This window comes from Mesorhizobium sp. WSM4840, assembly GCF_055811755.1.
The window spans coordinates 108,220-163,602 of the sequence record NZ_JBVVQD010000001.1; the positions used below are offsets into that span (position 1 = coordinate 108,220).

58 protein-coding genes (2 of these 58 cut by a window edge) are annotated in these 55,383 nt (G+C 62.7%); 29 read left to right on the top strand and 29 right to left on the bottom strand.

The window, feature by feature from the left end:
- From AC0L3I_RS00620 to AC0L3I_RS00630, 3 genes are all read right to left on the bottom strand, one after another.
- Positions 1-292: the 5' portion of an ArsR/SmtB family transcription factor gene (locus AC0L3I_RS00620; RefSeq protein WP_473525629.1), read on the bottom strand. It extends 53 nt beyond the left edge of the window; only the first 292 of its 345 coding nucleotides appear in the window; its start codon is at positions 290-292; the stop codon falls past the left edge of the window.
- Positions 293-297: 5 nt separating this feature from the next.
- Complete coding sequence (locus AC0L3I_RS00625) at positions 298-954, bottom strand: glutathione S-transferase family protein (protein WP_473525630.1); 657 nt, start codon at positions 952-954, stop codon at positions 298-300.
- Positions 955-1,017: 63 nt separating this feature from the next.
- Entirely contained in the window at positions 1,018-1,899 is an 882-nt protein-coding gene (locus AC0L3I_RS00630) for an alpha/beta fold hydrolase (RefSeq protein WP_473525631.1), read from the bottom strand.
- A 97-nt stretch (positions 1,900-1,996) separates the two neighbouring features.
- Here AC0L3I_RS00630 and AC0L3I_RS00635 point away from each other — a divergent pair, with 97 nt between their 5' ends.
- Both AC0L3I_RS00635 and AC0L3I_RS00640 read left to right on the top strand, forming a co-directional pair.
- Positions 1,997-2,524, top strand: coding sequence for a winged helix-turn-helix transcriptional regulator (locus tag AC0L3I_RS00635; RefSeq protein ID WP_473525632.1), 528 nt, complete (start codon positions 1,997-1,999; stop codon positions 2,522-2,524).
- Positions 2,525-2,604: 80 nt separating this feature from the next.
- Entirely contained in the window at positions 2,605-2,835 is a 231-nt protein-coding gene (locus AC0L3I_RS00640) for a hypothetical protein (protein WP_095495316.1), read from the top strand.
- Between the two features lie 133 nt (positions 2,836-2,968).
- On the opposite strand, the gene AC0L3I_RS00645 is transcribed toward AC0L3I_RS00640, so the two are convergent.
- From AC0L3I_RS00645 to AC0L3I_RS00655, 3 genes are all read right to left on the bottom strand, one after another.
- Positions 2,969-3,370 carry a hypothetical protein gene (locus AC0L3I_RS00645; RefSeq protein WP_095495317.1) on the bottom strand — a complete coding sequence of 134 codons (402 nt, stop codon included), beginning with the start codon at positions 3,368-3,370 and terminating at the stop codon, positions 2,969-2,971.
- A 244-nt stretch (positions 3,371-3,614) separates the two neighbouring features.
- Positions 3,615-3,797 (bottom strand): 50S ribosomal protein L32, encoded by a 183-nt coding sequence (gene rpmF, locus AC0L3I_RS00650; protein WP_029348751.1) that lies wholly within the window; start codon positions 3,795-3,797, stop codon positions 3,615-3,617.
- A gap of 138 nt (positions 3,798-3,935) precedes the next feature.
- Positions 3,936-4,706: a biosynthetic peptidoglycan transglycosylase gene (locus tag AC0L3I_RS00655; RefSeq protein ID WP_473525633.1), complete on the bottom strand. Its 771-nt coding sequence runs from the start codon at positions 4,704-4,706 to the stop codon at positions 3,936-3,938.
- Between the two features lie 79 nt (positions 4,707-4,785).
- Here AC0L3I_RS00655 and AC0L3I_RS00660 point away from each other — a divergent pair, with 79 nt between their 5' ends.
- Positions 4,786-5,703 carry a polyprenyl synthetase family protein gene (locus AC0L3I_RS00660; RefSeq protein ID WP_473486967.1) on the top strand — a complete coding sequence of 306 codons (918 nt, stop codon included), beginning with the start codon at positions 4,786-4,788 and terminating at the stop codon, positions 5,701-5,703.
- A 27-nt stretch (positions 5,704-5,730) separates the two neighbouring features.
- On the opposite strand, the gene AC0L3I_RS00665 is transcribed toward AC0L3I_RS00660, so the two are convergent.
- The 5 genes from AC0L3I_RS00665 to AC0L3I_RS00685 form a co-directional block, all read right to left on the bottom strand.
- On the bottom strand, positions 5,731-6,639 hold the full coding sequence (locus tag AC0L3I_RS00665; protein ID WP_473525634.1) for a LysR family transcriptional regulator: 909 nt from the start codon (positions 6,637-6,639) through the stop codon (positions 5,731-5,733).
- A gap of 273 nt (positions 6,640-6,912) precedes the next feature.
- Complete coding sequence (locus AC0L3I_RS00670; RefSeq protein WP_473525635.1) at positions 6,913-7,452, bottom strand: class I SAM-dependent methyltransferase; 540 nt, start codon at positions 7,450-7,452, stop codon at positions 6,913-6,915.
- Between the two features lie 274 nt (positions 7,453-7,726).
- Positions 7,727-8,599 (bottom strand): lytic transglycosylase domain-containing protein, encoded by an 873-nt coding sequence (locus tag AC0L3I_RS00675; RefSeq protein ID WP_473525636.1) that lies wholly within the window; start codon positions 8,597-8,599, stop codon positions 7,727-7,729.
- A gap of 4 nt (positions 8,600-8,603) precedes the next feature.
- The gene (gene ispG, locus AC0L3I_RS00680) at positions 8,604-9,857 is read right to left on the bottom strand and encodes a flavodoxin-dependent (E)-4-hydroxy-3-methylbut-2-enyl-diphosphate synthase (protein ID WP_473486971.1); all 1,254 of its coding nucleotides are present in this window, start codon (positions 9,855-9,857) and stop codon (positions 8,604-8,606) included.
- Between the two features lie 417 nt (positions 9,858-10,274).
- The gene (locus AC0L3I_RS00685; protein WP_095495322.1) at positions 10,275-10,454 is read right to left on the bottom strand and encodes a YdcH family protein; all 180 of its coding nucleotides are present in this window, start codon (positions 10,452-10,454) and stop codon (positions 10,275-10,277) included.
- Positions 10,455-10,694: 240 nt separating this feature from the next.
- Here AC0L3I_RS00685 and AC0L3I_RS00690 point away from each other — a divergent pair, with 240 nt between their 5' ends.
- Positions 10,695-10,898 carry a YdcH family protein gene (locus AC0L3I_RS00690; RefSeq protein ID WP_077380473.1) on the top strand — a complete coding sequence of 68 codons (204 nt, stop codon included), beginning with the start codon at positions 10,695-10,697 and terminating at the stop codon, positions 10,896-10,898.
- Positions 10,899-10,929: 31 nt separating this feature from the next.
- On the opposite strand, the gene AC0L3I_RS00695 is transcribed toward AC0L3I_RS00690, so the two are convergent.
- Complete coding sequence (locus tag AC0L3I_RS00695; protein WP_473525637.1) at positions 10,930-11,733, bottom strand: IclR family transcriptional regulator; 804 nt, start codon at positions 11,731-11,733, stop codon at positions 10,930-10,932.
- Between the two features lie 123 nt (positions 11,734-11,856).
- Here AC0L3I_RS00695 and AC0L3I_RS00700 point away from each other — a divergent pair, with 123 nt between their 5' ends.
- From AC0L3I_RS00700 to AC0L3I_RS00750, 11 genes are all read left to right on the top strand, one after another.
- Positions 11,857-12,738 carry a transporter substrate-binding domain-containing protein gene (locus tag AC0L3I_RS00700; RefSeq protein ID WP_473525638.1) on the top strand — a complete coding sequence of 294 codons (882 nt, stop codon included), beginning with the start codon at positions 11,857-11,859 and terminating at the stop codon, positions 12,736-12,738.
- Between the two features lie 70 nt (positions 12,739-12,808).
- Positions 12,809-13,474: an amino acid ABC transporter permease gene (locus AC0L3I_RS00705; RefSeq protein WP_258121662.1), complete on the top strand. Its 666-nt coding sequence runs from the start codon at positions 12,809-12,811 to the stop codon at positions 13,472-13,474.
- Between the two features lies 1 nt (position 13,475).
- A complete protein-coding gene (locus AC0L3I_RS00710) occupies positions 13,476-14,126 on the top strand; it encodes an amino acid ABC transporter permease (protein WP_473525639.1) in 651 nt (216 codons plus the stop codon).
- A gap of 4 nt (positions 14,127-14,130) precedes the next feature.
- Entirely contained in the window at positions 14,131-14,925 is a 795-nt protein-coding gene (locus AC0L3I_RS00715) for an amino acid ABC transporter ATP-binding protein (protein WP_473525640.1), read from the top strand.
- Between the two features lie 36 nt (positions 14,926-14,961).
- Positions 14,962-15,423: a RidA family protein gene (locus AC0L3I_RS00720; RefSeq protein ID WP_123150178.1), complete on the top strand. Its 462-nt coding sequence runs from the start codon at positions 14,962-14,964 to the stop codon at positions 15,421-15,423.
- Positions 15,424-15,447: 24 nt separating this feature from the next.
- A complete protein-coding gene (locus tag AC0L3I_RS00725) occupies positions 15,448-16,653 on the top strand; it encodes an aminotransferase class V-fold PLP-dependent enzyme (protein ID WP_473525641.1) in 1,206 nt (401 codons plus the stop codon).
- A 103-nt stretch (positions 16,654-16,756) separates the two neighbouring features.
- Entirely contained in the window at positions 16,757-17,254 is a 498-nt protein-coding gene (purE, locus tag AC0L3I_RS00730) for a 5-(carboxyamino)imidazole ribonucleotide mutase (protein ID WP_123150292.1), read from the top strand.
- Complete coding sequence (locus AC0L3I_RS00735; protein ID WP_473525642.1) at positions 17,251-18,327, top strand: 5-(carboxyamino)imidazole ribonucleotide synthase; 1,077 nt, start codon at positions 17,251-17,253, stop codon at positions 18,325-18,327. The genes purE and AC0L3I_RS00735 overlap by 4 nt, the downstream gene beginning before the upstream one ends.
- Positions 18,328-18,527: 200 nt before the next feature.
- On the top strand, positions 18,528-18,653 hold the full coding sequence (gene ykgO / locus AC0L3I_RS00740; RefSeq protein WP_006327841.1) for a type B 50S ribosomal protein L36: 126 nt from the start codon (positions 18,528-18,530) through the stop codon (positions 18,651-18,653).
- Between the two features lie 217 nt (positions 18,654-18,870).
- On the top strand, positions 18,871-19,455 hold the full coding sequence (locus AC0L3I_RS00745; RefSeq protein ID WP_473486981.1) for a tetratricopeptide repeat protein: 585 nt from the start codon (positions 18,871-18,873) through the stop codon (positions 19,453-19,455).
- An 87-nt stretch (positions 19,456-19,542) separates the two neighbouring features.
- Positions 19,543-20,610 (top strand): alpha/beta fold hydrolase, encoded by a 1,068-nt coding sequence (locus tag AC0L3I_RS00750; protein WP_473525643.1) that lies wholly within the window; start codon positions 19,543-19,545, stop codon positions 20,608-20,610.
- Between the two features lie 238 nt (positions 20,611-20,848).
- Here the strand turns inward: AC0L3I_RS00750 and pyk are convergent, their stop codons facing one another.
- Complete coding sequence (pyk, locus tag AC0L3I_RS00755) at positions 20,849-22,285, bottom strand: pyruvate kinase (protein WP_473486983.1); 1,437 nt, start codon at positions 22,283-22,285, stop codon at positions 20,849-20,851.
- The gene (locus AC0L3I_RS00760; RefSeq protein ID WP_292187291.1) at positions 22,282-22,728 is read right to left on the bottom strand and encodes a DUF1036 domain-containing protein; all 447 of its coding nucleotides are present in this window, start codon (positions 22,726-22,728) and stop codon (positions 22,282-22,284) included. The genes pyk and AC0L3I_RS00760 overlap by 4 nt, the downstream gene beginning before the upstream one ends.
- A 287-nt stretch (positions 22,729-23,015) precedes the next feature.
- On the opposite strand from AC0L3I_RS00760, the gene AC0L3I_RS00765 reads away from it, so the two are divergent.
- The 3 genes from AC0L3I_RS00765 (at position 23,016) to AC0L3I_RS00775 (ending at position 25,528) form a co-directional block, all read left to right on the top strand.
- Complete coding sequence (locus tag AC0L3I_RS00765) at positions 23,016-23,813, top strand: N-formylglutamate amidohydrolase (RefSeq protein WP_473486984.1); 798 nt, start codon at positions 23,016-23,018, stop codon at positions 23,811-23,813.
- Positions 23,814-23,823: 10 nt separating this feature from the next.
- The gene (locus AC0L3I_RS00770) at positions 23,824-24,132 is read left to right on the top strand and encodes a DUF1244 domain-containing protein (protein WP_473525644.1); all 309 of its coding nucleotides are present in this window, start codon (positions 23,824-23,826) and stop codon (positions 24,130-24,132) included.
- Positions 24,133-24,331: 199 nt separating this feature from the next.
- Positions 24,332-25,528, top strand: coding sequence for an MFS transporter (locus AC0L3I_RS00775; RefSeq protein ID WP_473525645.1), 1,197 nt, complete (start codon positions 24,332-24,334; stop codon positions 25,526-25,528).
- On the opposite strand, the gene AC0L3I_RS00780 is transcribed toward AC0L3I_RS00775, so the two are convergent.
- Positions 25,486-26,397: a LysR family transcriptional regulator gene (locus tag AC0L3I_RS00780; RefSeq protein WP_473486986.1), complete on the bottom strand. Its 912-nt coding sequence runs from the start codon at positions 26,395-26,397 to the stop codon at positions 25,486-25,488. The two genes, AC0L3I_RS00775 and AC0L3I_RS00780, sit on opposite strands and share 43 nt — an antisense overlap.
- A gap of 94 nt (positions 26,398-26,491) precedes the next feature.
- Here AC0L3I_RS00780 and AC0L3I_RS00785 point away from each other — a divergent pair, with 94 nt between their 5' ends.
- Positions 26,492-27,451, top strand: coding sequence for an NAD-dependent epimerase/dehydratase family protein (locus AC0L3I_RS00785; protein WP_473525646.1), 960 nt, complete (start codon positions 26,492-26,494; stop codon positions 27,449-27,451).
- A 138-nt stretch (positions 27,452-27,589) separates the two neighbouring features.
- Here the strand turns inward: AC0L3I_RS00785 and AC0L3I_RS00790 are convergent, their stop codons facing one another.
- From AC0L3I_RS00790 to AC0L3I_RS00810, 5 genes are all read right to left on the bottom strand, one after another.
- Positions 27,590-27,748 (bottom strand): DUF3309 family protein, encoded by a 159-nt coding sequence (locus tag AC0L3I_RS00790; RefSeq protein WP_036267059.1) that lies wholly within the window; start codon positions 27,746-27,748, stop codon positions 27,590-27,592.
- A 119-nt stretch (positions 27,749-27,867) separates the two neighbouring features.
- Positions 27,868-31,044: an efflux RND transporter permease subunit gene (locus tag AC0L3I_RS00795; protein WP_473525647.1), complete on the bottom strand. Its 3,177-nt coding sequence runs from the start codon at positions 31,042-31,044 to the stop codon at positions 27,868-27,870.
- A 2-nt stretch (positions 31,045-31,046) separates the two neighbouring features.
- Positions 31,047-32,225, bottom strand: a complete 1,179-nt coding sequence (locus AC0L3I_RS00800) for an efflux RND transporter periplasmic adaptor subunit (protein ID WP_473525648.1) — start codon at positions 32,223-32,225, stop codon at positions 31,047-31,049.
- A 396-nt stretch (positions 32,226-32,621) separates the two neighbouring features.
- Positions 32,622-34,895: a xanthine dehydrogenase family protein molybdopterin-binding subunit gene (locus AC0L3I_RS00805; RefSeq protein ID WP_473525649.1), complete on the bottom strand. Its 2,274-nt coding sequence runs from the start codon at positions 34,893-34,895 to the stop codon at positions 32,622-32,624.
- Between the two features lie 2 nt (positions 34,896-34,897).
- Entirely contained in the window at positions 34,898-35,359 is a 462-nt protein-coding gene (locus AC0L3I_RS00810; protein ID WP_123150164.1) for a (2Fe-2S)-binding protein, read from the bottom strand.
- Positions 35,360-35,481: 122 nt separating this feature from the next.
- On the opposite strand from AC0L3I_RS00810, the gene AC0L3I_RS00815 reads away from it, so the two are divergent.
- Positions 35,482-36,078, top strand: a complete 597-nt coding sequence (locus tag AC0L3I_RS00815; protein ID WP_473525650.1) for a TetR/AcrR family transcriptional regulator — start codon at positions 35,482-35,484, stop codon at positions 36,076-36,078.
- 14 nt (positions 36,079-36,092) lie between these two features.
- Here AC0L3I_RS00815 and AC0L3I_RS00820 read toward each other — a convergent pair whose 3' ends face one another.
- The 3 genes from AC0L3I_RS00820 to AC0L3I_RS00830 all read right to left on the bottom strand — a co-directional run bounded on the left by AC0L3I_RS00820 (position 36,093) and on the right by AC0L3I_RS00830 (position 38,908).
- A complete protein-coding gene (locus AC0L3I_RS00820; protein ID WP_473486374.1) occupies positions 36,093-37,223 on the bottom strand; it encodes a patatin-like phospholipase family protein in 1,131 nt (376 codons plus the stop codon).
- Positions 37,224-37,269: 46 nt separating this feature from the next.
- Complete coding sequence (locus AC0L3I_RS00825; RefSeq protein WP_473486373.1) at positions 37,270-38,052, bottom strand: 3-hydroxybutyrate dehydrogenase; 783 nt, start codon at positions 38,050-38,052, stop codon at positions 37,270-37,272.
- 169 nt (positions 38,053-38,221) lie between these two features.
- On the bottom strand, positions 38,222-38,908 hold the full coding sequence (locus AC0L3I_RS00830) for a TetR/AcrR family transcriptional regulator (RefSeq protein WP_473525651.1): 687 nt from the start codon (positions 38,906-38,908) through the stop codon (positions 38,222-38,224).
- Positions 38,909-39,009: 101 nt separating this feature from the next.
- Here AC0L3I_RS00830 and AC0L3I_RS00835 point away from each other — a divergent pair, with 101 nt between their 5' ends.
- Positions 39,010-39,456, top strand: a complete 447-nt coding sequence (locus AC0L3I_RS00835) for a hypothetical protein (protein WP_473525652.1) — start codon at positions 39,010-39,012, stop codon at positions 39,454-39,456.
- Between the two features lie 196 nt (positions 39,457-39,652).
- On the opposite strand, the gene phaR is transcribed toward AC0L3I_RS00835, so the two are convergent.
- Positions 39,653-40,264 carry a polyhydroxyalkanoate synthesis repressor PhaR gene (phaR, locus tag AC0L3I_RS00840; protein ID WP_473486371.1) on the bottom strand — a complete coding sequence of 204 codons (612 nt, stop codon included), beginning with the start codon at positions 40,262-40,264 and terminating at the stop codon, positions 39,653-39,655.
- Between the two features lie 299 nt (positions 40,265-40,563).
- On the opposite strand from phaR, the gene AC0L3I_RS00845 reads away from it, so the two are divergent.
- Together AC0L3I_RS00845 and phbB are read left to right on the top strand one after the other, a co-directional pair.
- On the top strand, positions 40,564-41,742 hold the full coding sequence (locus AC0L3I_RS00845) for an acetyl-CoA C-acetyltransferase (protein WP_473486370.1): 1,179 nt from the start codon (positions 40,564-40,566) through the stop codon (positions 41,740-41,742).
- A gap of 205 nt (positions 41,743-41,947) precedes the next feature.
- The gene (gene phbB, locus AC0L3I_RS00850; RefSeq protein WP_065011280.1) at positions 41,948-42,673 is read left to right on the top strand and encodes an acetoacetyl-CoA reductase; all 726 of its coding nucleotides are present in this window, start codon (positions 41,948-41,950) and stop codon (positions 42,671-42,673) included.
- Positions 42,674-42,760: 87 nt separating this feature from the next.
- Here phbB and AC0L3I_RS00855 read toward each other — a convergent pair whose 3' ends face one another.
- On the bottom strand, positions 42,761-44,005 hold the full coding sequence (locus tag AC0L3I_RS00855; RefSeq protein ID WP_473525653.1) for an FAD-dependent monooxygenase: 1,245 nt from the start codon (positions 44,003-44,005) through the stop codon (positions 42,761-42,763).
- A gap of 83 nt (positions 44,006-44,088) precedes the next feature.
- Here AC0L3I_RS00855 and AC0L3I_RS00860 point away from each other — a divergent pair, with 83 nt between their 5' ends.
- From AC0L3I_RS00860 to AC0L3I_RS00880, 5 genes are all read left to right on the top strand, one after another.
- Entirely contained in the window at positions 44,089-44,673 is a 585-nt protein-coding gene (locus AC0L3I_RS00860) for a TetR/AcrR family transcriptional regulator (protein ID WP_473486368.1), read from the top strand.
- A 669-nt stretch (positions 44,674-45,342) separates the two neighbouring features.
- Entirely contained in the window at positions 45,343-48,741 is a 3,399-nt protein-coding gene (locus AC0L3I_RS00865) for a helicase-related protein (RefSeq protein WP_473486367.1), read from the top strand.
- A 14-nt stretch (positions 48,742-48,755) separates the two neighbouring features.
- Positions 48,756-49,142 (top strand): RNA-binding S4 domain-containing protein, encoded by a 387-nt coding sequence (locus AC0L3I_RS00870; protein ID WP_473525654.1) that lies wholly within the window; start codon positions 48,756-48,758, stop codon positions 49,140-49,142.
- Positions 49,143-49,291: 149 nt separating this feature from the next.
- The gene (fdxA, locus tag AC0L3I_RS00875; protein WP_023762879.1) at positions 49,292-49,630 is read left to right on the top strand and encodes a ferredoxin FdxA; all 339 of its coding nucleotides are present in this window, start codon (positions 49,292-49,294) and stop codon (positions 49,628-49,630) included.
- 366 nt (positions 49,631-49,996) lie between these two features.
- A complete protein-coding gene (locus AC0L3I_RS00880; RefSeq protein WP_027152934.1) occupies positions 49,997-50,578 on the top strand; it encodes a CarD family transcriptional regulator in 582 nt (193 codons plus the stop codon).
- A 104-nt stretch (positions 50,579-50,682) separates the two neighbouring features.
- Here AC0L3I_RS00880 and AC0L3I_RS00885 read toward each other — a convergent pair whose 3' ends face one another.
- From AC0L3I_RS00885 to AC0L3I_RS00895, 3 genes are all read right to left on the bottom strand, one after another.
- Positions 50,683-51,456 carry an amino acid ABC transporter ATP-binding protein gene (locus tag AC0L3I_RS00885; RefSeq protein WP_473525655.1) on the bottom strand — a complete coding sequence of 258 codons (774 nt, stop codon included), beginning with the start codon at positions 51,454-51,456 and terminating at the stop codon, positions 50,683-50,685.
- The gene (locus tag AC0L3I_RS00890) at positions 51,453-52,133 is read right to left on the bottom strand and encodes an amino acid ABC transporter permease (protein WP_473486364.1); all 681 of its coding nucleotides are present in this window, start codon (positions 52,131-52,133) and stop codon (positions 51,453-51,455) included. The genes AC0L3I_RS00885 and AC0L3I_RS00890 overlap by 4 nt, the downstream gene beginning before the upstream one ends.
- Before the next feature lie 159 nt (positions 52,134-52,292).
- Positions 52,293-53,066, bottom strand: coding sequence for an amino acid ABC transporter substrate-binding protein (locus tag AC0L3I_RS00895; RefSeq protein WP_473486363.1), 774 nt, complete (start codon positions 53,064-53,066; stop codon positions 52,293-52,295).
- Between the two features lie 331 nt (positions 53,067-53,397).
- Between AC0L3I_RS00895 and AC0L3I_RS00900 the strand changes: the two genes are divergently transcribed.
- A complete protein-coding gene (locus tag AC0L3I_RS00900; RefSeq protein ID WP_473486362.1) occupies positions 53,398-54,261 on the top strand; it encodes an RNA polymerase factor sigma-32 in 864 nt (287 codons plus the stop codon).
- Positions 54,262-54,405: 144 nt separating this feature from the next.
- Here the strand turns inward: AC0L3I_RS00900 and AC0L3I_RS00905 are convergent, their stop codons facing one another.
- Positions 54,406-55,383: the 3' portion of a M48 family metalloprotease gene (locus AC0L3I_RS00905; protein ID WP_473525983.1), read on the bottom strand. It continues 450 nt past the right edge of the window; 978 of the gene's 1,428 nt are visible here — the last part of the coding sequence; the start codon falls outside the window, past its right edge — the gene reads right to left on this strand; its stop codon occupies positions 54,406-54,408.

Below are 55,383 nucleotides of genomic sequence, written 5' to 3' on the forward strand. Positions count from 1 at the left end.
CGAGCCGCTGTTCCCAGGCCAGGCGCCGTTCGTTGATCCAGTGTTCGGCGGTCCTCAGCGCCTTCGGCTCGATATGGCAGGTGCGCACCCGGCCGAGCTTTTCGGTGCGGACGAGACCGCTCGCCTCGAGCACGTTCAGGTGCTGGACGACCGCCGACAGCGACATCGCCAGCGGCTCGGCCAACTGGCTTACCGAGGCGGGGCCGCACGACAGCCGCTCCACCATGTGCCGCCGCGCCGGGTCGGCGAGCGCCTGGAACATCAGGTCGAGCTGGGCGGTATCCTGCAGCATCGGGCTTAGCCGTTGTTGTAGGGGAAGAGCTTGAAATAGGGCTGCGCTTCCTCGATCACGCGGGCGACAGATGGGCGTTTCAGCAACCGGTCGTGATAGCGTCTCACCGCCGGATATTTGTCGCCGAACGGCTCGACCTTGTTGGCGTAGAACAATGCCGGGGCGGCGGCGCAATCGGCCATCGTGAAGGCCTCGCCCATCGCCCATGTCCTCGACTGCATGTCCTGTTCGATGATGGCGTAGTCGCTGCGCAGCTGGGCGCGCGCCTCCTCGACGCCGAACGGATCGGTCTTGCCTTCCGGCCGCAGGCGGTCGCCGACGATCTTCTGCATCGGGTGCTGCACGTAAAAGTCATAGAAGCGGTCGGCGAGGCGGGTCTGGCGGGCGAGATCGATATCGGCAGGGATCAGCTCGACCGGTCCGGGATAATACGCGTTGAGATATTCGATGACGATCGTCGATTCCGGCACCGTCCGGTCCAGCGCTTCATCGCGCAGCACCGGCATCTTACCCGCCGGCGACAATTTCAGGAACGCCGCGCGCGACTGTTCATTGCCGAGATCGACGACGACCGACGTGAACGGCTTGCCGTTCTCATAGAGCGCGATCAGCGGCTTCCAGCAGAAGGAGGCCAGCGGATGGAGATGCATCGTCAAGGACATCGTTTTGCTCGTTCCCTTGGTGGTTCGCCGCTGCATGGTTTACAGAGCTCAACACTGAAGCGATTACTTAACTATTGCCGATGGTGTGTCAAGGTCCGGCTCCGCGCTTATCTGGCCTTGGCTATGGGCGACGATGGCATCAACGATCGTGGTCCAATCGTCGGGATGGAGTTCGTGGCCGCCGCCTTCGATACGGACAAGCCTCGCGCCGGCAACCGCTTCGGCGAGAGCGGCGCCATGCTCGACCGGAAAGATCGGATCGTCGGTGCCGTGGATAACGAGGAGCGGCGCCGTCATTTGACCCAGCCGCCCCTTCCAGTCCTCCCCGCCCTTGAGCATGAAATGATTGGTCGCGCTTAGAAAACCGCCGGACCGGTCGTAGTCCTGTTCGACGAAGGCCCTCGTTCGCTTCTCGTCGAAGGGATGCGCGGTGCCTGCGATCGCGTGCGCGTCCTTGACGATGAAGTCGATCACCTGGGCTCGGTCAGACCAGTCGACCTTCGCGCCTTCGGCCGAATGCTTCATATAAGCCTCGGTCGTGCCAGGCAGATGCGACGTGTCGATTCCTACAGGAGAAGTGCTGATCGCCGTGAGCGAGACGACCCGCGACGGATATTTCAGCGCCACAAGCTGCGCGATCATGCCGCCCATCGACATGCCGACCACATGCGCTTTCGCGACGCCATGGCCGTCAAGAACGCGGATGGCGTCGTCCGCCATGTCGTCGAATGTGTACGGCGGCTCGCCCGGCGCATATTTGATCGAACGGCCGGTATCTCGATTGTCATAGCGGATCACGAACAGACCCTTGCCGGCCAGTGTCCGGCAGAACGCCTCCGGCCACCAGAGCATAGAAGCCATGGCGCCCATGATCAGCAGCACCGATGGGTGCGCGGGGTCGCCAAATGTCTGGGACGCGATTTCGGGTTCCGCAGCCTTCATCATGATCGCAGTCTCCTCCTTATAAACTGATTGCATTTTGCAATCAGTTGCACGATAATAAAACTGATATGATAATGCAACCGGTTTCTTGGAGAATCGCATGAGCATCGATCGCCGGTCTGGGTGCCCGATCAACCTGTCGCTTGAAGTGTTTGGCGACCGGTGGAGCCTGATCATTCTTCGCGACATGATTTTCGGCGGCAAACGCCACTTTCGCGACCTGCTCAACGGATCGCTGGAACGCATCGCTTCCAACATTCTCGCCGATCGGCTGAAGCGGCTGATGGATCTCGGCATGCTGACCAGGGCCGACGATCCCACCCACAAGCAGAAGGCGATCTACAGCCTGACCGAAATGGCGATAACGCTGGTGCCGATCCTGGCGCATCTCGGCGCCTGGGGTCGCGTCTGGCTGCCGGTCAGCGAGGAACTCTCGATCCGCGCCGAGCTTCTGGAAAAGGGCGGCCCGCCGATGTGGGAAAAGTTCATGGACGAACTGCGCCATGAACATCTGGGCACGCCTTCCAACACGCCGCCGGATGCCACCGTACGTGCTAGTTTGCAGGCTGGATACGAGGCGGTTGTCGCCCGAAAGGCGCCGGGCGCCGGGTGCGATCCTGACGCCTGACAAACTTATTTTCCCCATCGCAGACCGGCTCTGCTATTAAAGGGATTGAAAGCTATAATTTGCGGGATTGGAAAAAGCCCTTGGTTGAGAACTCTAAGGATACTGCCCGCGCGCGGGCCGATTTGCGTTTCAAGAAGCAGGAAGAGGCAGCCACGGTTCGTCAGAAGGCGATGGCGGAATATGTCGCCGAGAGCGACGCCCGCCAGATAAAGACCAACAAACTGAGGGCGCTGCGCCTCGCCAAGGAAGCGGAAGACCTCGCCAATGCGCCTGCTGCTCCGGCAAAGAAGCCGCGCGCCAAGAAAAAATAGAGCTGGTTCCTTGCGCATGACGCTGGAAGCCGGAATCGGTTTCCGGAAAAGATCATGCGCTGATTCAAAGCAGCCGCCACCGCGGGCATCAAGACGGCTGGCTTCACCGCCGATCCAGGCTAAGGCCGGGCCTCTAGTTCACGTTTATGTCACGAGTGGCCGCCCGCATCGACACCGAGAAACCGGCCAGGACGTCGACCAGTGCGATGACCATCAGCGTGAAGAAGACCGAGTGCGCCGCACCCTTCACCAGCAGGAACTCGACCAGGAACGCCACGAAGACGAAGGTCGACAACAGGTGGTCCATGACCGACGCGTTTGACGTGCGCGTCGATTTCACGATTTCGATGAAGAAGAGGATCAGCCCGATCAGCACGATCAGATCGCCGAGCGTCATCGAGAACACCCCGCCCGACATCATGCGGATCGAGAACATTTCGCTTGCCCAGGGATCGTCGCCGCCGCCGAATATTCCCAGAAGCCCGAGATTATAGAGGACGAAGGGCACGATCAGCAGCGGGATGGCACCGAACATCAGGCGGCTCCGGTTGGACAGCCTTCTCTAGTATGCGCTCGGCGTTCGCCGTCAAGAAATTTCGCACATGACCGCGAACACGGACAAAGACCGTGCGAAATAACAGTGCCAGCCGGCCCGGCCGCCATCCGGCATGGCCGCTGGGCTGTTCGAAGATGATCCGGTGGGCGATCATCTGCGCACAATGCAAAAAGACCGGCGCAATGGCCGGTCCTTCGATAGTCACAAACCGTCGAAAGCTGTTTCAGCTTTCCTTCGGTTCCAGAACCTGGCGACCGCGATACATGCCGGTCTTCATGTCGATATGATGCGGGCGGCGCATCTCGCCGGAATTCTTGTCCTCGACATAAGTCGGGGCCTTCAAGGCGTCGGCCGAACGGCGCATGCCGCGCTTCGACGGAGAGGTTTTTCGTTTCGGTACGGCCATGGATATGCTCCACTACATGGTCAAAATGCCCCGGCTGCCCTCGTGAAAGGGCCGCGTCAGGGGCCGGAATCTGAGAAAGTCGGGTGCCTATACACGCCCTGCGCAGTTTTGGCCAGCGCCGTCGCGAAATTTTTTAAGCTATCGCAGACAGCCGACATAGGCGCCGGACCGACCCGCGCGCCGCTCGATCAGCGCGGCCAGCCGTCTCAGTCCCGGTCCGGGTTTCGCCGGGTTGCGTGCGATCGGGTTCGGCAAGGTGACGGCAAGCAGTGCCGCCTGGCGACGCGACAATCGTTTTGCCGAAACTCCGAAATGGTGCTGGGCGGCGGCCTCGATGCCATAGATGCCCGGCCCCCATTCGGCGATATTGAGATAGATTTCCATGATGCGCCGTTTCGACATCACCATGTCGACATAGACGGCCAGCGGCAGCTCGACGACTTTCCGGACCGAGCCCAGCGGCCGCGACCACAGATAAAGGTTCTTCACCGTCTGCATGGTAATGGTGGATGCGCCGCGCGTCATCTCCCCGGCCAAGGCATCGTCGACGACGCCCCTCAACTCGCCAAGGTCGATGCCGTGATGGAAACAGAACTGCCCGTCCTCCGACATGATGACCGAATTCGCAAGCGCCGGCGCCACATCGTCGATCGAGACCCAGCGCCGGTCATAGCCGGAAAACGTCGCCAGATCCTTCAGCATCAGTGTCGATACCGGATGCACGAACGGCGGCAGATAGAGAAAGGTCAACACCACCGGCATCAGCGCCAGCACGACGGCGACGGTGATACCGCGCCGGACCCAGTGCCGGGGCCAACGTTTGAGACCGATGCGGTTGCCGCGTTTCGGCCTCACCATGTCCAGCCCTTCGGTTTCGTGATCGACGATCGGTTCCGCCAAGCCGCTCAATCCATGCTGCTCCCTGCCCCGGCATAATGGCGCTTGGCTTCTTGCGCAACGTCTGAGTGTCGGCTACCCCGTCCCCGGCATGACGAAAGACGATCAAATACCGTTCGAGGCAGCGCTTGTCGCACGCACAGGGCCGATCGAGGCGCTGCTCAGGCAGCTGCTCGGCGACCGCCCGCTTTCAGGCGAGATCGCGCGGCCGCAGCGTCTGATGGAGGCGATGCGCCACGGCGTGCTGAACGGCGGCAAGCGCCTGCGCCCTTTCCTGGTCATGGAAAGCGCCGCGCTGTTTTCCGCCGACGGCGAGGCGGCGCTGCGCGTGGCGGCCGCGCTCGAATGCGTGCATTGCTATTCGCTGATCCATGACGATCTGCCGGCCATGGACGACGACGATTTGCGCCGCGGCCAGCCGACCGTGCACAAGGCCTTCGACGAGGCGACCGCCATCCTCGCCGGCGACGCCTTGCTGGCGCTCGCCTTCGACATCATTGCCGACGAAGCGACGATGCTGCCGGCCGAGCGACGGGCGGCGCTGGTGCTGGCGCTGGCCCGCGCCGCCGGAGCCGGCGGCATGGTCGGCGGCCAGATGCTCGATCTTGAAGCCGAGCGTATCAGGCCGGACGAAGCCGGCATCATCCGGCTTCAGGCGATGAAGACCGGTGCGTTGATCCGCTTCGCCTGCGAGGCGGGCGCAATCCTTGCCGGCGCGCCAGCGGCCGACCGTGAAAGACTGGCGGAATTCGGCTCGGCGATCGGGCTTGCTTTTCAACTTGCCGACGACCTGCTCGATCTGACGGCGGATGCGCACCAGATGGGCAAGGCGACCGGCAAGGATGCCGCCGCCGGCAAGGCGACGCTGGTGGCACTGCACGGCGCGAACTGGGCGCGGGACCAACTTCAAGGCCTCGTCGACCAGGCCCACGCCTTGCTTCATCCCTATGGCGAAGACGCCGTGGTTCTGAAGCAGGCAGCGAAATTCGTGGCGGCCCGCAACAGCTGACGCTGTTCCAACTGTACTCCCGGCGTCTTACGGCGCGCCATGTAGCCAAGGGGGGTTGGTGAACTGTTCGGCCAGAAAATCCACGAACACGCGCACACGCGGCGACAGAATTCGACCAGGCGGATAAACAGCGCAGATTGGCGGTCCGTCATGATGATTGTATCCGGTGAGCAATGCGGTCAGCCTGCCTGCCCTGATGTCCGGCCCGACCAATATCTCCGACATGCGGATGATGCCGACGCCGGCGAGCGCCAGCCGGCGCAGGGCTTCGGTGCTGTTGGCCTCTATCGGGCTGCGGATACGCATGCTTTGCGGACCGTCCGGGCCGTCGAATTCCCAGATGTTGAGGCCGCCGCGTGATGTGATGCCGAGACATGTATGATGTTGAAGGTCGCCTGGCGTCATCGGTGTGCCGTGTTTTTCGAGATACCGAGCTGACGCGCAAATGACACGGTGATTGGGCGCCAGCCGCCGCATCACCAGCCTGGAATCGCTCTGGGCGGCAACACGCACGGCGACATCCGTCTCCTCAGCCAACAGGTCAATGATCGCATCTGTAAACATCAGCTCGAGCTCAATGGCCGGGTAGCGATCGATGAAAGCCGGCAACAACGGCACGATCAAACGATGGCCGAAGGCGCTCGGAAGACTGACGCGCAGCCGGCCGCGCGGTTCTGCGCCGGGTTGAATCGCGATTTCAGCCTCTTTGATGTCGCTCAGGATACGGCGGGCGCTGTCGGCATAGGTGCTGCCTTCCGCCGTCAAGCTGATGCGCCGCGTCGAGCGCTGCAGCAAGCGCACGCCAAGGCGGGATTCCAGGCGACCTACGATTTTGCTGACGGCCGAGGGGGTCATCCGCAGCCGGCGCGCCGCCGCCGAGAAGTCGCCTTCCTCGACAACCGACAGGAACACACCCATCGTTTCTTGCCGGTCCATGTCATCTATTCCATTTCGTCACAGGTAAACGGAATTTATCACCGATTATCGGCGCACGCACTAAATAATATGATTTCCTCCTCAGCATCCAAAAATACTGGCGAGGAGGTGCGATGCGTTCAGAACAGCCAAACCTGCGCGATGCTCACGAACTGCATCGGTGGGCACGTCGCCAGCGCAGCGCCGCAATTGGCCGGTTATGCCTTCAGATTGTCCGCGTGCTGATTCGGTCAAGGCAAAAGATGAGGAACCGCTCAAAGAGCAACGTCCGGGCTAGCGCAGCCGGCCGATCGGAATGATTTCGGGCGATGTCGGAGCGTATGGCTCGCCACGCCAACTGCCGAGCCATTCTTCGACGACCAGCCCGGTCTGGTCCAGCATCTGCGCAAGGCTTTCCTTTGTCGGGACGGCGATTTTCGATTCGGCGCTGAGCACCCGTCCGCTGTCGGGAATTTCGTAATGGGTGGAGTAAGTGACGACACCGCTAGCGGGATCGTGGCGGAAATCGTTCCACGCTCTTACCGTGCCCAATCCGGGATGACTCAGTTCCCGTTGCGACCGTTCCGGCGTCCACTCGAGCCATTCCTCCGTGGCTGGTTTTCGCGTGTCGAAGATGAAGCGCCCATCGGGAGCCAGATGAGCAGCGATCGTGCGAAGCACCGCCTGTCGATCTTCTGGCGTGAGGAACACCTGGAAGGCGCGCCCGGTCAAAAGCACCAGATCGAAGCGTCGTCCGAGCCGGACGTTTCGCGCATCGGCCTCGACCCAGTCGACCCTCTGCCCGCCGGCTCTGCGGCGGGCGATATCGAGCATCGCCGGCGCCGGTCACCCTGCGCCGGTCGGCGAGCGCGGCGGCCAATTGTCCGGTGCCGCAGCCGAGGTCGAGAACGCAGCCCGCATACTGGCAAAGCCGACGCAATAGTAGAAGTCCACGCCGCCTTCGTTCTCGATATCGTAGAACTGGACGAGATCGGGATCGCCTAGAGACGGTCGATCATCGTGGGCCTATCGCTCGAGCCATGGATCAGCAGAATTCGTGAAATGAAAGCACAGCTTCGGCGGTTTGGCGGCCAATCAGTCGGTAACCCTACCGATTCCGCACCACAATGCATGCACCGCCGACGCTTTGCAGTTTCTGGCAGATGTTGTCGGCCTTGGCTTTGGAGTCGGCGCCGATCCGGACCGCATAGATGCCGCGCCTGCCGATCGGCGAGCGCACCCGGCTGACCACCGGATTATGCCCGCCAAGCAAAGCCGGAAACCGGCGCTTCACACCAGTCCATTGATTGAGCGCGGCGGCGCGGCGGAAATTGCCGGCCACCTGCACGCCCCACGGCTTGATGTTGATCGACGCCATGGCCACGGTTTGGGACTTGATGACCGGCAGCTTGCGGCAGGCGACCGCGAAGCTCGCTTTCTTGTCGAGCGGCTGGATGGTGCCGGTATAGGCGGTGTCGGTGAACCTGTCGGCCGGCTCGCCCATGATGTCCAGAACGTAGTCTTCGGTCTCCATCGGCAGGAAGCCACCGGAACTCAGCCAGCGCGATACCCGGCTTTCACCGGCATTGTAGGCGGCGGCGGCCAGGCCCAGATTGCCGAAGCCGGTCTTCATTTCGGCGAGATATTTTGCCGAGGCGGGGATGGCCTGCTCGATATCGAAGGAGTTGGCGAGACCGCGTATCTTGGCGGTGCCCGGCATGAACTGGGCTATGCCTTCGGCGCCGACCGGACTGACCGCATTGGGATCGAAGCGGCTTTCCTTCCAGATCAGCCGGGCAAAGAAATCCTTGGGCAGGCCGTTTTGATCCGCATGGGCCTCGATCAAGTTGCAAACACGGTCGAGCAGCCGCTGCTTGGCGGGGCGCGGCGGATCGGCGTGGGCGGCTGTCGCCCAGCCCAGCCCACCAAGCAAAACCAATCCACCAAGCAAAATCGGCGTCGCCCAGCGGAAGCGCCGCATCGACCTACTCCGCCGCAGCCTTGCCAGGTTGCCCAAACCGCTGCTCGATATAATCGGCGACCATTTTTTCGAAGTCGGCGGCAATCGAAGGGCCGCGCAGCGTCGCCGCCTTGCTGCCGTCGACGAACACTGGCGCCGTCGGCGTCTCGCCGGTGCCGGGCAGCGAAATGCCGATATCGGCATGCTTGGATTCACCCGGACCGTTGACGATGCAACCCATCACCGCGACCTTGAGGTTCTCGACGCCGGGGTATTTTTCACGCCACACCGGCATGTTCTTGCGCAGATCCGCCTGGATATTCTGGGCGAGTTCCTGGAACACGGTAGAGGTCGTGCGGCCACAGCCGGGGCAGGCGGCGACGATCGGCACGAACTGCCGGAACCCCATGGTCTGCAGGAGTTCTTGCGACACCTGCACCTCGCGCGTGCGGTCGCCGTTCGGCTCCGGTGTCAGCGAGATGCGGATCGTGTCGCCAATGCCTTGCTGGAGCAGGATGCCCATCGCCGCGGACGAGGCGACGATGCCTTTCGAACCCATGCCGGCCTCGGTGAGGCCGAGATGCAGCGCGTGGTTGGAGCGGGTGGCAAGCTCGGTGTAGACCGCGATCAGATCCTGCACGCCGCTGACCTTGGCCGACAGGATGATCTTCTCGCGGCCAAGGCCGATCTCCTCGGCCATTTCGGCCGATAGGATCGCCGACTGCACGATCGCCTCGCGCGTCACTTCCTGCGCGGTCAGCGGAAAGCCCTGCCGCTGGTTGTCGTCCATCAGCCGGGTCAGAAGCTCCTGGTCGAGCGACCCCCAGTTGACGCCGATGCGCACCGGCTTGTCGTACCGGATCGCCATCTCGACGATCGCCGCGAACTGCCGGTCCTTCTTGTCCTTGAAGCCGACATTGCCGGGATTGATGCGGTATTTGGCCAGCGCCTCGGCGCAAGCCGGATGGTCGGCAAGCAGCTTGTGGCCGATATAGTGGAAATCGCCGACCAGCGGCACGTTGATGCCGAGCCGTCCGAGCCGCTCGCGGATGGCGGGCACGGCGGCAGCACTCTTGTCGCGGTCGACGGTGATGCGCACGATCTCGGAGCCGGCGCGATGTAGCGCCGCAACTTGAGCAACTGTCTGGTCGACATCGGCGGTGTCGGTGTTGGTCATCGACTGAACGACGACAGGGGCACCCCCGCCGACCATCACGCCGCCGACATCGACACCGACCGAGGTGCGGCGCGGGAAGGGAGAGGAAAAATATCCGGTCATGGCCGGCTGCCCTTTGTTAGCTCCGAATTCCGGAATCGGTTTCCGGAAACAATCATGCGCAAAAATCAAAATACAGCGTCGTTTGCGGGTCCGAAAGGACGCGCGGCGCTGTAGAAGGTCCGGGCATGAGGTGGAGGAGCAAAGATGGCTTGTCAATGGCGACAGGCAGGCAGACCTGCCGAATCGATAACAGGAAGACGGCCGGCAAGCCATCTTTCCTGTCCACGTCGCCGGAACAAAACAAGGGAACGCTCCGACGGCATGGCTGCCACCGGAAAAGTCGCGCCGAAAGCGGCGCAGCTATCCCCGCGCATGATTTCGAAAATCGGAATCGATTTTCGCTGGGATCATGCGCCAAATCAGAAGGGCTACAGCGTCCTTTGCGCGCCTAAAGGACGCCGGCGCTGTAGAAGAGCGTCAGTGCTTGGTCGGTTTCGCCTTCAGTTTTTCAATCTCGTCCTTGAGTGCCAGCTTGCGCCGCTTGAGATTCACGATTTCGAGGTCGTCGACCGATGGATGGTTCATCGCATCATCGATTTCGCGTTCGATGTCGCCGTGTTTCCGCTGCAGCTCATCAAGATGGGATGCAAGAGACATGATTGGTTCTCCCTTTCATGGTTTCCTCGATTGCAGCCGTCCAAGGCGCGTCCACCGCAAGTTCGCTTCTGTGACGGCATAATGACAGTGTGCCACTATCGGGCATCGATGTCGAATGCTGCGTGGTAGCATTCCACGACAATACGAAATGTGGTATTGGCTGCGCGCCGGTGCAAGATACCTCCGGCCTCGCCCAATCAGGCCCATTTTTGGGCGCCGCAGACGTGCAGACGGTAGATAATGTCCGAACAGGAACAGGCTGATATCCGCCTCGAATATTCTCGGCTGAAGCAGGAGCACGCCGATTTCGACGCGGCCATCAACGCGATGATCGCCATGAACTGCGACCCTCTGCAGATCCAGCGCATGAAGAAGAAGAAACTTTTCCTGAAAGACCGGCTGATGGCGCTGGAAGACCGGATCATCCCCGACATCATCGCGTGAGCGAATCCCACTTACGGTCGACAAATTCTGCTCATCCCGTGATCGAAAGCCTCGCGGCGCGTTCGCGCAGCAGGGCGATAAGATCGCCGGTCTTCTCCTCGGAAGTGTCGATTGGAACCACCAGGCATATCGTCGCCTCGACCTTGCCGGCAGCTGAAAAGACCGGCGCGGCAAGGCATTTTGTATAGGCGTCGACAAGACCTGAGGTTACACAGTAGCCGGCAGCCCCAGCCGTAGCGATATCGGTCATGAAGTCGTCCAGCAGCAATCTGCGGCCGTCTGGCAGGACGAGATCATCTTCGGACACCATGTCTTCGATCACCGCCCTTTCGAAACCGGCGAGAAGCAACCGCCCGGAAGCGGTCCACGGAAGCGGGATCTGCAGACCTGTGGCCGAACTGATCCGGAACGGCCTGGTGCCTGGACTGGAATGGACAATCGTGTAGCGGCCGCTTTGCAGCATGCACAATTCGGAGGTCTCGCCTGTCTCGCGCGACAGGTTGTCGACTTCCTGACGCCCTCGCCTGAGTAGGTCGTTGCCGCGCACATAGTCCATTCCGTAGAGATAAAGCTTCTTCCCGAAATAGACCCGATTACCGTCGCCGGCCATTTCCAGCAGGCCCGCATCCACGAGCGAGCGCACGAGCGTGTAGATCGTTGAGCGCGGCGCATTCACTCCCTTGGCGAGATCACCAATCCCGATCGCACGCTGGTTCGCGTGAAGAAACTCCAGGATATGGAGCACCCGGTTGAGACCCTTCTCGCGAGAGCCCGAATTCCTGTCTTCGTCCGGACCAGCGTCCGGCCGAACTGCCAAGGCATTGCCATCTTGCATTACTTGTTCCTGATGTTAGTATCTGTCTTGTACAGGATACATGTGTCTTTTGTAAGAGACAATCCAGCAGATCACTGATGCATGTATCGGCAAAGGGGAACACAACACGAAAAGGAGGTCGCCGTGAACGACACATCCAAAAGACGTGAATTTCTGAAACTGGGAATGGCCGGGCTCGCAACGGCCGGAGTGGTGGGCGCAGCAGCAACGGTCGATGTTCAGAAGGCGGCGGCGCAAGCGGCACCGGACAGCCTGCTGCGCACCGTTCTCGAGCGCGGCAAAGTGATCGTCGGCACCGGCAGCACCAACGCGCCATGGCACTTCGAAAACGATGCCGGCGAACTGGTTGGCATGGACATCACCATGGGGCGCATTCTTGCCAAGGGGCTTTTCGACGATCCGACCAAGGTCGAATTTGTCATGCAGGATCCGGCCCAGCGCATTCCGAACGTGACCACCAACAAGGTCGACATCTCGATCCAGTTCATGACCATGACCGCCCAGCGCTCGCAGCTGATCCACTTCTCCCGGCCCTATTACGTGGAAGGCATCGCCTTGCTGACCCTTCCGAACGCCGAAAACAAGACCTTCGACAAGCTGGTTGCCGCCGGTTCGGCGACACGGATTTCCATCCTGCAAAACGTCGATGCCGAGGCAAATGTGCACATCGTCCTGCCGGAGGCGCAGGTGATGCAGATTGACACGCAGGCCAACGTGCTGCAGGCACTGGAATCGAAGCGCGTCGACGCCGCCGCCGTCGATCTGTCGACGGTCCGCTGGCTCGCCTCACGTAATCCGGACAAATACTTCGATGCCGGCAAGAGTTGGTTCTCGATGCTTTACGGCGCCGCACTTCGGCAAGGCGACCCCGACTGGCTGACCTTCGTCAACACGACCTTCACCACCGCCATGTTCGGCCATGAGACGGCGCTCTATGACGCTGCATTCAAGGACTATTTCGGACAGGAGCCGCCGGCGCGCCATCCCGGCTTCCCGGTCATCTGATGCAAGCCGGCGGAAGGGCCGCGCCCTTCCGCCTCCTTCTCGTCGACAGCCCTCGATATGACAGGGACACATGGGCTATACCCTAAACTTCAACCTGATCTGGCGGCATTTCGACAAGCTCTGGGGCGGGCTACTGCTCAGCCTCGAACTGGCCGTGATCTCCATCGCGATCGGCATCGTTATCGGGCTGCTTCTGGCGGTCTGGTACGTATCGGCCGGGCGGCTGGTCCGGACCGCCATCGCCGCCTATGTCGAATTCATCCGCAACGTACCGCTGATCCTGCTCGTCTATCTCGTCTTCTACGGCCTGCCGACGGTGGTCGACATCGCCTACAGCGCGCAGACCTCATTCATTGCCACGCTGTCGCTCTATAGCGGCGCGTATCTGGTCGAGGTGTTCCGCTCGGGGCTCGAAGCGGTTCCGCGCGGGCAGCTCGACGCCGGCAAGGCGATTGGCCTGACGCCATGGCAAAGGCTGCTCCATGTGCGCCTGCCGACGATGCTGCGCATAACGCTGCCCGCGCTTTCCAACACTTTCCTATCGCTGTTCAAGGACACGTCCGTTGCTTCGGTCATTTCGGTGCCCGAGCTCACCTACGGCGCCCAGTGGATCAACTTCAACACCTTCCGGATCGTCGAGGTCTACCTTGTGGTGACGGCGATGTACCTCTTGACGGGCTACGCGCTTCTTTATGCGCTTCGGCTTGTCGAGCGCCGGTTCAGGGCGGCGCACTAGGATGCTTGGCCAGATCGCCTATGCCTTGCCCTTCCTGGCCCAGGGTTTTGCCGTGACACTGTGGGTGTCGCTGCTGGTCGTGGTATTGTCGCTCATCGCCGGTGTGATGATGGGCGTCGGCCTTGTCTATGGACCGGCTCCGCTGCGCTGGGCAGTGCGCATTTTCAGCGACACCATTCGCGGCATTCCGATCCTGGTGCTCATCTTCTTCGTCTATTACGGCCTGCCTGCCGTCGGCATGCATCTGGAATCCTTCTGGGCAGCCGTGCTGGCGCTCACCCTGTTCAAGACGGCACAGGTCATCGAGTATCTGCGCGGTGCGGTTGGTTCCATACCAAAGGGGCAGTCCGAAGCGGCGATGGCGATCGGGCTGACCTTTCGCCAGCGACTGGCTTACGTCATCTTCCCGCAAGCGTTCAGGCGCTTCCTGCCGCCTTGGATCAATGGCGTCACCGATGCGGTGAAGGGCAGCGCGCTGGTCTCGCTGCTCGGCATCACCGACCTGATGCACGCCATCAACCAGGTCATCGGCCGCACCTACGAAGCGATGCCGCTCTACATACTCGGTGCGGTCATCTATTTCGTCGTCAATTACGCCCTCTCCCTGGCCAGCCGACGGTTGGAGCGGCGTTTCTCCTTCATCCGGGAATAGCAAGATGTCCATCTCCCCGCCCGCCAATCCGGCGCTTCTCGACGTCTCCGACGTGTCCAAATCCTTTGGATCCGTCGAGGTCCTGCGCTCCGTCAGCCTGCAGGTGACACGCGGCGAAGTGGTGACTGTCATCGGACCTTCCGGCAGCGGCAAGACCACGCTGCTGCGCTGCGTCAACTTCCTGGAGAGCTACGACAGCGGCTCTATCCGCATCGACGGCAAGGAGGTCGGCTTCCGCGACACGGGAACACGCCAGCGCCGCAGCGAGCGCGACCTGGCGAAGATGCGCGCCGAGACCGGAATGGTGTTCCAGAGTTTCAACCTATTTCCGCATCTAACGGCGGCCGGCAACATCATGCTTGGCCTGCGCAAGGTGCGCGGCAAGAGCAGTACCGAAGCCCGTGCCATTGCCGAGCACTGGCTGGGCCGGGTCGGACTTGCCCACAAGGCCGACAGCCTGCCCGCCGAGCTTTCCGGTGGCCAGCAGCAGCGCGTCGGCATCGCCCGGGCGGTGGCGATGGAGCCGAAAATTCTGCTGCTCGACGAGATAACGTCCGCGCTCGACCCGGAACTCGTCGGCGAGGTGCTCGAGGTCGTGCGCAGCCTGGCCGAGGACGGCATGACGATGGTGATGGTCACGCACGAGATGGCCTTTGCGCGCGACGCGTCGAGCCGCATTGTCTTCATGGCGGATGGCGGTGTCAGCGCCGCGGGCCCGCCTGCCGAGATTCTGGGCACCGAGATCGACAATGAGCGTCTTCGCAGCTTCCTGGCGCGGTTTCGTGCCTCGCATTTCTGACACCGGGCGGCGAAAGCTGTCGCAAGGAGCCTTTTCATGACGCCTTACATCCGGCTCGCCGAATTGGGCCTGACGCTGCCCGAGCCGCCGACGCCGATCGCCAATTTCGTCACCCACGCCGAAAGCGGGCGGCTGATCTTCCTCTCCGGCCAAGGGCCGCTGCGCGCCGATGGCACGCTTTGCACCGGCAAGGTGGGCGAGGACGTCACGGTTGAAGAGGCCTATAAGCATGCCCGTCTCACCGGCCTGAACCTGCTCGCCGTCATGCACGCCGCGGCAGGCGACCTCGGCCGTATCGTGCGCGTCGTCAAGCTGCTTGGCTTCGTCAACGCCATCCCGACCTTCAGCGACCATCCGCAGGTGGTGAATGGCTGTTCCGATCTTTTCGCCGAAGTCTTCGATAGTATCGGCGGGCACGCCCGCTCGGCGATCGGTGTCGGTTCCTTGCCGGGAAACATTACGGTCGAAATCGAGGCGGTCGTCGAGATCGCTGCCTGACATCTACCAATGGGATCTCTCGAGATGAAAAACTATTCCGCAAACGGCTCCAACACGACAATCCGCGAACGGCTCGGCCTTCGCCCGATCATCAATGTTTCCGGCACGATGACGGCGCTCGGCGCCTCGATCATCGTCCCGGAAGCGATCGCCGCGATGTCGGAGATCGCTTCGCAATGGGTGGAAATGGACGATCTGCAACGCGCCGCAAGCACGGTCGTCGCGCGCCTCACAGGAGGCGAGGCCGGCTTCATCACGGCTTGCTGCGCCAGCGGCATCACCATGGCGATTGCCGGCACGATGACCGGCACCAACCTTCTCGCGATCGAGCGGCTGCCGGACGACACCGAGGGCCTCAAGTCGGAGGTCATCGTCCAGCTCGGCCACATCGTCAATTACGGCGCGCCGATCGACCAGTCGATCCGGCTTGCCGGGGCCAGGACCATACCGGCCGGCACGGTCAGCGTGACGCAGGATTATCATGTGCGCGACGCGATCCGCGACCGCACCGCGGCCGGCCTCTACGTCGTTGCGCATCACACGGTGCAATACGGCATGCTTTCGCTCGAGGAATTCTGCGAAATCTGCCACGCCAGGGGTGTCCCGGTGATCGTCGACGCCGCCTCCGAATACGACCTGCGCGGCTTTCTCGCACGCGGCGCCGACATCGTCGTCTATAGTGGGCACAAATTCCTCAGCGGACCGACAAGCGGCATCGTGACGGGGCGCAAGGATCTGGTGCGGGCCGCCTATCTGCAGAATCGTGGCGTTGCGCGGGCGATGAAGGTCGGCAAGGAAAGCATCGCCGGAACCATGGCCGCGCTGGAAGCCTGGGAGCGGCGCGACCATGCCGGCATCCGCAAGCGGGAAGAAGCCGCTCTGCATCTGTGGAAGGACGCATTGCAGGGCCCGCCCGGTATCGCTGCGCATATCATTCCCGATCCGACCGGCAATCCGCTCGACCGCCTGCAGGTGTTTGTTACGCCCGAAAGCAGGTTCACCGCCGCCGGCCTTGCCTCGGCGCTGGCGGCCGGTTCGCCCCCTATTATCGTCCGCAACCACGAGGTCGAGCGCGGTCACTTCTTCCTCGACCCGTGCAATCTTCATCCTGGCGAGGCGGAGATCGTCGCCGAACGCCTGCGGGCCGTGTTGAGCGCGGCCGAGCGTCCGGCGGATGCGATGAAGTCCGCCCGCAAGGATAGCGCCGGCGCCTTGCGCTGGCCGGATTAGGTAATGATGGTGCCTCGCGCCCGAATGCTGCGCGGAGGCACCACATCCTTGCCGTCGATCCCGAATTCCGCTAATGCGCGCCTTTGCCGCCGGGAGCAGAAGCTTGGACGATCACCGCGCCGACGTCGCCGTCATCATGGGCAGCCAGTCCGACTGGGCGACGATGCGCCACGCCGCCGAAACGCTGGAGGCACTGGGCATTCCGCACAAGCGGCTGATCGTCTCGGCTCATCGCACTCCCGACCGGCTCTATGATTTTGCCAAGGGCGCCAAGGCCGCCGGTTTTCGGGTGATCATCGCCGGCGCCGGCGGTGCGGCGCACCTGCCCGGCATGACGGCGGCGATGACGCCGCTCCCGGTTTTTGGCGTGCCGGTAGAATCGAAGGCGCTTTCCGGACAGGACTCGCTGCTCTCCATCGTGCAGATGCCGGCCGGTATTCCGGTCGGCACGCTGGCCATCGGCAAGGCGGGCGCCACCAATGCCGCCCTTCTGGCCGCGGCGGTGTTGGCGCTGACCGACGAAAAGCTCGCTGCCCGGCTCGATGCCTGGCGCGCCGCCCAGACCGCCAGGGTCGCTGCCGAGCCCACGGACACGCCATGAGCCTGCCCGCGGGATCGACCATCGGCATCGTCGGCGGCGGCCAGCTCGGCCGCATGCTGGCCATGGCCGCGGCCCGCCTCGGCTACCGCATAGTCGTGCTGGAACCGCAGCCGGATTGCCCGGCGGCACAGGTCGCAAACCGGCAGATCACCGCCGCCTACGACGACACGGCTGCGCTCGCCGAACTGGCTGCAGTCAGCGCCGTCGTCACCTACGAGTTCGAGAACGTGCCGGTCATGGCTGCCAGCGCGCTTGCCGTCACGGTCCCGGTCTATCCGCCGGCGCGCGCGCTGGAAGTGGCGCAGGACCGGGTGGCGGAGAAGAAATTCCTCAACGGCATCGGCGTTCCCACTGCGGATTTTTGTCCCGTCGACAATGACGACGAATTGACGGCGGCGCTGAAAAAGTTCGACGGCAGCGGCATATTGAAGACGCGGCGCATGGGCTATGACGGCAAGGGTCAGCGCGTCTTCCGCAACATGGAAACAGGCGGCTTTGCCGGCACCTGCGAGGCGATGGGCAACGTGCCGCTGATCCTCGAATCCTTCGTCGCCTTCGAACGCGAGATTTCGGTGATCGCGGCGCGCGGCATGGACGGTTCGCTCGCCGCCTACGATCCGGCAGAAAACGTCCACCGCAACGGCATCCTGCACAGCTCGACCCTGCCGGCCAGGATAGAGTCCGAAACCGCCGCTGCAGCGCAGGCGGCGGCGGCAAAGATACTTGCGGCGCTCGATTATGTCGGCGTCATCGGTATCGAGTTCTTTGTCCTTGCCGACGGCGCGCTGCTGGCCAATGAGATCGCGCCGCGCGTCCACAATTCCGGCCACTGGACTGAGGCCGCCTGCATCGTCTCGCAGTTCGAGCAGCACATTCGCGCCGTCGCCGGCCTGCCCTTGGGAAATCCCGGCCGCCATGTCGACTGTGTCATGGAAAACCTGATCGGCGACGATATCCTGCGTGTTCCAGCCCTGCTCGCCGAGCCCGATCTGATGCTGCATCTCTACGGCAAGGCCGAAGCGCGCCCCGGCCGCAAGATGGGCCATTTTACGCGAATGAGCCGTCACCGTTGAGGCTATAGGACGGCACCGCTCTAATGCCGTCGGTCGAGCAGGAAACCAAACTCCGCCACGCTGGCTTCATTTATGAAGCACGCTTGCGGTTGACACGGACAAGGCTCCTCGTTTATGAGCCACGCACAAGTTGAGAGGCGCGCTTTCCGAGCGCGCCTTAATAATTCGGCCCAAGCGGGCCCAGACCGACGGGCAAGACCATGAAGATCAAGAATTCGCTCAAGGCGCTCAAGGCGCGTCACCGCGACAACCAGCTGGTTCGCCGCAAGGGCCGCGTGTACATCATCAACAAGACCGCTCCGCGCTACAAGGCGCGTCAGGGTTGAGTCTTTCGCGTGGAGGCGCCTGCCTCCGCGCCTGCATGATGTACCGCATCGACCCAAAATCGGAATCGATTTTCGGAAAGTACGATGCGAGGAATTCAGAATGTTAGAGCGTCCTTTACGCGTCCAAAAGGACGCGTGGCGCTCTAATACCGGCCTGCCGGCCCTTTCACGCTAAATTCAGTTTGACGATCTGCTGTCCGGGGTTAGATTCTCGGCCATGCGGATTCTTTTTGCATTCTTCGCGGCGCTTTTTCTTTTCGGTTCCGCCTCGCTTCCAACCCAAGCGGACGATGCGGTCGCCCCTCCGGTTGCCACGACTAGGGAGGCAAGGCTCGACCAGCTGTTCGTCGACCTGAAGCGCCAGCGCAATGAAAAGGCCGCTGAGCGCATCGCCGCGCGCATCTCGCACGAGTGGTCGCAATCCGGCAGCGCCTCGATCGACCTGATGATGCAATGGTCGCAAAAGGCGATCGAAGACAAGAAATTCGACGTGGCACTCGATTTTCTCGATCAAGTGGTGACCTTGCAACCGGCCTATGCGGAGGGCTGGAACCGGCGCGCCACCGTACATTTCATGATGAATAACTTTGGAAAATCGATGTCTGACATCGACCGCACGTTGCAGCTCGAGCCGCGCCATTTTGGCGCACTGTCCGGCCTGGCGCAGATCATGGCCGTAACCGGCCACAAGCAGTCGGCGCTGGAAGCCTGGCAGCGCGTGCTCGGCATCTATCCGATGATGCGCAGCGCCCAGGATCAGGTCGGCACGCTTTCGGAAGAACTTGCCGGCGAAGGAATTTGATTTCCCGGTTGGCGGACAATTCCACTTGAGTGAAAGTCGCTTTAGCTAGACTGTGAACTAATTTCGCTCCGGTCCGTATCTCTCCCCATGAACCTGATCTTCGCCGCGCTCGTCTTCCTCATGGCGCTTGTGTTCACCCTTGCAGGTGTCACCCTCGCCGGTTCATGGCTGATCGAGCGCCGCAATCCGCCGATCGGCGACTTCGCGGATATAAACGGTGCCCGCATCCACTACGTTCACGTTCCGGCGCGGAAAAACGCCGAACTGCCGCCGATCGTCTTCATCCACGGCGCCAGCGCCAATCTCAGAGATCAGATGCTGCCGCTGAGGCCCTTGCTGGAAGGCCGTGCCGAGATGCTGTTCTTGGACCGCCCGGGTGCAGGCTGGTCGGGGCGCGGCCCCGGAAACAACGAGACCCCATCGGCACAGGCCAGCACCATCGCAGCTCTGATGGACCATCTCGGCATCGGGAAAGCCATTATCGCCGGCCATTCCTTCGGCGGCTCGGTGACCACCGCCTTCGGCCGCGAGCATCCCGACAAGACGCTCGGCCTAGTGTTCGTGGCGCCCGCCACCCATCCCTGGCCGGGCGGCGCGACCGCCTGGTACTACAATTTGACGACCATTCCGATCGTCGGCCGGCTGTTTTCCGAAACGCTGGCCTATCCGTCGGGAGCGCTGCAGATGAATACCGCCACCGCCTGCGTCTTTGCCCCCAACAAGGTGCCGGACGGCTATGTCGCCGAGGTCTCGATCCCGCTGGTGCTTCGGCCGAACGCCTTTCGTGCCAACGCCACCGATGTCGCCGGGCTCTATCGCTACACGCTCGATGCCGCGCCGCACTACCGCGATATCAAGGCGCCGACTGTGGTCATCTCGGGCGACCGCGACAAGGTGGTCTATGCAACGATCCATTCGGTCGGCCTCGTCCGCGACATTGCCGGCGCCGAGCTGGTCTGGGTCCACAATCTCGGCCACAAGCCGGACTGGATCGCGCCCGATCTCGTCGTCGGCGCGATCGAAAAGGTCGCCGGCAAGGAGGTGGACCTTCAGGCAATGGCGAAGGCCGTGGAGGTCAGGGTCGCCAACGACACTAACGGCGCCGGCAAATGCGCCGACATCAAAGCGCCGGAAGCCGAACTCGCGCCGATTTAGAGTCCTCGCCGAAGCGCGTCAAAATTCGTGGATGACGCCCGTCATCTCTGCCGGCGGCAGCCAGGCGACGAGCGCGGTCGGATCCGTGAAGGCCGCGTAGGGGGTCTTCGGGCTGGACTTCGATGACCCTCGTCGTGCGGGCCCAGACGCCCGCATGGTCTTTGCTCATGTGGCTCCAATGGTCGCGACACGGAGAACAGGACCTCTCGCTGCCGCGAATCCGCCCAGTGTCAGCGGCCTAGCGGCGGGCCTGCACCTCCGACCCGACATAGGCGATGCGCAGCATGTTGGTGGAGCCCGGCGTCCTCAGCGGCACGCCGGCGGTGATGATGACCCGGTCGCCCGGCTTGCCGAACCCCTCGTCCAAAGCGATGCGGCAGGCGCGGTCGACCATGTCGTCGAGGTCGATGGCGTCGGGCGAGACGACGCAATGCGTGCCCCACAAAAGCGACAGCCGCCGCGCCGTGTTGACGATCGGCGACAGTGCGACGATCGGTACCTGCGGCCGCTCGCGCGCGGCGCGCAGGCCGGTCGTGCCGGACGCCGTATAGCTGATGATCGCCGACAGTTTCAGCGTCTCGGCAATTTCGCGGGCGGCAAGCGAGATGGCGTCGGCGCCGGTCGCTTCCGGCTCCGAACGCTGCGCGTTGATGATGCCGGCGTAGGTCGGGTCGGTTTCGACCTTGCTGGCGATGCGGTTCATCATCGCCACCGCCTCGACCGGGTAGGCGCCGGCCGCGGACTCCGCCGAGAGCATGATGGCGTCGGCGCCTTCGAACACGGCGATCGAAACGTCCGACACCTCGGCGCGGGTCGGCACCGGCGCGGTGATCATCGATTCCAGCATCTGCGTGGCGATCACCACCGGCTTGCCGGCGCGGCGCGCGGCGCGGGTGATCTGCTTCTGGATACCGGGCACGGCTTCGAGCGGCATTTCGACGCCGAGATCGCCGCGGGCAACCATCAGTGCGTCCGAAAGTTCGATGATCTCGGCCAGCCGGGCGACGGCCTGCGGCTTTTCGATCTTGGCCATGATGAGCGCCCGGCCGCGCGCGATCTTGCGCGCTTCCGCCAGATCCTCCGGCCGCTGGACAAACGAGAGCGCCACCCAGTCGACGCCGGTGGCCAGCACCGCATCGAGATCCCTGCGGTCCTTTTCGGTCAGCGCGCCGACCGGCAGATCGGTGTCGGGCAGGCTGACGCCCTTCTTGTCGGAGATGCTGGTGCCGGCGACGACGGTGCAGACGATCGCCTTGCCGTCGCTCTTCACCGCCTTCAGCTCGAGCTTGCCGTCGTCGATCAAAAGGCGGTCACCGGCCTCGACCGATCTCAGGATTTCAGGGTGGGGCAAATAGACCCTGGTCGAATTGCCGGGCTCGGGATTGTCGTCGAGCGTGAAAGTCTGGCCGAGTGTCAGCGCCTCCTTGCCGCTGGCGAATTTGCCAACGCGCAGCTTGGGCCCCTGCAAGTCGGCGAGAATACCGATCGGCCGGCCGACTGCTTTCTCGACAGCGCGGATGCGACCGACAAGTGTGTGCATCAATTCATGATCGGTGTGGCTCATATTGATGCGAAACACGTCGGCGCCGGCTTCGAAGAGCTTCTTCAGCATGTCCTCGGAGGAGGAGGCCGGCCCGATGGTGGCGAGTATCTTGACCTTGCGGCTGCGTCTCATTGACTGTTTGTTCCCGGGGCGGCTGGAACGCCCCCCGTTGCGGGGTCATCGGTCAGCTGGACCATCCAGCTTGCCTGCTCGCCCGTGTCATATTCCTGGAATCCGGCGCGCTGGAAGCCCCGGGCGACGCAATCGCTAACGCCGGCGATCTTGAACTCTTTTTCAGCCACGCACATGTTGATCGGGCCATCCCAGCGCCCGCCGCGCTCGGCGTCTTCTGCATAAAGATAGTAAAATCTTGATGACAGCGGCCCTTCGATCAACGTCTTGCAGCTCGATCCTTCGATGTGCCACCAGCCTTCGGTGATCCAGCCTGCCTTGGCGCGATAGCCGATGCCGACGCCCACCAGGTTCTGCGTGGCGTTGCAGACACGGAAATCGGCGCGCGCCGGCGAGGCAGCAAGCATCGCGGCGAGGCCCACAGCAAGGGTCAGGAGCGGCATGGCGAAGGCATAGCGCACGCGCGGCCTGCCGGCGGAACCCATCCTGAAATCCCTCAAGAACCACATTTGCATCTCTCAATGCCCCTTTTCGGAAAAGTCCGGGCGCATGTCAACGCGCCCTTTTGCGCAATTCCAATCGATTTAGAAAGGCTTCGGCGCACGGTCTGTCGCCTTCTGCCAGATTTCCGCAGAAACCGTGGCCAAACGACGGCATTGCGTAATCGTCTCCTTCGTGGAAAGACGATACCATCCTCCCTGGAAGCCAGCGAACAGACCATTTCCCGCCGATGACCCGATCCACAGTTTTCGCGCCTTTCGACGTCGTCGAAGGCGACCGCAAGCGAGGCATGGTGCTTTTGGCCGATCACGCCCGTCGCGATCTGCCGGAAGAGTATGGCAGCCTCGGCTTGCCGGCGGCGGAATTCGACCGCCATATCGCCTACGACATCGGTGTCGAGACGGCGACGCGCGAATTGGCGGCTTTGCTCGGCGTGCCGGCAGTACTCGCCAATTTTTCGCGGCTTCTGATCGATCCCAATCGCGGCGAAGACGATCCGACGCTGATCCGCCAGCTCTATGACGGTACCGTCATTTCGGGAAATTATCCACTTGCCTTGAAAGAACGTGAAAGGCGGCTTGACCGCTTCTATCGGCCCTATCACGATGCCGTCGGCGCCATGATCGCCTCGGTGGCGCAGGCTTCCGCAAGCGCCCCCTTCATCCTGTCGATACATTCCTTCACCCCTTTCATGCAGGGATTCGTGCGCCCTTGGCATGTTGGTGTCTTGTGGGATCGCGACGACCGGGTGGCGCGACCGCTGATCGACATGATCGCCGAGGACAAAAGCCTTATCGTTGGCGACAACGAGCCCTATGACGGCGCATTGCGCGGCGACACCATGTTCAGGCATGCCATCGTCAACGGCTTTGCCCATGCGCTGATCGAAATCCGTCAGGACCTGATCGCCGATCGGCAGGATGCGGTCGCCTGGGCCGAACGGCTGGCGCCGGTCGTTGACGCGATCAACCACCGTCCCGATATACATCAGGTCAAACGATTCGGCTCGCGCACCGGGCCGTTGTAAGGAGGTTTCGATGACCGAACTCGGCGACGAGCAAAAACGCGATTTCGAAGCCGCCGCCTTCCGCCGGCTGGTTGCGCATCTGCGCGAACGCACGGACGTGCAGAACATCGACCTGATGAACCTCGCCGGCTTCTGCCGCAACTGCCTCTCCAACTGGTATCGCGACGCCGCGGAGGCCGAGGGCGTCGATCTCAGCAAGGACCAGTCGCGCGAGATCATCTATGGCATGCCTTATGCCGAATGGCAGGCGCTCAACCAGACCGAGGCCTCCGATGCCAAGAAGGCGGAGTTCGAGGCAAGACGCCCCAGGGATCATTAAGACCACGATCCCGAAAAGTGGAATCCGGTTTTCGGACAAGATCATGGTCGAACAAAAAACCCTGTCCCGATCGGCTCTCATCAACCTCGGATTCAAGCGAGCCGCTTGGCCCAAGCACTTCCAAGAGCGAGCGCTTGACTGAAGATTGAATCGATCTAATTTGCCGCGCGAAGCTATTTTCGCACCGGACTCCTACACGATGGACACGCTAAAAATCATGCAGACCGCCATTCGCGGACGATGGGCCGTGGCGGCCATCTTCCTGGCCAATGGTTTTCTGACCGGCGCCTGGGCGCCGCAGATCCCGGTGGTCCTGACCCGGCTGGATATCAGCAAGTTTACGCTCGGCCTGCTGATCCTGCTGTTCGGCGCCGGCGCGGTCACGGCCATGACCTGGTGCGGCCACCTGATCTCCAGGCATGGTTCGCGCAGCGTGCTGCGCTGGTTCGGTCTCATCGGCAGTTTCGGCCTGCTGGTTGTGGCGCTTGCCCCCAACGTGCCGCTGGCGGCCATCGCCATGTTCATCTTCGGCGCTTCGATCGGCGGCATGGATGTCGCCATGAACGCCAATGCGGTCACGGTGGAACGGCGGTTGTCCCGCGCCATCATGTCGTCCTCGCACGGCTTCTGGAGCCTTGGCGGTTTCGCCGGTGGCGCTCTCGGCGGCTTCGCCATCCAGAATTACGGCCATCTCGCCCATGCGGCGGTGGTGACGGCTCTTGCCTTTGCCGTGATCGCTGTGGCAGTTCGCTACCTGATCGCCGAGGGTAAGCCGCCCCAAGGATCATCGGGGATTACCGGACATCTCAAATTCGCGCTGCCTGGAAATCCGCTGGTCTATCTCGTCGGGCTGATGGCGCTGATGACGATGATCTCCGAGGGTGCGGTGCTCGACTGGGCGGCGCTTTACCTGCAACAGGAACTCGGCACCGACCTCGCCGTAGCTGGTTTGGCATACGCCGCTTTTTCCGGCGTCATGGCCGTCATGCGCTTCGTTGGTGACGGGGTCCGCAACCGTTTCGGTGCCGTAACGACGCTGCGCGTCTCGGCCCTTGTCGCCGCCGCCGGCATGCTGGTGGCGGGGCTAGCGCCTTCGCCCTGGCTCGCCATCTCAGCTTTTGCCCTTTGCGGCTTCGGCATCGCCAATATGGTGCCGATCCTGTTTTCGGCCGGCGGCAACCAGGAAGGCATGTCGTCCGGCACCGGTATGAGCGTCGTCACCACGATGGGCTATTCCGGCATTCTGGTGGCGCCGTCGGCGATCGGCTTCATCGCCGAGCACTTGAGCTTCAGTCCGATCTTCGTCGCTTTGTCGGGGCTGCTGGTCGTCGTATTTTTGATGGCCGGGCTCGCTCACCGCGCCGAATTCGCGCCCGACGCAGCACCGGCCGAATAGCGCTTCAACTCCTCATAGAGGAAATCCGCGACACGGCGGATGCGCACGCTGGTGCGCACGTCGCGGTGCATGGCCAGCCATACCGGCAGCGTCGGCAGCGCGAGGCCCGGCAGCACTGTCTCCACCAGCGGATCGCGATCGGCCAGCGGCTCCTGGCCGAAGCCGATGCCGTTTCCCGCCCGCACCGCCTCCCAAAGCACGATTTGGTTGTCGGTCCTGAAGCGGAAGGCATCGCGGGTGAGCGGGACGCCGAACTGGGCAAAGCCGCGAATGATCTCATCGCTGCGGTCGAAGCCGATCAGGTCGTGGCCGGCAAGATCGCCGGGCTCGCGCGGACGGCCACGCCGGTCGAGATAGGATTTTGCCGCGCAGGCGCGGAGCGGAATGTCGGTCACCTTGCGCGCCACCAATTCGTTCTGCGCCGGCTTGACCATGCGGATGGCGATGTCGGCATCACGGCGCAAAAGGTTCTCGACCTGATTCGACGCGACGATCTCGACCTCGATGCCGGGTTCCTCAGCGCCCAGCCGCGCCGTCATCTCGGGCAGGACATAGGCAGCCACCACCTCGCTGGCGGCAATGCGCACCGTGCCCTCGATCGCCTCGACCGATCCCAGCGCCAATAGCGAAAAGGCGCTCGCCTGCTCGCTCACCGCCCGGCCGCGTTCGTAGAGCGTGCTGCCGGCTTCCGTCAGCGCGTAGCCGCGCCGCCCGCGCCGGAACAGGGTGACGCCGAGCGCCTGCTCCAGCTCGGCGATATGGCGGCCGAGCGTCGGCTGGCTTGCAGCCAGCTTGCGCGCGGCAGCGGACAGGCTGCCGGTTTCCGCCACGGTGACGAAACTCTTGATCAGATTCCAGTCGATTTCCATTCAAAACTGAATATCACATCGCCAAATTCAGTCAATTTCCATTCGTTTGCGGGCGGATCATATTGTGACGGTAACGCAAACACGGAGACGAAACATGACCAAGATCGCGATTCTGGGTGCCAATGGCCGGCTCGGCCGCGTGGTTGCCAAGGCCTTCATCGACGCCGGCTATGATGTCCGCGCCATCACCCGCAGCGGCAAGATACCGGCAGAACTCACCGGCTCCACCGCCGTCGCCGGCGACGGGCTCGATCGCGAAGCGCTTATCCGCGCCACCGAAGGCGTCGACATCATCTTCAACGGCCTCAACCCGCTCTACACCGACTGGGGCAAGTGCCTGCCGATGGCCGAGAACGTCATGGCCGCGTGCCGGGCGAACCACGCATTGCACCTCGCTCCCGGCAGCGTTTACAATTACGGCTCGCCGATGCCGGCGGTCATTACCGAAGACACGCCATTCCACCCGACGACAGAAAAGGGCCGCATCCGCGTCGCCATGGAAGACCTCTTTCGCCGCGAGGCCGAAGCAGGCCGAGTAAGCACCATTCTGCTGCGAGCCGGCGATTTCTTCGGCGGCACCGGCACCGGATCGTGGTTCGATCTGATGGTGGCCGCCAAGATGGACAAGGGCGTCTATACCGCCCCTGGGCCGGCCGATCTCGTGCATGAATGGGCCTATCTGCCCGATATGGCCAAGGCTTTCGTCGGACTGACTGAGAATCTCGCCAAGCTCGGCGCCTACGAGGCGCTGAACTTTCCCGGCCACGCCGTTACCGATCTGGAGATCAAGGCGGCCGCGGAGCAGGCGCTCGGGCGCACGCTGAAACTGACCTCGATGCCGTGGTGGGTGCTGCGCGCCGGCAGTCCGTTCGTGGCGATGTGGCGCGAACTCGTCTCGATGTCCTATCTCCGCTTCGAGCCACACCAGCTGACCTCGGCAAGGCTGGAAGGCATTATCGGTACGATCCCGCATACGCCGTTGGGTAGGGCGGTGGCAGCGGCTCTCGATGATATCGGTGTCGCCACGATTGATGGCGTTTCGAAAGCTGCCTGAAACGGAAAGCGGCCATTACCCAACGCATGGATCCGAACCGAAGGCTCGGAAAGGACCATGCGCAAAATCAAATGCTACAGCGCTGTGAGTCCAAAAGGACGCGCAGCGCTGAAGCATTCGTGCACACCAATCTCCGGGTCAAATCCTGCCCATCAGCAGCAACACCAGCAGTACGATCAGGATGACGCCAACAATGCCGGAGGGACCATAACCCCAGGAACGCGAATGAGGCCATGCCGGCACCGCGCCGATCAGAATGAGGATCAGAATGATGACGAGAATGGTGCTGAGCGTCATGAGAAACTCCCCGCTTTGAGGTGTCGCATGACAGGACAATGCAAAAGGCCGCTGGGTTGTTCCCGGCGGCCTTTTCTTTGCGCGACCAAAATACGCGCGGCACTCCAAGCAAAGTTGGCCTATTCGGCGGCCTTCGGGAAGGCGAACGCCGGCTCGTCAAGCGAGCCCGGTCTTGCGGAGGTCTCGACAGTCGCACCGACTGTCTTGCCGCGCCGGAACACCCGACGGAAGAATGCATAGAAGCGGCTGTTCTTACTACGCGTGAACACCATCAGCATCGACGGTGTCACCACCAGCGTCAGCAAGGTGGCGAAGGACAGGCCGAAGACGATCGCCGACGACAGTGAAATCCACCATTGCGTCGACGGCGCGTTGATCGTCGTCTCGTGATGGAAGATTTCGAGACCGAGGCCGAAAGCGATCGGCAGCACGCCGAGAATCGCCGACACCGCCGTCAGCACGACCGGGCGGGCGCGTTCGCGGCAGGTCTGCAGCACCGCGTCCATCTTGTCCCAGCCTTCTTCGCGCAGCCGGTCATAGGTGTCGATCAGCACGATGTTGTTGTTCACCACCACACCGGCCAGCGCGATGACGCCGATGCCCGACATGACGATGCCGAACGCCTCTCCAGTCAACAGCAATCCCAGGAACACGCCGACCGTCGCCATGACCACGCAGGACAGCACCAGCCAGACGCTGGTGAACTTGTTGAACTGCATCAGAAGCACCAGGAAGATCAGGAAGATCGCCGCACCGAAGGCCTTGCTAAGGAAGGCGCTGGCCTCGGCGCTGTCCTCGTTCGAGCCGGCGAGCTTCCAGCGTATGCCGCTGCCGAGCTCCATATCGGCGACCGCCTGGCTGACCTGCTGCTGGACAAAAGCGACCTGCTCGCCGGCGGCGACATTGGCCTGGACGACCACCGTGCGCGCGCCGTCGATGCGGTTGAGGATACCAACGGTCGGCTCGGGCTTGCGCACGACGAAATTCGAGATCGGCACCGACCCTTGCGAAGTCTGCACCCTGAGGTCATCGAGTGTCGACAGCGTGCGCCGGTCCTCGGGCAGACGCAGCCTGATGTCGACGGCGTCGTCAGCACCGGCTGGCCGGTATTCACTGAGCTTCAGCCCGTTCGTCACCAGTTGCACCACCGTTCCGACCGAGGTCGGGCTGATGCCGTATTGTGCCGCTTTGGCGCGATCGACGTCGAGCGCCCAGTCGACGCCGGGCGGCGGCAGGCCGTCGGAAATATCGATGACGCCGGGCACCTTGGCAATGCGCGCGGCGACGGCGCGCGCATTGTCGTCGAGGCCTTCCGGGTCGACGGCCGAAAGCCTGATCTGGATCGGCTTGCCGGTGGGCGGGCCGGCCTCGGGCACGCGAACCTCGACGTCGACGCCGGGAATGCCGGCCATGACGCCGCGCAATTCGTCCAGGATCGCGTTCGCCGATTTGCGCTCGCGCCAGTCGACGAACTCGTACTGGATCACGCCGACCACGTCTTCCGGAATATCCTGGCCGCCGCCTTGCGTCTTGCCGACACGGGTATAGACCGATTTCACGCCCGGCCAGCCGAGAAGCCGGTTTTCCGCGGTCGTTGTGGCGGCATCCATTTCTGCGAGCGAAAGGTTGCCGCGGGCGTGCACATAGAGCAGGCCGTAGTCAGGCTCGACATTCGGGAAGAACTCGACGCCGGCGCCATATTTCGAATAGGCAAAACCGACACCGAACAAAAGGCCGACGGTGAGCAGAAGCACGGTGATGGGAAAGCGCACCGCCTGCTTGACCACAGCCATGTACCAGCCGTCGCGATTGTCATTCTCGTGATGCGGCGGCGCCTTGGCGAACAAGGCGCCCAGCGCCGGCGCAAAGACCAGCGCATAGAGCATCGAGGCCGAGAGCGTGACGATCAGCGTGATCGGCATGTATTTCATGAAATCGCCGATGATGCCTGGCCAGAACAACAGCGGCGAAAAGGCGGCGATGCGCGTCATCGTCGCGGCGATGACCGGACCGGCCATGCGCTTGGCGGCAAGCGCGAAGGCCTCTGCCTTCGGCATGCCTTCGCTCATCCGCCGCTCGGCGAATTCGGTGACGATGATGGCGTCGTCGACGAGCATGCCGACCGCCAGGATGAGGCTGAACAGCACGATCATGTTGATCGTGTAGCCCATCATGGCCAACAGCAGGATGCCGATCAGGAAGGACGATGGAATGGCCAGTCCGATCAGCAGCGAGGCACGGCCCGACAGTGCATAGAGAATGACGATGAACACCAGGATCACGGCGATCATGACGTGGTTCTGCAGATCGCCGAGCAACTGGTTGACGAAGACCGATTTGTCCTGCGTGTAGGTGACGTGCATGCCTTCCGGCATGGTCTTTATGAAGGCATCGGACACGGTCCTCACCTGGGCGATCGTGTCGATCAGGTTGGAGCCGATGCGCTTCTTCACCTCGATGGCGATCGCCGGCTTGCCGTCGAGACGGGTTACCGTCTCAGCGTCCTTGAAGGTGGAGCGGACGGTGGCGATATCCTTGGCCTGTACCACGGCATTGGGGCCGGCGACGACCGGAAGCGCCGCCACGTCCTCCGGCGTCTCGATCAGCGACGGCACCTTGACGGCGTATTTGCCCTCGGACCCTTCGATGTTGCCGGCGGCGACAAGACTGTTGGAATCGCCGACCGCACCGATCAGCTGCTCGAGCTGCAGCCCGTAGGAAGACAGTTTCATCGGATCGATGACGACTTCGACGAGATCGTCGCGCGCACCTTGCAGCGCGCCTTCCAGCACGCCCGGCACTTCCTCGATGCGGTCGCGCAACTCGCGCGCCGCCGCCGTGAGCATGCGCTCGGGCACTTCGCCCGACAGCGTCACGACAAGGACGGGGAATTCGGAGACGTTGACTTCGGAGACTACAGGCTCCTCGGCTGCCTGCGGCAGGTCGGCCTTGCCGTCCTGGACCTTGCTGCGTGTGTCCTGCAACGCCGTCGCCAGATCCGTCTGCGGGTGGAATTCGACCAGCACATAGCCGCCGCCCTGGAAGGCGGCCGAGCGCATCTCCTTGAGACCCTTGAGGCTCTTCAGCTTGGCTTCCATCGGCCGCAGCAGGAGGCGCTCCGAATCCTCGGGCGAGATGCCCTGATAGATCAGGCTGACATACATCATGGGAATCGGAACGTCGGGTTCCGCTTCCTTCGGCGTCGACTGGTAGGCGACCGCACCCGCAAGGATGAGGAAGACCAGGACCGAAATGGTCAGCCGGGCATTGCTGATTGCGAGTTTGACGATATCCATGATTACTGCGTCCCGGCCGTCGCTTCGCCCAACAGCTTCTGGATGGTGGCCTGGTCGGCCTCGACCGGCTTGACCACTTCGCCTTCCTTCACCAGTTCCTGGCCGGCGACGATGATGCGCGCATCGGCAGGGATACCGCCGAGCACCAGGCCGGTTGGCGTGTCGTCGACCAGGTCGATCGGGAAGAACACGACCTTGCCGTCCTTGTCGACGGCGCGAATGCCGAGGTCGCCCTTGTCGCCCAGCGTCACCACGGAGCGCGGCAGCATGACAGCGTCGGTCGGCTGCGCGCTCAGCGCGATCTCGGCGGTCATCCCGGCCGGAATGGTGCCCTCGGGGTTGGGGATTGCGATTTCGACGCGGAAGGTGCGGGTGGCGGACGAGGCGTCGCGGCTGATATAGCGCACGGTGCCCTCGACATTCTGGCCGCTGACCAATCGTACATTCGCCTTGTCGCCGATCTTCAGATAGCCGAGATCACGTTCGCTGACCTCGCCGCGGGCGATCACCGGATCGAGGCTCAGAACGGTCGCCACTTCGCCGCCCTGCATCACGGAACTGCCAAGCTCCACCGGTACCCGGTCGATGACGCCGTCGAACGGCGCCTTCACCTCATTGCGGTCGAGCTCGGCCTGCGCGGCTTCCAGGTGCGACTGGGCTAGCGTCAGGTTGGAGCGAGCCGTATCGAGCTGCAGCTTGGGCAGATTGCCGGTTTTCATCAGCCGCAATGCTGCATCGAGTTCGGCCTGACGCTGAACCAGAAGCTGCTTGGCGTTGCTGACCGCCGAAAGCTTTTCCTCGGCTGCCAACATCAGCACGAGGTCGCCGGTCTTGACGCGCTGTCCCTGCTTGACCGGCAGCTTGTCGATGACGCCGGCGACGCGCGTCGCCAGGACCGCGCGCTTGTCGGCTTCGGTCAGTCCGGAAATGCGGATGGCGCGCGCATAGGTACGCCTGGGCGGGGTTATGATCGCGACGGTGCGCAACGGCGTCTTGGGCTGCTCTGCCTCAGCGGGCTTGGCCTGGCCGGCGTCAGCCGCCTTTGGCTGCTCGACCTCCCCCGCCTTGGGTTTATCGGCGGCCGCGCTGCCGACGGACGAGAACTCGCCCGTCACCATCCATGCAGCGAACCCGACAAGCACAACAATGGCTGCAAGCTTGTGAAACCTGTATTTCGGCATCGTCGTTTTTCCATTGCGCGGAGTTCGGCCAGGCCGCGTCTTCTAACTCGGCGCGTCGCCGATATGGGTGCGCGCAAGGCCGTGTTCAACTTGCCGTGATCGGCGAACGAGCTTCTACATCAAAGTTGCACCGCAATATAGTCAGAAAAGTTGATAGGTAATACTTCGCTGGACAGGATGCGCCCGCCGCCGTCAGGCGCGCCGGACCAGCGCGGCCGTTCGTCTGCGACATCGCACTCCGCGCAGCGCGGATGCGAAAGCAACCGCTAGGCCGCGTTCCTCGGGCAAGTCTTGGCTGCATCGACCGTCATCGGTGCCGTGCCTTGGCTTTCCTCTGCCGCTGGGGAGGCGCCATCGAAACAGCATGGCAGCAACTGTCAGCATGATGGCAATACTTCATGCAAAGGTCACCTCCTTCGACAAGGGCAGTGTCCGGATGCGCTTGCCTGCTAGTGCGAAGATGGCATTGGCGAGTGCCGGTGCCGCCGGCGGCGTGCCGACTTCGCCGACGCCGCCCATCTTGTGAAAATTCTCCAGGATGGCGACTTCGAACGCCGGACACTGCGAGATGCGCATGGCGTCGTAGTCGTGAAAATTCGACTGCTCGACCATGCCGTCGGCGAAAGTAATCTCCTGACCCATCGCCGCCGACAGGCCGTAGATGGCGGCGGAGATGAGTTGCGCCTCGATGATATCAGGATCGAGCGCGGTGCCGACATCGGCGGCGATCCACACCTTCTCAATGCGGATTCCGGACGGCGTGTCGGCGACCTGGACGATCTCGCCGACCCAACTGCCGAAGGACAGCGTGAACGCCATGCCCTTGGCCTTGCCGGCGGGCAGCGCCTCGCCCCACTTCGCCATCGCGGCGACCTTCTCGACCACCTTCACCGCTGCCGGATAGGCAGCCATCAGCGTCTTGCGCAGTTCGACCGGATCGACTTTCCCGGCGGTGGCGATCTCGTCCATGAAGCCCTCATGAAAGAAGCCGTTGATCGAGCAGCCGACCGATCGCCAGAAGCCGACCGGGATCGAGGCGGGCGCAGCAATGCCGCTGACCCGGTAATTCGGGATAGTGTAGGGCTGGTCGTAGGCCCCATCGACAATGGACTTATCGGGGCCAAGCGGCGGGATCGAGGGAAACAGCCGGCGCAAGGTGCTGGCTATCAGCGATGGCGAGGCGATTGTCATGTCGACGGCGACCGGTATGCCGTCGTTGCCAAGCCGCGCCTGGAATTTGCCGACCGAAGCCGGCCGGTAGGCGTCGTGGCGCATGTCCTCCTCGCGCGTCCAAATCACCTTGATTGGCCGGCCTGCCGTTTCTTTCGCCATCAGCGCAGCACAGAGCGCATAATCCACCTCGATACGTCGGCCGAAGCCGCCGCCCATGAAGGTGGTGTGGACGCTGACCTTGTCCTGCTCAATGCCGACAGCATTGGCGCAAAGCTGCCGTACCAAGGTCGGCGCCTGGTTGCCGCACCAGATGTCGAGGACGCCGTCCTTCAGCCGCGCCGTGGCGTTCATCGGCTCCATCGTCGCATGTGCCAGATAAGGCACCGCATAGTCGGCCTCGACGATCCTTTCGCGCGGCGCATCGGCGAAGGCGGTATCGACATCGCCATCGTCGCGCATCACCGACCCTTTGGTGCCGAGCGCCTGCTTCAGCACCTCGGAAATGCCGGCGCTGTCCAGCGGATATTCGGGATCGGCCCATTCGGCGTCGATCGCCTCCGCCGCCTTGAACGCCGCCCAGGTGTTTTCTGCGATGATGCCGAAGCCGTGGCCGTAATTCGTGTCGATCGGCACGATCTTGATCACGCCAGGCATTTTCTCGGCGTTGGAGAAATCCGCCTTGACCGGCTTGGCCCAGAAGCGCGGGCTCATCTTGACCGTGCCGTACAGCATCTCCGGCAGCGTCACGTCGATGCCGAAGATCGGCGCCCCGGTGACCTTGGCCAGCATGTCGATGCGTCTTTGCGGTTTGCCGAGCAGTTTCCAGTCGGCTTTGTCTTTGAGCCTGATTTCCGCGGGCGGCGCCATCGTCGCGGCGGTCGCGGCGACAGCGCCATAGGTCAGCGACTTGCCCGACGCCTTGTGCAGGATCGAGCCATTGGCCGTTTCCAGATCGGCGGCAGCTATACCGAACTTTTGCGCGGCCGCTGCAATCAGCATCTGCCGCGCGGCGGCGCCTGCCTGCCGCATCTTGCCGAAACCATCGAGCGTCGATGTCGAACCGCCGGTGCCTTGCAGGGCGAGGAATTTTCCGACCACGCCCATGCCGGCGCGCACTATTTCCGCGGTCATGCTTTCGTCGAAGAAGGCGAACGGACCGCCCTCTTCCAGGATCGCCGCATTGAAATAGGCGTAGGAGGCCGGGCCGTGCTCGACCTTGATCTGGTCGAGCCCGACATCGAGCTCTTCGGCAACCATGGCAGCAAGCGTCGTCGAGATACCTTGGCCCATCTCGGCGCGCGGCGCGACGATGGTGATGGTGTTGTCGGCGCCGATCTTCACATAGGGGTTGAAGGTCGCTTCATCAGCGGCGAGGTAGCCTTCCAGCGGATTCGGGTAGGGTTTGCGGTAGTAATAGTAACCGACAGCGATGCCGCCCGCGATGGCAGCCGCTCCGATGAGAAACGTGCGGCGGGCGATCTTTCCGACACTGGCCATAGTCAGATCCCCGCCGTCTTGAGCACGACCGCTCTTTTGATCGCCGCACGGATCTTCGGGTAGGTGCCGCAGCGGCAGAGATTGCCGCCCATGGCATCGTCGATGTCGGCATCGGTCGGGTCGGCAACCTCGTCGAGCAACGCCACCGCGCTCATGATCTGGCCGGCCTGGCAGTAACCGCATTGGGCGACCTGCTCTTCCAGCCATGCCTGCTGTACCAGATGCAGTCTGCCTTCGGTACCGATGCCTTCGATCGTGGTGACCGCGCCGGTGACCTCACCGACCGGCAATGAACAGGAGCGCACCGGCTGGCCGTCGACATGCACCGTGCAGGCGCCGCAGGCGGCGATGCCGCAGCCGAACTTCGGCCCGGTCTTGCCCATGAGATCGCGCAGCGCCCACAGCAGCGGCATTTCGGGATCGGCATTGACGTCGAATGCCTGCCCGTCGACGGTGAGGCGCATCGGGATACCCTTTGTTGTCGTCCACAGCCCGAGGCAAAAGGACGGTCGGCCATTTCGTCCTCATACATCTTGACAAATTACGTCATTTTGTCAACAGAGCTTTTGCAGGATAAAGTCGCGCCATGATCGAGATCGAGGACATCGCCACCGACCCCAAGCGCGTCCGCATTCTGGACAGCGCGATGAAGGTGTTTCTGGCCTATGGTTTCGCCCGCACCACCATGGACGACATTGCGCGTGCCGCCGACATGTCGCGGCCGGCGCTTTATCTCCAGTTCAAGAACAAGACCGATATTTATCGCGCCATCGCGTTGATGCTGCTCTCCCGCTCGCTCGAGCAGGCGAAAACGGCACTCGCCGGCGAAGAACCATTTGCCGAGCGCACGATGCGGGCCATCGACGAAGCGCTGATCTCGATGACGCGCACCGTCCACGCCTCGCCGCATGGCGCCGAACTCCTCGACATGAAGTCGAGTCTCGCCGACTTGATCGGCCGCTGGCGCAGCCGGTTTGCCGAGCATATCGCCGCAGCGATCCAGAGCGAGGCCGGACGCAATGGCGTCGATCTCACCGCCAAGGGCTTGTCGGCAAAATTGCTGGCCGACATGCTGCTCGACGGGCTGGAAGGCATGAAGATGCGCATCAGCGATCCGGACGAGCAGCGGCGGGCCGCGGCCGCGCTGATCAAGGTGATCGATCTAGCCTTGCAAAAAAGCTGACAATTCAAAACGCCTCAGGCTCGGCGACGCGCTGCTTCGGGCTTCTTGCGTGCCGCGAGGAACTCCTTGACCCGCCGCCCTGGTGCCGGACCACGCACCGGCTTGAAGCCGTCATCGAGTTCGCCTGAGAGATCAAGCGTCGGCCGCTTGCCGACGGCGTCGTAATTCTCCTCCAGCCAGTCGCTGGCGGCGGTGCGGCCAAGGTCGCGCAGATAGGTCAGGAACGCCCATTCGGCATTGACCTTGGACGATGCCGACAGGTCCTTGAACGCCTCGTCGGCATCGATGCGGTGCATGCGGATGTCGCGGTATTCGCCATGCGGCAGCCGGCCGGCTGCAATCAGCTCCTTGATGAAGGCGATCGAGCGGAATTCGCGCAAGAGTCCGGCGTTGAAGGTGATCTCGTCGATGCGATTCTGGATTTCGTTGGCGCTCTTCGGCGTCCCCTCGCGGACCACCGGATTGATCTGCACCAAAAGCACGTCCTCGGTGGCAGTCGTCTTGAAGAACGGGAACAGCGCCGGATTGCCGCCATAGCCGCCATCCCAGTAGGGCACCCCCTTGATCTCGACGGCGCGGAACAGCTGCGGCAGGCAAGCCGACGCCATCACCGTGTCGAGGTCGATCTCGCCATCGGAAAAGACGCGCAACTGCCCGGTCTCGACATTGGTCGCGGAGATGAACAGTTCCATCGACTTGCAGGCGCGCACATTGCCGAAATCGATCTCCTTTTCAATCACGTCGCGCAGCGGATTGAGGCCGAGCGGGTTGGCGACATACGGCGAAAACACCCGCGACATGGTGTCGAAGAAGAGATAGCCCGGCGTGTTCTCGATCGACCAATTGCCCCAGGCCACGTCCCACGGCATGCGCTGCACCGGGCTGAACCGGCCCTTCCGCGCCACCGCGCGCCAGAAATCGTCGAGCTTCTGCCGCGCGCCCTCGACGCCGCCGCGGACGAACCCGTCGGCCAGCGCCACCGCGTTCATGGCGCCGGCGCTGGTGCCCGAAACCGCCGCGATGTCGAGCCGCCCGTCCTCCAGCAACTGGTCGAGCACCCCCCAGGAGAAGGCGCCGTGCGAGCCGCCACCCTGCAGCGCGACGTTGATCTTCTTGGGCTCCTCCACCTTGCCGTTCGTCGTCATGGCGTTGCCCTTGATTTGTCGGCCAGATTTGTTCGCACGCTCAAATTCACTGGGCGGTCCAGCCGCCGTCGACCGAAACATGCGTGCCGTTGATCTGCGCTGCCGCATCCGAACACAGGAACACCGCGGCAGCCGCAACCTGCTCGACCGTGACGAATTCCTTGGTCGGCTGCTTTTCGAGCATGACCTCGCGGACCACAGTGTCGCGGTCCATCTTGTTCGCCTTCATCTGGTCGGGGATCTGCGCCTCGACCAGCGGCGTCAGCACATAGCCGGGGCAGATGGCGTTGCAGGTGATCTTGTCGCGCGCCAGTTCCAAAGCGACCGTCTTGGTCAGCCCCATGATGCCGTGCTTGGCCGAGACATAAGCCGATTTGAACGGCGAGGCGACCAGCCCGTGGGCCGAGGCGATGTTGACGATCCTGCCGCCGCCGGCTTGTTTCATCAGCGGGATCGCGGCAGCGATGGTGTGGAAGGCCGACGACAAATTGATGGCAATGATCGCGTCCCATTTCTCGATGGGAAATTCTTCCACCGGCGCGACATGCTGGATGCCGGCATTGTTGACCAGGATGTCGACCGAGCCGAACGTCTCGGCTGCTTTCTCGATCAAAGCCCGGCATTCGGCCGGCTTCGACATGTCTGCCTTGATATAGACGGTCTTCACGCCGTGATGTTTGGCGATCGCATCGGTGATGGCCTGATCGTCGGCAGTGTCGGAAAAGGAATTGACGACGACATTGCAGCCGTCGGCCGCGAGCGCATGGGCGATGGCCAGGCCGATGCCCGAGGTGGAACCGGTGATGATGGCGGTTTTTCTGCTGGGCAAGGCGAAATCCTTCAGTACGGTGCTAACGGAAGCATATTGCAGTGCAGCATATATGTCTCGTGCGGCGCAAGAACAGCGGCGCGGATTGGCGATGACATGAAATTTTTGTCATGAATGAGGACACCCTCACTCGAAGTTGTGCCCTGACAGACCGTGTGAAAACAGTTTGTCAGCGATCCCGGGTAGCCACTTCGGGGTGCTCCTGAGATTGCGTTTTGGATGAAATCCGGCTCATGAAAAGATGGAGAGCTCTGCGCGCGGCGAGCGATGGCGGCTCGGACGGATGCCACTCCGGAAAATGACCATCGATCGCCATGCGCGCCAACCCGTAGACAAATGCGCGCGCGGCAAGCACCAGATGGTCAAAGTCGGTGTCCGGAGCAAGCCGACCTTCTTGTAGCGCTTGGGTCAGCAGGTCGATCATCTTTCGGCGAACGGCTTCATTCTGATCACGAAGACTATCCGACGCGTCGAAATCAATCAGCGTTCGAGAACTTATGATCTGGAAATGCGTCGGATTGCTGATCGCCCATTCCAGATAGCCTTGTCCGATCGCTTCGAAGGCCACGATGGGATCTGCGCTGTCGACTTTGGACTGTGCATCGGCAACGGCTTCGGTCAGCCGGTTCATGGCCTGTTCGGCGACAGCGGTCAGCAGTGCTGTTTTCGACCGAAAATGCCGGAATGGCGCGCCGGGCGAGACGCCGGCACGTTTTGCAGCCTCACGCACGGAGACATGCTCTGCTCCGCGCTCTTCGATGATCTCCACGGTAGCAGCGATCAAGGCCTCAACCAGATTGCCGTGATGATAGCGCTTGGGGTTGGCGGCTTCGCCGGAATCCGTTGGGTTGGTCATGCCTGCCCAATAGCACGAGGCCGAAATGTAATCACCGATTATTTTCTTGCGCCCGAGCGATTCCTATGTAATCAGTGATTACAACGTCAACGGAGGTTACCATGCTTCGCATCATCGCAACGACTGTCCTCGCTTTCTCTTTATTGTCGCTCGGGTCTGCCCAGGCCGAAGATCGGCCAACCCTGGAAATCGTCTGGCCGGTGGCCGGTTCGGTCATCGAACTCGGCAACGATCCCGAGAAGGCGATAGGCGTCATCGTCAGGAGCAACTTCACGCTGCTGCCAGCGGGTGAATGCGACGGCGTCGGCCAATGCGGCCACGTGCATATGAAGATCGATCCCACCGGAGATACCTGCAACATCCCCGGCAAGCCGTACAACAGCATGAACAGCGACTTTGGCGGCGATCTTATCAAGGCTCGTTTCGGCCATTGTCCGGATGCCGCCGGCAAGCACGTGATCGGCGTGCTACTTGCCGATGATCATCACAAGCCCATTCTTGTGGACGGCAAACCCGTTACCGCTCTGGTGACGGTGACGACGAAATAATGCATGTCGCGCAAAAGTGTGCAGCGGTTTTGCGATAACGACATGCATAAAGCAACAACCTAAAATGCGTCGCATGAGGCCGATCAAACGCGACGCGCTTTAGCGTGGCCGGAGTCCCTCAGCCTCATTCGAGGCGGAGATTTTCTGACACGGTCTACTGATGAGAGATTTCGGCCGGGTTCGGTCCGGCCGGCGATCACGACATGGTGTCGAGCTTGCGCTGCATGGCGGCGATCTGTTCCTTCAACTCCTGAAGGTCGTCAGGTTTTTCCGACGTTTCTTTCCTGGGCGGCTCCGCCGGCGCTGCGGAAGAGCCATTCAAGCCTGCGGGTGGGAAGGGCGTGAACAGGCGCATGGCGTTCTGGAACATCTCCATATTGCGGCGCGTCTGCTCTTCCAGCGCTTTGATCGGCGTGGCGATCTTCATCATGTCCAGCGGCGACTTGCCCAACGCACCCTTCATCTGCTCGCGGAAGCGTTCCTGTTCCTTTGAGAAGGCGATCATCGATTGTTCGAGGAAGCTCGGCACGATCATCTGCATCTGGTCGCCGTAGAAGGCGATCAACTGGCGCAGGAATGGAATTGGCAGCATGTTCTGCCCTTCCTTGTTCTCCAGTTCGAAGATGATCTGGGTCAGCACCGGATGGGTGATGTCGTCGCCGGTCTTGGCGTCCTGGACGGTGAACTCCTCGCCCTTCTTGACCATTTCGGCAAGGTCCTCAAGCGTCACATAAGTGCTGGTGCCGGTGTTGTAGAGGCGGCGATTGGCATATTTCTTGATGATAATCGGTTCGTCTTTCGCGGCCATCAGCATCCTCCCAGGACACCGGCGCATTTGAGTAAGCTGCCGGTAACGATTGCGCCTTTTCAAGGATATGCGCAAAAGCGTCACAATTCCAAGCGGTTTGTGCAGTGCGGGATAAATTAATGCTGCATGGCGGCCCAAATATGCTGCGCAGCAATGCGCCAGACTGTTTCCACGATCGCGAGCGACCTGCTTGCGACGCATGGCCGTCATGCTCATTTCAGGTTTGACTTGGATCATTGAAAGGGCAAGAAAAGCCCTGACGATACCAAAACTCGATACCTCGAAGTCTGGAGAAGAACATGTCCGCTGCTATCGTTGTCGCCAGTGCGGCGCGCACGCCCGTCGGGTCCTTCAACGGCGCCTTTGCCGCCACCCCGGCGCATGAGCTTGGTGCCGTGGTCATCAAGGAACTGCTGTCCCGTGCCGGTGTCGAGCCGGCGGAGGTCGACGAGGTCATCCTCGGCCAGGTGCTGACCGCGGCTCAGGGCCAGAACCCCGCCCGCCAGGCATCTATCAATGCCGGCCTGCCAAAGGAAACCACGGCCTGGGGCCTCAATCAGGTTTGCGGCTCAGGTCTGCGCGCTATTGCTCTCGGCATGCAGCAGATCGCCGCCGGCGACGCCAAGGTGATCGTCGCCGGCGGGCAGGAATCGATGTCGCTGGCCCCGCACGCTCAACACCTGCGTGCCGGCGTCAAGATGGGCGACTACAAGATGATCGACACCATGATCAAGGACGGGCTTTGGGATGCCTTCAATGGCTATCACATGGGCAACACCGCCGAAAACGTCGCTCGCCAGTTCCAGATTACCCGCGAGGACCAGGACGGGCTCGCATTGGCCTCCCAGAACAAGGCAGAGGCCGCACAGAAGGCCGGCAAATTCAAAGACGAGATCGTGGCTTTCATCGTCAAGGGCAAGAAAGGCGACACGACAGTCGACCAGGACGAATATATCCGCCACGGCGCGACGATCGACGCCATGACCAAGCTAAGACCGGCCTTCGACAAGGACGGCACGGTGACCGCCGCCAATGCCTCCGGCATCAATGACGGCGCCGCCGCTGTGCTGCTGATGACCGAGGCGGAAGCCGCAAAGCGCGGCATCACGCCGCTGGCGCGCATCGTGTCCTGGGCGACGGCGGGTGTCGATCCGCAGATCATGGGCACCGGGCCTATTCCCGCCTCGCGCAAGGCGCTGGCCAAGGCCGGCTGGTCGGTCGGCGATCTCGACCTGGTCGAGGCCAACGAGGCCTTCGCCGCGCAGGCCTGCGCCGTCAACAAGGACATGGGCTGGGATCCGTCCATCGTCAATGTCAATGGCGGCGCCATCGCCATCGGCCATCCGATCGGCGCCTCAGGTGCCCGCATCTTCAACACGCTGGTTTACGAGATGCGCCGCCGCGGCGCCAAGAAGGGCCTCGCCACGCTGTGCATCGGCGGCGGCATGGGTGTCGCCATGTGCGTGGAAGCGCTATGAAGACAGACTACAGCGCCGGGCGTCCCTTGGGGCGCGCAAAGGACGCTGTAGCATTTGACCTTGCGCATGATCCTTTTCGAAAATCGATTTCGATTTTCGGGGTTCATGCGCCAGCCAAGCCATGAAATAGTCAGTGGCGAACGGGGCTCAATCGCCGTTAGAGCGTTCAGCGCCCGCCACTCACGAATTAAAAAGGGAGGACACCATGACAAAAGTAGCACTCGTCACCGGCGGGTCGCGCGGTATTGGCGCCGCGATTTCGATCGGCCTGAAAACCGCCGGCTACAAGGTTGCCGCGAACTACGCCGGCAATGACGAAGCGGCGCAGAAATTCAAGGCAGAGACCGGCATTCCGGTCTACAAATGGTCGGTGGCCGACTACGATGCCTGCGCCGCTGGCATCAAGCAGATCGAGGCCGATCTCGGCCCGGTTTCCGTTCTGGTCAACAATGCCGGCATCACCCGCGACGCCATGTTCCACAAGATGACGCGCGAGCAATGGAAAGAGGTCGTCGACACCAATCTTTCCGGCGTCTTCAACATGACGCACCCGCTGTGGGGCGGCATGCGCGACCGCAAGTTCGGCCGCGTCATCACCATCTCCTCCATCAATGGCCAGAAGGGCCAGACCGGCCAGGTCAATTATTCGGCGTCGAAGGCCGGCGACATCGGCTTCACCAAGGCGCTCGCCCAGGAAGGAGCGCGGGCCGGCATCACCGTCAATGTCATCTGCCCCGGCTATATCGCTACCGAGATGGTCAGGGCGATGGACGAGAAGGTGCTCAACGAGCGCGTCATCCCGCAGATCCCGGTCGGCCGCCTCGGCGAGCCGGAAGAGATCGCACGTTGCGTCGTCTTCCTCGCTTCCGACGATGCCGGTTTCATCACTGGCTCGACCATCTCCGCCAATGGCGGCCAGTACATCACCTGAGGCGTCGGCTCTCGCCGGTAACTGATGTACCGGGCCCAACGCCCACCCGGCCAAGACCGAGGGCTGGGATCCGCACAATCGCGGCTGTCAGGCAACAAGCTTCAGCCCTGGTTCGGCTGCAGGCTTGGCCCGGGCGATCGGCTCGCGCGAAGGTGCCGGCAGGCGGGCAAGCGGCGCCCGGCTGAGGCCTGACAGTTTCAATGCGATACGAAGCTTCAGGAATGGATTGAGATTCAGCACCGAAAGCACGAGATTGCGGACGAACCGCTTCACCGAATTGCGGGTAAGCGCCATGTCGGTCATCGTGCCCGCCAGTTCAAGCACCTCTTGGGCCGCCGGGCGGCGCAGCGTTTCGTAGAGGTCGAGCTCGGCTTCCGGGCGCACGCCGTTCATCACGTCGCCAAGCAACTGGCCAAGCACAACCGCGTCGATGATGCCGGTGTTCATGCCTTGCCCTCCCGCCGGGCTGTGCACGTGCGCGGCATCACCCATGAGGAACAATCGGTCCTTGCGGTACGAGCGGACCAGGCGGTGATGCACACGAAAACGCGAGCTCCACGACAGGTCGAGCACCCGGGTTCTTTTCTTGGTCGGTCCGCGGCTGTCGAGCAGCGCCTGGATGTCGGCGATCTCGGGCTTTTCCGGTGCGTCCTCCATTGTCGCGACGACCCGGTACGATCCGTCCGGAAGCGGCGCCACCACCACCAGCCCGGCCGGTGCAAAGAACAGCGACACTTCTGTCGGCCCAACCGGCCAGTCGAGACGAACATCGGCGAGTACGAACGAAGCGTCATAGGCCGCGCCGTCGAACTCGATGCCGGTCGACCTGCGCACCAGGCTTTGCATGCCGTCGGCACCAACGACATAGCGTGCCGATATCAGTTTCTCGCGGCCGTTCTCGACCACCGTCACGCGCGCGCCGTCAGCATCCTGAACGACCGCCTTGGCCTCGACCATGCGGTGAATCACACCGCCCAGGGCTGCGATCCGTTCGGCGAACACCTGCTCGGTCAGGTTCTGAGGCAGCATCATCAAATAGGGATGCCTTGACGGAAGCTTGCCGAAATCAAGCGTGAGCAGCGCCCGATTGCGGTCGCGGATGGCGAAATTCTGCAGCTTCAGGGCAAGTTCGCTCAGCCGCTGCGTGACGCCGAGAGGCTCCAGCGTTTCCAGCGTCTGCGAGTGGATGACGCCAGCCCGCGAGGTCTGAAGGCCCTGCGCCAGCCTGTCGATCAGAACATGATCGACACCGGCCTGGTGCAGCACGATGGACAGCGCCATGCCGGTCGGGCCGGCGCCAATGATCAGGACTTCCGTTGTATCGGGCAACATTTTTTCTCTCCATTTGTCAACGATCGTTGACTTTCTAGTCGAAGCTATTGCATTTGTCAACGGCCGTTGGCATATGAATTTTCATGACCGAGAACCAGCCGAAGAAACCCAGCAAGTCGGACCGCACGCGCGCCCAAATCCTCGAGGCCGCGAGGCTCCTGTTCGCCGAGCGCGGCTATGACGGCGCCTCCATCCGCGACGTCGCGGCGCATGCCTCGATCGATCCGGCCATGGTGATCCGCTATTTCCGCAGCAAGGACGAGCTGTTCGCCAGGGCGGCGGTCGTCGACCTGCAATTGCCGGCACTTCGGGTGATCGACCGAAACACCATCGGTGAAACGCTGATCAGGCGTTTTCTCGAAATCTGGGAGGGCGCGGCCAGCGGTCCTGGCATGGCAATTCTGCTGCGTTCGGCGACGTCGAACGAATTCGCCGCCGAAAAGCTGCGTGACGTATTTGGCAACCAGGTCAGGCCGGTGGTTGCGGCGGTCGCTGATCCCGCCGACGCGGGTCGACGTGCCGGGCTCGTTTCGAGCCAGTTGCTGGGTTTGGCGATGTGCCGATACCTGCTGCGGCTTCCGCCCGTCGTCGCCCTGTCCCACGATGAAATCATTCAGAACGTCGGCCCTACTTTGCAGCGCTATGCCGTGGGAGAGGACATTTCTTGAACCCGGAGTCTGGTCCTCGTGCGCGACTGCGCCGACCGACGGACGTGACACCGATTTGTGCCGAAGCGGCACGCAAAAGTTAACGGCGGCCGCACAGCCTGTGCAAAACCCTGTTCTTCGCCTGTTGATAACAGGTGGAAAACCTGTTCACGACACAACATATTGGGGTGAACAAACCGGGAAACACCCGCCAGCGCTGATTCGTCGCCGTTTCGTTCCGGCTTTGACCGGAAGGTTAACGACAAAGGCTGAAAACATCCTCAAACCGTAATGGCGCGTTAGGAAAGATCAATAATTTCATAATGTTGGGTGATGCCCGCCCGCCTGCGCCGATCGTTCACCTGCAACTGTTAAGGAGGACGTCCGCCCTGCATGAATCGGGCCAGTTCGGCGATTCAGCATGTGGTGAGACTCGTCGGCAAAAAGTCCAGATGTAGCCGTGAACAAAACCTGAATCAGCAAGAGTCAGCGATTCGTAGCTGATTCGTTCCAGACTCGTTCCAACTGTTAATCAGGACCGGTTGACAACACCAGACGAGAGCCTTCGAGCTGCAGTCGGAACATTCCGCTTTCGCTTCGCACTCGAAATCCCTATGTGTCGGCTGTCACACGCGCCGCCACGGGGCGCGCTCCCGACAACGCGAAGAAGAGAGCCTGATTTCCAGGTCGATGAACATCCCGCCGAAACATATTGAGCCGCTGATCCTCTCGGGCCGCGACGTGACTGCCGTGCTCGGGCCGACCAACACCGGTAAGACCCATCTCGCCATCGAGCGCATGGTGGCGCATGAAAGCGGCATCATCGGCCTGCCGCTCAGGTTGCTCGCCCGCGAGGTTTATTCACGCGTCTGCGAGAAGGTCGGCGCTCACAAGGTGGCGCTCATCACCGGCGAGGAGAAGATCCAGCCCGACGGTGCCAGATATTCGGTCTGTACCGTCGAAGCCATGCCGCGCGAGACCAACGCCGCCTTCGTCGCCATCGACGAGGTGCAGCTGGCCGGCGATCTCGAGCGCGGCCACATCTTCACCGACCGTATCCTGCATCTGCGCGGCCGCCAGGAGACATTGCTGCTCGGCGCAGCCACCATGCACGGCATCCTCCAGCGTCTGCTGAAGGGCGTGTCGGTGGTGACCCGGCCACGGCTGTCGCATCTCGCCTATGCCGGCTCGAAGAAGCTGACCCGCCTGCCGCGACGCACGGCGATCGTCGCCTTTTCCGCCGACGAGGTCTATGCGATTGCCGAACTGATCCGCCGCCAGCAAGGGGGTGCGGCCGTCGTGCTCGGCGCGCTATCACCCCGCACTCGCAACGCGCAGGTGGAGCTGTTCCAATCGGGTGATGTCGATTACCTGGTCGCCACCGATGCGATCGGCATGGGCCTGAACCTCGATCTCGATCATGTCGCCTTCGCTCAAAACCGTAAATTCGATGGCTACCAGTATCGCAACCTGACGGCGGCCGAGCTCGGCCAGATCGCCGGCCGCGCCGGCCGGCACTTGCGCGACGGCACTTTCGGCGTCACCGGCCAGGTCGATCCGCTCGACGAAGATCTGGTCAAGAAGATCGAAGGGCATGAGTTCGACCCGGTGAAAGTGCTGCAATGGCGCACCGCGCATTTCGATTTCGCCAGCCTCGATGCGCTGAAGCGCTCCACCGAGACCAACGCGCCGGTCGAAGGCCTGACGCGTGCGCTACCGGCTGTGGATGCGCAGGCGCTCGAGCATTTGTCCCGCGACGAGGATATCCGGGCCTTGGCCACCAACGCCAAGCGCGTGGCGCTGTTGTGGGAGGCCTGCGCCCTTCCCGACTACAGGAAGATCGCGCCTGCCCAGCATGCCGACCTGATCGCCTCGATCTACATGGACCTTGCCAGGCATGGCCATGTCGACGAGAATTACATGGCCGAGCAGGTGCGCCGTGCCGACACCACCGAGGGCGACATCGACACGCTGTCGCACCGGATCGCCCAGATCCGCACCTGGACATTCGTCTCCAACCGGCCCGGCTGGCTGGCCGATCAGGCACACTGGCAGGAAAAGACGCGCGAAATCGAAGACAGATTGTCGGATGCGCTGCATGAGCGGTTGACGAAACGCTTCGTAGACCGCAGGACTTCCGTCCTCATGCGGCGCCTTAGAGAAAATACCATGCCTGAAGCCGAAATTAGCCCAACCGGAACTGTCCTCGTCGAAGGCCATCATGTCGGCGAGTTGCAAGGGTTCCGCTTCACCGCCGACCAGAGCGCCGGCGGCGAGGACGCCAAGGCAGTGCGCACAGCAGCCCAGAAGGCGCTTGCAGCCGAATTCGAGGCGCGGGCCGAACGCTTCGGCGCCTCGGCCAATGGCGACATCGCGCTCGGCTCCGACGGCACGCTGCGCTGGATCGGCGCGCCGATCGGCACGCTGGTCGCAGGCGACGAGCCGTTGAAGCCGCGCCTTGTGCTGCTGGCCGACGAGCAGCTCACCGGACCAGCCCGCGACAAGGTCGCGGCGCGCGCCGAGCGCTTCGTCAATTTCCAGATCGAGTCCTTGCTGAAGCCGCTGGTCGACCTCAAGAACGCCGAGCAGATCACCGGCATCGGCCGCGGCATTGCCTTCCAGCTCGTCGAGCATTTCGGCCTCATCAACCGCCGCGACATCGCCCAGGAGATGAAGTCGCTCGACCAGGAAGGCCGCGCCGCCCTTCGCCGGCTCGGCGTGCGCTTCGGCGCCTACCACGTCTTCGCGCCCGCGCTGATCAAGCCGGCCCCGGCCGGACTGGTGACGCTGTTGTGGGCGCTGCAGAACGACGGCAAGGACAAGCCCGGCTTTGGCGATGTGGTCCACGCGCTGGCCTCCGGCCGCACCTCGGTGGTCATCGATCCCACGTTCGACAAGGCCTTCTACAAACTGGCCGGCTACCGCAATCTCGGCCGTCGCGCGGTGCGCGTCGACATCCTTGAACGGTTGGCCGACCTGATCCGGCCCGCAACCAACTGGAAGCCGGGCCTCGGTCAGCGGCCCGACGGCGCCTATGACGGTCAGTCTTTCATGGTGACGCCGCCGATGATGTCGATCCTCGGCGCTACGGCCGACGACATGGAAGAGATTTTGAAAGGCCTCGGCTACCGAGCGGAGCCGAAGCCGGCAGTCGAGGTGAGGGCGCGGCTCGAGGCACAGGACAATGCCGCGCGTGAAGCCGCCGCGGCCAAGCAGGAGGCGGAAGAAGCTGCGCGAGCCGAGCAGGCCAAGGCAGCGGACGCCGCGGTTGCGGACGCAGCCGCCGAGGCGCCGGCCGAGAGTTCGGAGCCGGATGCAGTGGCAGAGGCCACAGCCGAAGCGCCCGCGGAAACCACCACCGAAGCGGAACCTGTCGCAGAAGCTCAGGTGGAAACTCCGGCTGAGCTCACGGTAGAGGGGCTGCCTGCAGCCGAAGCCGCAGCTCCAGAGGCAGCACCCGAAACCGCCGAGATTGCGGTCGCACCGGCGGAGCCGGCTTTCGAAGCCTCGCCCGCAACGGAAGCCGTGTCGGCCGAACCTGCCGCGGCGGCGGCAGCCGCCACCGGCGAGGCTGCTCCAGAGGCCGAGAAAGAGGCCGAAGAACCAAAACCCATCCTGTTGTGGCGGCAGGGCCGCTTCGACCAGCGTCCGCGCCACCGCCACCACGACAGCCGGCCCCGTGACAGGGACAATCGCCCGCGCAACGGGCAAGCCGCCCGCGATGGCCGTGGCGACGCACCGGCAGATGCCACCGGCGGACAACCGGCCGGCGCTCCAGGCAGCCGGCCCCCCCATCAAGGACGCCGCGACGGCGACGGCGCCGGCAAGCCGCGCTTCGACCGCAGCAAGTTCAAGCCCAAGCCTCAGGGTGAGGCAGGGGAACGGCGCGACGGCAAGCCGCAGGGCGAGCGTCCCGATCGTCGCGAAAGCCGGCCGGACTGGAAGGGCGGCAGGCAGGACGGCAAGGGTGGCGCACCAGGTGGAAAGCCCGCGTTCCAGCCTAAGCCTCGCGAGGAGCGTCCCGTGCGCTTCGACCCGGATTCTCCATTCGCCAAGCTCGCCGCGTTGCGCGACCAGCTGAAGAAGTAAGTTCGCTCGCTCCGATGGTCGCCGAAGGCCGCCAGCGCATCGATAAATGGCTGTTCTTTTCGCGTGCGGTGAAATCGCGCTCGCTGGCAGCGAAGCTGGTGGTGGCCGGACGCGTCCGCATCAATCGCGACAAAGCAGCGCAGGCCTCCGATCTGGTCCGGGCCGGCGACGTCCTGACCATCACTCTCGAGCGGCGCATCTTCGTCTGGAAGGTGCTCCGCACGGGAAGCCGGCGCGGCCCTGCCGAAGAAGCGCGCATGCTCTACGAGGATATGTCGCCGCCGCCCGCGCCGAAGGGCGAGGCCGTTGCCGATGCGATTCCCGCGCTACGCGATGCCGGCAGCGGCCGCCCGACCAAGAAGGAACGCCGGGAGACCGACCGGTTGTTCGGCGACGACTGACGCATAACCGGGTTTCGCCGGATCGCCCTTCTGGAATTCCATTCCGGAAACACCGGTATCGCGCGCAATGGCTGCCCTTGCAAGCGGCGGGCAAAGACGTTACCTCACCAAAAAAGCCTAACAAAAACGGGACGTCCCGGAGCCGACCGATGACCTATGTCGTGACCGACAATTGCATAAAATGCAAATACATGGACTGCATCGAGGTCTGTCCGGTCGACTGTTTCTACGAAGGCGAGAACATGCTCGTCATCCATCCCGACGAATGCATCGACTGCGGCGTCTGCGAACCGGAATGCCCGGCAGACGCGATCAAGCCCGACACCGAGCCGGGTCTCGACAAATGGCTGCAGATCAACACCGAATACGCTGATAAATGGCCCAACATCACCGCCAAGAAGGAGCCTCCGGCCGACGCCAAATCCTTCGATGGCGAGGCCGGCAAGTTCGAGAAATATTTCTCCCCCGAGCCCGGCGAGGGCGACTGACAAGACCGCTGATTCAGCCAGCATAACGCCGCCTAAAAGGCATGGTACATTAACTGCCGCGACAGGCGGCGATGGCACATGGCCTTCGCGCGTGCAGCAAAACCTTGATTCTTCCGACTTTTTGTGCTACATCAACCAAACATGCCGGTGACACAACGTCGATTTATGGCGCAAACGCCCCAAATCACTGAAAGGTGAATTTCTCAATCCGGACCAGAGTGATCTGGGGCAGGCGGTCGCAATTATGCGGTTTGCCGGCCTCGGCTTTTCCGGTGGGTTCGTAGTTGTGCGGCTAACGATCGGTTACCCGATCGCGCGAGTTCGGCCGGCAGAATGCCGGTACCACACCAAGGAGTTCATGGCGTAATGGCAACAATCACCCCGCAGAAGAAGTCCAGCGCAGCGCGTCACGGTTTTAAGACCGGCGAGTACATCGTCTATCCGGCGCACGGCGTCGGCCAGATCGTCTCGATCGACGAGCAGGAAGTTGCGGGCCACAAGCTGGAACTGTTCGTCATCGACTTCCAGAAGGACAAGATGCGTCTGAAAGTGCCGGTTGCCAAGGCGACCTCCATCGGCATGCGTAAGCTGTCGGAAGAGGATTATGTCGATCGCGCGCTGAAGGTCGTGCAGGGCCGCGCCCGCGTCAAGCGCACCATGTGGTCGCGCCGCGCCCAGGAATATGATGCGAAGATCAATTCCGGCGACCTGATCTCGATCTCCGAAGTGGTGCGCGACCTCTACCGCGCCGACAACCAGCCGGAGCAGTCCTATTCCGAGCGCCAGCTTTATGAGGCGGCACTCGACCGCATGGCGCGCGAGATCGCGGCCGTCAACCGCATGTCGGAAACCGAAGCGGTGCGCCTCATCGAGGTGAATCTCAACAAGGGTCCGAAGCGCGGCGCCAAGGCCGACAACGAAGAAGCCGAGCAGGAAGAAGCAGCCTGAGCGCTTCTCGCCTTCGAATTTGGAAAAACCCGGCCTCGCGCCGGGTTTCTCTTTTTATGCATGTCGTTATCCCAAAACCGCTGCGCACTTTTGGGCGACATGCATTAACCTTCGCCGCCGCCTTCCTTCTCCGCTTCCTGCTTCAGCGTCGCGATGAACCGCTTGGTTCGCTGCCGCTCCGGATTGCTGAACAAAACAGCGGCGGGGCCTTTCTCGACGATGGCGCCGGCGTCGAGGAACACCACTTCCTGCGCGATCTTCGAAGCGAGGCGCAAATCATGCGTCGCCATCACCATGGTGGTGCCCTCACGAGCGAGCTGGCTGAGCACGTCGACCACCTCCTGAGCCAGTTCCGGATCGAGCGCCGAGGTCGGCTCGTCGCACAGCAGCACTTTCGGCGATGGCGCCAGCGCCCGGGCAATCGCCACGCGTTGCTGCTGGCCGCCTGACAGGGTCGCCGGCCAGGCATCGGCCTTGTGCGCCATGCCGACCTTTTCGAGCAGAGCGAGCGCCCGCTCGCGCGCTCGCTCGACCGGCCATTTCAGCACCGTCACCAGCCCCTCCATGACATTTTCGATTGCCGTGCGGTGCGGAAACAGCTGGAAATTCTGGAACACCATGCCGGTCTGCAGCCGCAGGCGCTGGATGGCCGTGCCGGAAACCTTGCCGCCGGGATGGAATTCGAGCGCGTCGTCGCCGATGCGCACCGTGCCCGAAGTCGGGATCTCGAGCAGGTTGATGCAGCGCAGAAGCGTGCTTTTTCCGCCGCCCGAGGGACCGACAAGGGCGGTGACGCTGCCTTCCTCGATGGTGACCGTCACGCCCTTCAGCACTAGGTTGTCGCCGAAGCGCTTCTCGATGTCGGTAAGACCGATCATGAGCGCGCCTCCAGGAAGCCGCCATAGCGGCTGAGCCGCTTTTCCAAGCGCGTCTGCAACGCCGACAGCACCGAGCTCAGCGCCAGATAGAGAGCCGCCGCCTCGACATAGAGGATCAGCGGCTCATAGGTGGTGGCGACGATGCGCTGCGCCGCCTGGAACATCTCCGGCACGGTGATGGCGGCGGCCAGCGATGTATCCTTGACCAGCGAGATGAAGGTGTTTGACAGCGGCGGCACCGCGACGCGGCCTGCTTGTGGAAGAATCGTGCGCCGCATCGCCTGGCTCCAGGTCATGCCGATCGAATAGGCCGCTTCCCACTGCCCCTTCGGCACCGAGCCTATGACGGCGCGGATGATCTCCGACGTATAGGCGCCGATGTTGAGCGTGAAGCCGATCAACGCAGCTGAAAAAGCGTCGAGCAGGATGCCGACCGAGGGCAGGCCGTAGAAGATCAGGAAGAGCTGCACCAGAAGCGGCGTGCCACGGAAGATCCAGACGTAGAAGCGGACCACGGCGACCAGCGGCTTCGGACCGAACAGCCGAACGAGCGCCGCAACCAGTCCTACGAAGAGACCGAATGCGAACGACAGCAGCGTTAGCGGCACGGTGAAGATCAGCGCGGCCCATAGCAGCGTGGGCAACGAGTCCAGCATCAGTTGCAGCCAGTGCGGCACGAAAACCCTCCTTGCGAGATGGCCGCCCAAAACCGCCCCGGCAGCATCGAAGCGCGATCATACGGCCGCCATATCACGCGAAAAGCGGCGGCCGTCAAAGACAGCTCGCCGCGATACCTGCCATACGGGCCGGCAACCGGCCCGCTCCGTGAAATGCGCTTACTTCGAAACGTCCTGGCCGAAATAAGTGTCGGCGATCTTCTGGTAGGTGCCGTCGGCCCTGATATCGGCCAGCGCCTGATTGATGGCGGCGACCAGTTCCGGATCGCCCTTGCGCACGAGGACGCCGGAATAGTCGGCGTTTTCTTCCTGCGCGGCGATCTTCACATTGGCGTCGGGCTTGTGCTTCTTGAAATCGAGGAAGGACAGGCTGTCGTTGATGGTGGCGTCGGCACGGCCGGTAAGAAGCAGCTGGATCGACTGGTCGAAACCATCGGTGCCGACGAGTTCGGCGCCGTTCGCTTCGGCGAGCTTGCCGAAATTCGAGGTCAGCGACTGCGCCGCCTTCTTGCCCTTGAGGTCGGCAAAGCTCTTGATGTCGGTATTGTCGCCGCGCACGATCAGCACCGCCTTGGACGCGATATAGGGATCGGAGAAATCATACTTGGCCTTGCGCTCCTCGGTGATACCGACCTGGTTGATGACGGCGTCATAGCGCTTGGCGTCGAGGCCGGCGATCAGCCCATCCCATTTGCCTTCGAGGAATTCGGCCTTGACGCCGAGGCGCTCGGCGATCGCCTTGGCGATCTCGACATCGAAGCCGACCAATGCGCCCGAGGCATCATGATAGGTGAAGGGGGCATAGGTACCCTCCGTGCCGACCTTGAAGACACCGGCCTGCTTGATCTGCTCGAGATTGGCGCCGGCATGGCCTGATGTGACGGCCAGTACCTGCAGTATTGCGGCGACGATAAGCGAATTGAGCCATTTCATTTTTCTGTGATCCCGTCATTGGCCGGCGTACGCCGCATTTGTGAGCGCCGGAAACTGACAGATGCGGGCTGGCGAAATAAGGAACCAGATTTCAAAAATGAGACGCTTTCGAAATCCAATTCTCAAAACCACATCGAACCGCGCCAACCGACCACGTAGCGACCACCGCAACGAGCTTTCGGCAGTGCAATCCACGCGACATCAGCGGCGGAACCATTCACCCGCGTGGCACGTTCTTGGCTGTTGTAGGGCGCGGCGTCGCCAATTCAACCACGATGCCAGCTTAGGGTTCGAGCGATCGCACCGCAACGCCCGGAACAGGGAGCGTGGCATGATGGAAGATATGGCAGGGCGAACCATGGTCCGCGCGGCGATGAAAGCCCCCTATCTCGAGCGCGACGAAGAGCATCTTCTCGCGCTGCGCTGGAAGGAAGACAACGACCAGCAGGCGCTGCACCAAATCGCCATGGCACATATGCGTCTGGTCATTTCCATGGCCTCGAAATTCCGCCACTACGGTCTGCCGCTCGGCGATCTGGTCCAGGAAGGCCATGTCGGCCTGCTGGAGGCGGCGGCCCGCTTCGAACCGGAACGCGAGGTGCGGTTTTCGACCTACGCGACATGGTGGATTCGCGCCTCGATGCAGGACTATATCCTGCGCAACTGGTCGATCGTGCGTGGCGGCACCAGTTCGGCGCAAAAGGCGTTGTTCTTCAATTTGCGGCGCCTGCGCGCCCGCTTGGCGAACGGTGCCGAGCCGATCTCGAATACCTCGCTCTATCGCGAGGTGTCGGTCGCGCTCGGCGTCTCCGAGGCTGACGTGGCGATGATGGACTCCCGCCTTTCGGCACCGGATAGCTCGCTCAACCAGCCGCTCGCCGACGATGCGGGCGCCACCGAGCGAATGGATTTCCTGGTTTCGGACGATCCTTTGCCGGACGAGGTCGTGGGCGACACGATCGATGTCGAACGCCGTTCTGTCTGGCTGAAAACGGCGCTCGGCGCGCTCAATGCCCGCGAGCTCAGGATCATCGAGGAGCGCCGGCTGAGCGACGAGGGCGCGACGCTCGAAGCCCTCGGCGAGGCGCTCGGCATCTCCAAGGAACGCGTCCGCCAGATCGAGGCACGCGCCATGGAAAAGCTCAAGATAGCGCTGGTGAAGCAAAACCCCGAGTTTCTGGCGACCGCCGCCTAATCAGGGTGTGTTGAGATTCAGGTTAGGCCGAGCCGAAAACGGTGGTTTCCGAGAACCGGAGTGGAGCGTACTTAAAGTACGTGAGCACCGGAAGCGCAGGAAACTGCCGGTTGCAGGCCGGCATCACCTGAATATCGACACACCCTATTTGTCGGTGATGATCTTGACCTTGTCGCCGGCCGAAACAGCTGCACCGGGCGACATCGCATTGAGCACCCTGAACAGATCGAGCTTGCGCTCGACGCCGACCATCTGCGCGGCGAGCGAACCCATGGTCTGTCCGGGCCGCACCGTGACAACGCGGATATGCAGCGGCTTCAGCGCCGCTTTCTCGGCCGCGCTCAAGATACGGAAGGAACCGCTGACCGAGCGCGCCACGGCATCCAGCGAGGCGCTGGCGGAAGGGGCAGCCGTCAGCAGCCGGTAGACCTGGCCACCGGCGCGGATCACCGCGATGTCGAACTGCCAGCCCTCGGCACTGGCATGCGCCGTCGCCGCGTCGTTGCCATTGATCGTTTCCTGGCGCACGCTGCTTTCGTCGAGACCGGCCACCCAGCCGCTGCGGATGTAGTCGGTCAGCGAGCGGCTCTTGTCGATCGAAACGCCGTCGAAGCGAATCGCTATGTCGCCTGGCCCGGTTGCCGTCACCGCCGCGGCCGAGTTGTCGATGATGAAGCCGTCGGGCACCGAGAACGACACGCCGAGCCCTGGATGCAGGAAGGTTTCGCCACGCACATAGCCCTCCTCCGGCGTGTCGCCGTAGAGCAGGCCGTCTATGCCGGCGAGGAAGGCGTCGCGGTCGCGCGTGCCGACGCCGGGCGCGCCGAACTGGCGGGCATGACGCTGCGCCAGATCGATGCGCTGCGGCGTGTTGGGATGCGTCGCCAGGAAGTCGAGGCTGGCGTCGGTGGCGCCGCTGATCGAGCGGAAATCGGTGTAGGCTGACATCGACTGCAGGAAGCGGCCGGCGGCAAAGGGATCGAAGCCCGCCTCGCCGATCGACTTGATGCCGATGCCATCGGCCTCAAGCTCCTGATTGCGCGAGAACTGGGCAAGCCGCAGCTTGCCGCGGATCAGTGCCGCCTTGGCGGTCGGGCTGTCGCCGAGCACGTCGGAGACGAC

Coding starts and splice junctions, on each gene's coding strand:
- AC0L3I_RS00830 (WP_473525651.1), bottom strand. CDS start 38,908: ATGACCAACCCAACGGATTCCGGCGAAGCCGCCAACCCCAAGCGCTAT.
- AC0L3I_RS00665 (WP_473525634.1), bottom strand. CDS start 6,639: ATGGACCGGCAAGAAACGATGGGTGTGTTCCTGTCGGTTGTCGAGGAA.
- AC0L3I_RS00845 (WP_473486370.1), top strand. CDS start 40,564: ATGTCCGCTGCTATCGTTGTCGCCAGTGCGGCGCGCACGCCCGTCGGG.
- AC0L3I_RS00785 (WP_473525646.1), top strand. CDS start 26,492: ATGACCAAGATCGCGATTCTGGGTGCCAATGGCCGGCTCGGCCGCGTG.
- AC0L3I_RS00745 (WP_473486981.1), top strand. CDS start 18,871: ATGCGGATTCTTTTTGCATTCTTCGCGGCGCTTTTTCTTTTCGGTTCC.
- AC0L3I_RS00860 (WP_473486368.1), top strand. CDS start 44,089: ATGACCGAGAACCAGCCGAAGAAACCCAGCAAGTCGGACCGCACGCGC.
- AC0L3I_RS00720 (WP_123150178.1), top strand. CDS start 14,962: ATGACGCCTTACATCCGGCTCGCCGAATTGGGCCTGACGCTGCCCGAG.
- AC0L3I_RS00800 (WP_473525648.1), bottom strand. CDS start 32,225: ATGCCGAAATACAGGTTTCACAAGCTTGCAGCCATTGTTGTGCTTGTC.
- ykgO (WP_006327841.1), top strand. CDS start 18,528: ATGAAGATCAAGAATTCGCTCAAGGCGCTCAAGGCGCGTCACCGCGAC.
- phbB (WP_065011280.1), top strand. CDS start 41,948: ATGACAAAAGTAGCACTCGTCACCGGCGGGTCGCGCGGTATTGGCGCC.
- AC0L3I_RS00635 (WP_473525632.1), top strand. CDS start 1,997: ATGAGCATCGATCGCCGGTCTGGGTGCCCGATCAACCTGTCGCTTGAA.
- rpmF (WP_029348751.1), bottom strand. CDS start 3,797: ATGGCCGTACCGAAACGAAAAACCTCTCCGTCGAAGCGCGGCATGCGC.
- phaR (WP_473486371.1), bottom strand. CDS start 40,264: ATGGCCGCGAAAGACGAACCGATTATCATCAAGAAATATGCCAATCGC.
- AC0L3I_RS00625 (WP_473525630.1), bottom strand. CDS start 954: ATGTCCTTGACGATGCATCTCCATCCGCTGGCCTCCTTCTGCTGGAAG.
- AC0L3I_RS00885 (WP_473525655.1), bottom strand. CDS start 51,456: ATGATCGGTCTTACCGACATCGAGAAGCGCTTCGGCGACAACCTAGTG.
- AC0L3I_RS00695 (WP_473525637.1), bottom strand. CDS start 11,733: ATGCAAGATGGCAATGCCTTGGCAGTTCGGCCGGACGCTGGTCCGGAC.
- AC0L3I_RS00795 (WP_473525647.1), bottom strand. CDS start 31,044: ATGGATATCGTCAAACTCGCAATCAGCAATGCCCGGCTGACCATTTCG.
- AC0L3I_RS00865 (WP_473486367.1), top strand. CDS start 45,343: ATGAACATCCCGCCGAAACATATTGAGCCGCTGATCCTCTCGGGCCGC.
- AC0L3I_RS00820 (WP_473486374.1), bottom strand. CDS start 37,223: ATGACGACGAACGGCAAGGTGGAGGAGCCCAAGAAGATCAACGTCGCG.
- AC0L3I_RS00805 (WP_473525649.1), bottom strand. CDS start 34,895: ATGGCCAGTGTCGGAAAGATCGCCCGCCGCACGTTTCTCATCGGAGCG.
- AC0L3I_RS00685 (WP_095495322.1), bottom strand. CDS start 10,454: ATGTCTCTTGCATCCCATCTTGATGAGCTGCAGCGGAAACACGGCGAC.
- AC0L3I_RS00895 (WP_473486363.1), bottom strand. CDS start 53,066: ATGAAATGGCTCAATTCGCTTATCGTCGCCGCAATACTGCAGGTACTG.
- AC0L3I_RS00815 (WP_473525650.1), top strand. CDS start 35,482: ATGATCGAGATCGAGGACATCGCCACCGACCCCAAGCGCGTCCGCATT.
- AC0L3I_RS00835 (WP_473525652.1), top strand. CDS start 39,010: ATGCTTCGCATCATCGCAACGACTGTCCTCGCTTTCTCTTTATTGTCG.
- AC0L3I_RS00715 (WP_473525640.1), top strand. CDS start 14,131: ATGTCCATCTCCCCGCCCGCCAATCCGGCGCTTCTCGACGTCTCCGAC.
- AC0L3I_RS00690 (WP_077380473.1), top strand. CDS start 10,695: ATGTCCGAACAGGAACAGGCTGATATCCGCCTCGAATATTCTCGGCTG.
- pyk (WP_473486983.1), bottom strand. CDS start 22,285: ATGAGACGCAGCCGCAAGGTCAAGATACTCGCCACCATCGGGCCGGCC.
- AC0L3I_RS00660 (WP_473486967.1), top strand. CDS start 4,786: ATGACGAAAGACGATCAAATACCGTTCGAGGCAGCGCTTGTCGCACGC.
- AC0L3I_RS00900 (WP_473486362.1), top strand. CDS start 53,398: ATGATGGAAGATATGGCAGGGCGAACCATGGTCCGCGCGGCGATGAAA.
- AC0L3I_RS00630 (WP_473525631.1), bottom strand. CDS start 1,899: ATGATGAAGGCTGCGGAACCCGAAATCGCGTCCCAGACATTTGGCGAC.
- AC0L3I_RS00675 (WP_473525636.1), bottom strand. CDS start 8,599: ATGCGGCGCTTCCGCTGGGCGACGCCGATTTTGCTTGGTGGATTGGTT.
- AC0L3I_RS00725 (WP_473525641.1), top strand. CDS start 15,448: ATGAAAAACTATTCCGCAAACGGCTCCAACACGACAATCCGCGAACGG.
- AC0L3I_RS00810 (WP_123150164.1), bottom strand. CDS start 35,359: ATGCGCCTCACCGTCGACGGGCAGGCATTCGACGTCAATGCCGATCCC.
- ispG (WP_473486971.1), bottom strand. CDS start 9,857: ATGACCGGATATTTTTCCTCTCCCTTCCCGCGCCGCACCTCGGTCGGT.
- AC0L3I_RS00765 (WP_473486984.1), top strand. CDS start 23,016: ATGACCCGATCCACAGTTTTCGCGCCTTTCGACGTCGTCGAAGGCGAC.
- AC0L3I_RS00645 (WP_095495317.1), bottom strand. CDS start 3,370: ATGTTCGGTGCCATCCCGCTGCTGATCGTGCCCTTCGTCCTCTATAAT.
- AC0L3I_RS00705 (WP_258121662.1), top strand. CDS start 12,809: ATGGGCTATACCCTAAACTTCAACCTGATCTGGCGGCATTTCGACAAG.
- AC0L3I_RS00870 (WP_473525654.1), top strand. CDS start 48,756: ATGGTCGCCGAAGGCCGCCAGCGCATCGATAAATGGCTGTTCTTTTCG.
- AC0L3I_RS00670 (WP_473525635.1), bottom strand. CDS start 7,452: ATGCTCGATATCGCCCGCCGCAGAGCCGGCGGGCAGAGGGTCGACTGG.
- AC0L3I_RS00855 (WP_473525653.1), bottom strand. CDS start 44,005: ATGTTGCCCGATACAACGGAAGTCCTGATCATTGGCGCCGGCCCGACC.
- fdxA (WP_023762879.1), top strand. CDS start 49,292: ATGACCTATGTCGTGACCGACAATTGCATAAAATGCAAATACATGGAC.
- AC0L3I_RS00735 (WP_473525642.1), top strand. CDS start 17,251: ATGAGCCTGCCCGCGGGATCGACCATCGGCATCGTCGGCGGCGGCCAG.
- AC0L3I_RS00790 (WP_036267059.1), bottom strand. CDS start 27,748: ATGACGCTCAGCACCATTCTCGTCATCATTCTGATCCTCATTCTGATC.
- AC0L3I_RS00750 (WP_473525643.1), top strand. CDS start 19,543: ATGAACCTGATCTTCGCCGCGCTCGTCTTCCTCATGGCGCTTGTGTTC.
- AC0L3I_RS00760 (WP_292187291.1), bottom strand. CDS start 22,728: ATGCCGCTCCTGACCCTTGCTGTGGGCCTCGCCGCGATGCTTGCTGCC.
- AC0L3I_RS00880 (WP_027152934.1), top strand. CDS start 49,997: ATGGCAACAATCACCCCGCAGAAGAAGTCCAGCGCAGCGCGTCACGGT.
- AC0L3I_RS00770 (WP_473525644.1), top strand. CDS start 23,824: ATGACCGAACTCGGCGACGAGCAAAAACGCGATTTCGAAGCCGCCGCC.
- AC0L3I_RS00780 (WP_473486986.1), bottom strand. CDS start 26,397: ATGGAAATCGACTGGAATCTGATCAAGAGTTTCGTCACCGTGGCGGAA.
- AC0L3I_RS00710 (WP_473525639.1), top strand. CDS start 13,476: ATGCTTGGCCAGATCGCCTATGCCTTGCCCTTCCTGGCCCAGGGTTTT.
- AC0L3I_RS00775 (WP_473525645.1), top strand. CDS start 24,332: ATGGACACGCTAAAAATCATGCAGACCGCCATTCGCGGACGATGGGCC.